General features: G+C 39.7%; 59 protein-coding genes, 2 pseudogenes and 1 riboswitch (1 of these 62 running past the window's edge). Of the genes and pseudogenes, 48 read left to right on the top strand and 13 right to left on the bottom strand.

Annotated features, from left to right (window positions below; all coding sequences use genetic code 11):
* The 14 genes from lacZ to VP97_RS17830 form a co-directional block, all read left to right on the top strand.
* Positions 1-1,952, top strand: partial view of a beta-galactosidase, LacZ type gene (gene lacZ / locus VP97_RS17895; protein ID WP_050183440.1) — the 3' portion only. It extends 1,177 nt beyond the left edge of the window; the window shows 1,952 of its 3,129 coding nt (coding positions 1,178-3,129); the start codon falls outside the window, past its left edge; the stop codon is at positions 1,950-1,952.
* Between the two features lie 359 nt (positions 1,953-2,311).
* Positions 2,312-3,349, top strand: coding sequence for an autoinducer 2 ABC transporter substrate-binding protein (locus VP97_RS17890; protein WP_425388489.1), 1,038 nt, complete (start codon positions 2,312-2,314; stop codon positions 3,347-3,349).
* A complete protein-coding gene (locus VP97_RS17885; RefSeq protein ID WP_050183438.1) occupies positions 3,309-5,114 on the top strand; it encodes a sensor histidine kinase in 1,806 nt (601 codons plus the stop codon). Before VP97_RS17890 ends, VP97_RS17885 begins: the two co-directional genes overlap by 41 nt.
* Positions 5,111-5,860: a response regulator transcription factor gene (locus VP97_RS17880; protein WP_050183437.1), complete on the top strand. Its 750-nt coding sequence runs from the start codon at positions 5,111-5,113 to the stop codon at positions 5,858-5,860. Before VP97_RS17885 ends, VP97_RS17880 begins: the two co-directional genes overlap by 4 nt.
* A 133-nt stretch (positions 5,861-5,993) precedes the next feature.
* Positions 5,994-7,508: a sugar ABC transporter ATP-binding protein gene (locus VP97_RS17875; RefSeq protein WP_050183436.1), complete on the top strand. Its 1,515-nt coding sequence runs from the start codon at positions 5,994-5,996 to the stop codon at positions 7,506-7,508.
* A gap of 13 nt (positions 7,509-7,521) precedes the next feature.
* Positions 7,522-8,556 carry an ABC transporter permease gene (locus VP97_RS17870; RefSeq protein ID WP_050183435.1) on the top strand — a complete coding sequence of 345 codons (1,035 nt, stop codon included), beginning with the start codon at positions 7,522-7,524 and terminating at the stop codon, positions 8,554-8,556.
* 2 nt (positions 8,557-8,558) lie between these two features.
* Entirely contained in the window at positions 8,559-9,566 is a 1,008-nt protein-coding gene (locus tag VP97_RS17865; RefSeq protein ID WP_245629930.1) for an ABC transporter permease, read from the top strand.
* Positions 9,567-9,622: 56 nt separating this feature from the next.
* Complete coding sequence (rhaS, locus tag VP97_RS17860) at positions 9,623-10,684, top strand: rhamnose ABC transporter substrate-binding protein (protein ID WP_050183434.1); 1,062 nt, start codon at positions 9,623-9,625, stop codon at positions 10,682-10,684.
* 223 nt (positions 10,685-10,907) lie between these two features.
* Positions 10,908-11,564 carry an HAD family hydrolase gene (locus tag VP97_RS17855; protein WP_050183433.1) on the top strand — a complete coding sequence of 219 codons (657 nt, stop codon included), beginning with the start codon at positions 10,908-10,910 and terminating at the stop codon, positions 11,562-11,564.
* A 462-nt stretch (positions 11,565-12,026) separates the two neighbouring features.
* Positions 12,027-12,503, top strand: coding sequence for a hypothetical protein (locus tag VP97_RS17850; RefSeq protein ID WP_050183432.1), 477 nt, complete (start codon positions 12,027-12,029; stop codon positions 12,501-12,503).
* Between the two features lie 768 nt (positions 12,504-13,271).
* On the top strand, positions 13,272-13,583 hold the full coding sequence (locus VP97_RS17845; RefSeq protein ID WP_050183431.1) for a hypothetical protein: 312 nt from the start codon (positions 13,272-13,274) through the stop codon (positions 13,581-13,583).
* A 386-nt stretch (positions 13,584-13,969) separates the two neighbouring features.
* The gene (locus VP97_RS17840; protein ID WP_050183430.1) at positions 13,970-14,152 is read left to right on the top strand and encodes a hypothetical protein; all 183 of its coding nucleotides are present in this window, start codon (positions 13,970-13,972) and stop codon (positions 14,150-14,152) included.
* Positions 14,140-14,805 carry a Holliday junction resolvase RecU gene (locus VP97_RS17835; protein ID WP_245629929.1) on the top strand — a complete coding sequence of 222 codons (666 nt, stop codon included), beginning with the start codon at positions 14,140-14,142 and terminating at the stop codon, positions 14,803-14,805. Before VP97_RS17840 ends, VP97_RS17835 begins: the two co-directional genes overlap by 13 nt.
* Positions 14,806-14,874: 69 nt before the next feature.
* Positions 14,875-15,684, top strand: a complete 810-nt coding sequence (locus VP97_RS17830; RefSeq protein WP_050183429.1) for a hypothetical protein — start codon at positions 14,875-14,877, stop codon at positions 15,682-15,684.
* Positions 15,685-16,054: 370 nt separating this feature from the next.
* Here VP97_RS17830 and VP97_RS17825 read toward each other — a convergent pair whose 3' ends face one another.
* From VP97_RS17825 to VP97_RS17805, 5 genes are all read right to left on the bottom strand, one after another.
* Complete coding sequence (locus tag VP97_RS17825; protein WP_245629928.1) at positions 16,055-16,345, bottom strand: hypothetical protein; 291 nt, start codon at positions 16,343-16,345, stop codon at positions 16,055-16,057.
* A 537-nt stretch (positions 16,346-16,882) separates the two neighbouring features.
* Complete coding sequence (locus VP97_RS17820) at positions 16,883-17,077, bottom strand: hypothetical protein (RefSeq protein WP_050183427.1); 195 nt, start codon at positions 17,075-17,077, stop codon at positions 16,883-16,885.
* Between the two features lie 297 nt (positions 17,078-17,374).
* On the bottom strand, positions 17,375-17,554 hold the full coding sequence (locus VP97_RS17815) for a hypothetical protein (RefSeq protein ID WP_050183426.1): 180 nt from the start codon (positions 17,552-17,554) through the stop codon (positions 17,375-17,377).
* A gap of 113 nt (positions 17,555-17,667) precedes the next feature.
* A complete protein-coding gene (locus VP97_RS17810) occupies positions 17,668-17,910 on the bottom strand; it encodes a DUF3935 domain-containing protein (RefSeq protein ID WP_050183425.1) in 243 nt (80 codons plus the stop codon).
* A gap of 209 nt (positions 17,911-18,119) precedes the next feature.
* On the bottom strand, positions 18,120-18,383 hold the full coding sequence (locus tag VP97_RS17805) for a hypothetical protein (RefSeq protein ID WP_050183424.1): 264 nt from the start codon (positions 18,381-18,383) through the stop codon (positions 18,120-18,122).
* A 164-nt stretch (positions 18,384-18,547) separates the two neighbouring features.
* Here VP97_RS17805 and VP97_RS17800 point away from each other — a divergent pair, with 164 nt between their 5' ends.
* Positions 18,548-18,733, top strand: coding sequence for a hypothetical protein (locus VP97_RS17800; protein WP_050183423.1), 186 nt, complete (start codon positions 18,548-18,550; stop codon positions 18,731-18,733).
* 767 nt (positions 18,734-19,500) lie between these two features.
* The gene (locus VP97_RS17795) at positions 19,501-20,061 is read left to right on the top strand and encodes a DUF2238 domain-containing protein (protein WP_050183422.1); all 561 of its coding nucleotides are present in this window, start codon (positions 19,501-19,503) and stop codon (positions 20,059-20,061) included.
* 439 nt (positions 20,062-20,500) lie between these two features.
* Here the strand turns inward: VP97_RS17795 and VP97_RS23435 are convergent, their stop codons facing one another.
* A complete protein-coding gene (locus VP97_RS23435) occupies positions 20,501-20,668 on the bottom strand; it encodes an aspartyl-phosphate phosphatase Spo0E family protein (RefSeq protein WP_082220426.1) in 168 nt (55 codons plus the stop codon).
* A 1,913-nt stretch (positions 20,669-22,581) separates the two neighbouring features.
* Between VP97_RS23435 and VP97_RS17790 the strand changes: the two genes are divergently transcribed.
* The 3 genes from VP97_RS17790 (at position 22,582) to VP97_RS17780 (ending at position 24,237) form a co-directional block, all read left to right on the top strand.
* The gene (locus VP97_RS17790) at positions 22,582-22,809 is read left to right on the top strand and encodes a hypothetical protein (RefSeq protein WP_050183421.1); all 228 of its coding nucleotides are present in this window, start codon (positions 22,582-22,584) and stop codon (positions 22,807-22,809) included.
* Positions 22,810-23,023: 214 nt separating this feature from the next.
* Positions 23,024-23,108: riboswitch (cyclic di-GMP riboswitch) on the top strand.
* Positions 23,109-23,273: 165 nt separating this feature from the next.
* Positions 23,274-23,552: a helix-turn-helix domain-containing protein gene (locus tag VP97_RS17785; RefSeq protein ID WP_050183420.1), complete on the top strand. Its 279-nt coding sequence runs from the start codon at positions 23,274-23,276 to the stop codon at positions 23,550-23,552.
* A 316-nt stretch (positions 23,553-23,868) separates the two neighbouring features.
* On the top strand, positions 23,869-24,237 hold the full coding sequence (locus VP97_RS17780; protein ID WP_156153548.1) for a hypothetical protein: 369 nt from the start codon (positions 23,869-23,871) through the stop codon (positions 24,235-24,237).
* A 185-nt stretch (positions 24,238-24,422) separates the two neighbouring features.
* Here the strand turns inward: VP97_RS17780 and VP97_RS23430 are convergent, their stop codons facing one another.
* Together VP97_RS23430 and VP97_RS24955 are read right to left on the bottom strand one after the other, a co-directional pair.
* A complete protein-coding gene (locus VP97_RS23430) occupies positions 24,423-24,539 on the bottom strand; it encodes a YjcZ family sporulation protein (RefSeq protein WP_082220425.1) in 117 nt (38 codons plus the stop codon).
* Between the two features lie 246 nt (positions 24,540-24,785).
* The gene (locus VP97_RS24955) at positions 24,786-24,926 is read right to left on the bottom strand and encodes a DUF3953 domain-containing protein (RefSeq protein ID WP_082220424.1); all 141 of its coding nucleotides are present in this window, start codon (positions 24,924-24,926) and stop codon (positions 24,786-24,788) included.
* Positions 24,927-25,272: 346 nt separating this feature from the next.
* Between VP97_RS24955 and VP97_RS17775 the strand changes: the two genes are divergently transcribed.
* From VP97_RS17775 to VP97_RS17765, 3 genes are all read left to right on the top strand, one after another.
* On the top strand, positions 25,273-26,640 hold the full coding sequence (locus VP97_RS17775) for an NCS2 family permease (protein WP_156153547.1): 1,368 nt from the start codon (positions 25,273-25,275) through the stop codon (positions 26,638-26,640).
* 264 nt (positions 26,641-26,904) lie between these two features.
* Complete coding sequence (locus VP97_RS17770; RefSeq protein ID WP_050183418.1) at positions 26,905-27,933, top strand: GTPase; 1,029 nt, start codon at positions 26,905-26,907, stop codon at positions 27,931-27,933.
* Positions 27,934-27,939: 6 nt separating this feature from the next.
* Entirely contained in the window at positions 27,940-28,593 is a 654-nt protein-coding gene (locus VP97_RS17765) for a GTPase domain-containing protein (RefSeq protein WP_050183417.1), read from the top strand.
* Between the two features lie 203 nt (positions 28,594-28,796).
* Here the strand turns inward: VP97_RS17765 and VP97_RS17755 are convergent, their stop codons facing one another.
* Positions 28,797-30,449: an alkaline phosphatase gene (locus VP97_RS17755; protein WP_050183415.1), complete on the bottom strand. Its 1,653-nt coding sequence runs from the start codon at positions 30,447-30,449 to the stop codon at positions 28,797-28,799.
* 396 nt (positions 30,450-30,845) lie between these two features.
* Here VP97_RS17755 and VP97_RS24780 point away from each other — a divergent pair.
* The 11 genes and pseudogenes from VP97_RS24780 to VP97_RS17710 form a co-directional block, all read left to right on the top strand.
* A pseudogene (locus VP97_RS24780) lies at positions 30,846-30,920 on the top strand (GTP-binding protein); the annotation flags it as partial.
* A gap of 211 nt (positions 30,921-31,131) precedes the next feature.
* Positions 31,132-31,401: a 30S ribosomal protein S14 gene (gene rpsN / locus VP97_RS17750; RefSeq protein WP_050183414.1), complete on the top strand. Its 270-nt coding sequence runs from the start codon at positions 31,132-31,134 to the stop codon at positions 31,399-31,401.
* 218 nt (positions 31,402-31,619) lie between these two features.
* A complete protein-coding gene (locus tag VP97_RS23990) occupies positions 31,620-31,760 on the top strand; it encodes a hypothetical protein (protein ID WP_156153546.1) in 141 nt (46 codons plus the stop codon).
* A gap of 226 nt (positions 31,761-31,986) precedes the next feature.
* Positions 31,987-32,454: a spore coat protein gene (locus tag VP97_RS17745; protein ID WP_050183413.1), complete on the top strand. Its 468-nt coding sequence runs from the start codon at positions 31,987-31,989 to the stop codon at positions 32,452-32,454.
* 33 nt (positions 32,455-32,487) lie between these two features.
* A complete protein-coding gene (locus tag VP97_RS17740) occupies positions 32,488-32,919 on the top strand; it encodes a spore coat protein (RefSeq protein ID WP_050183412.1) in 432 nt (143 codons plus the stop codon).
* Positions 32,920-32,953: 34 nt separating this feature from the next.
* Entirely contained in the window at positions 32,954-33,181 is a 228-nt protein-coding gene (locus VP97_RS17735; protein ID WP_050183411.1) for a hypothetical protein, read from the top strand.
* A gap of 409 nt (positions 33,182-33,590) precedes the next feature.
* Positions 33,591-33,839: an HPr family phosphocarrier protein gene (locus tag VP97_RS17730; protein ID WP_050183410.1), complete on the top strand. Its 249-nt coding sequence runs from the start codon at positions 33,591-33,593 to the stop codon at positions 33,837-33,839.
* Positions 33,840-34,248: 409 nt separating this feature from the next.
* Entirely contained in the window at positions 34,249-35,556 is a 1,308-nt protein-coding gene (locus VP97_RS17725; protein ID WP_082220431.1) for a D-alanyl-D-alanine carboxypeptidase family protein, read from the top strand.
* 132 nt (positions 35,557-35,688) lie between these two features.
* Positions 35,689-35,925 (top strand): YgiT-type zinc finger protein, encoded by a 237-nt coding sequence (locus VP97_RS24950; protein ID WP_156153545.1) that lies wholly within the window; start codon positions 35,689-35,691, stop codon positions 35,923-35,925.
* A 435-nt stretch (positions 35,926-36,360) separates the two neighbouring features.
* Positions 36,361-37,833, top strand: coding sequence for a protein adenylyltransferase SelO (locus tag VP97_RS17715; protein WP_050183408.1), 1,473 nt, complete (start codon positions 36,361-36,363; stop codon positions 37,831-37,833).
* 96 nt (positions 37,834-37,929) lie between these two features.
* Entirely contained in the window at positions 37,930-38,346 is a 417-nt protein-coding gene (locus VP97_RS17710; protein WP_172656806.1) for a YflT domain-containing protein, read from the top strand.
* A 72-nt stretch (positions 38,347-38,418) separates the two neighbouring features.
* On the opposite strand, the gene VP97_RS17705 is transcribed toward VP97_RS17710, so the two are convergent.
* Together VP97_RS17705 and VP97_RS17700 are read right to left on the bottom strand one after the other, a co-directional pair.
* Positions 38,419-38,997, bottom strand: coding sequence for a hypothetical protein (locus VP97_RS17705; RefSeq protein WP_050183406.1), 579 nt, complete (start codon positions 38,995-38,997; stop codon positions 38,419-38,421).
* A gap of 905 nt (positions 38,998-39,902) precedes the next feature.
* Positions 39,903-40,349, bottom strand: a complete 447-nt coding sequence (locus VP97_RS17700) for a GNAT family N-acetyltransferase (protein WP_050183405.1) — start codon at positions 40,347-40,349, stop codon at positions 39,903-39,905.
* A gap of 124 nt (positions 40,350-40,473) precedes the next feature.
* Here VP97_RS17700 and VP97_RS17695 point away from each other — a divergent pair, with 124 nt between their 5' ends.
* Positions 40,474-40,926, top strand: coding sequence for a MarR family winged helix-turn-helix transcriptional regulator (locus VP97_RS17695; RefSeq protein WP_050183404.1), 453 nt, complete (start codon positions 40,474-40,476; stop codon positions 40,924-40,926).
* Positions 40,927-41,032: 106 nt separating this feature from the next.
* Here VP97_RS17695 and VP97_RS17690 read toward each other — a convergent pair whose 3' ends face one another.
* Positions 41,033-41,728 (bottom strand): polysaccharide deacetylase family protein, encoded by a 696-nt coding sequence (locus VP97_RS17690; protein ID WP_050183483.1) that lies wholly within the window; start codon positions 41,726-41,728, stop codon positions 41,033-41,035.
* Between the two features lie 351 nt (positions 41,729-42,079).
* Between VP97_RS17690 and VP97_RS17680 the strand changes: the two genes are divergently transcribed.
* The 3 genes and pseudogenes from VP97_RS17680 (at position 42,080) to VP97_RS17670 (ending at position 44,714) form a co-directional block, all read left to right on the top strand.
* A complete protein-coding gene (locus VP97_RS17680) occupies positions 42,080-42,529 on the top strand; it encodes an AraC family transcriptional regulator (RefSeq protein WP_050183402.1) in 450 nt (149 codons plus the stop codon).
* Positions 42,530-42,982: 453 nt separating this feature from the next.
* Positions 42,983-43,603, top strand: a pseudogene (locus tag VP97_RS17675) (LysE family translocator).
* A gap of 274 nt (positions 43,604-43,877) precedes the next feature.
* Positions 43,878-44,714, top strand: a complete 837-nt coding sequence (locus tag VP97_RS17670; RefSeq protein ID WP_050183401.1) for an STAS domain-containing protein — start codon at positions 43,878-43,880, stop codon at positions 44,712-44,714.
* A 461-nt stretch (positions 44,715-45,175) separates the two neighbouring features.
* Here the strand turns inward: VP97_RS17670 and VP97_RS24555 are convergent, their stop codons facing one another.
* On the bottom strand, positions 45,176-45,352 hold the full coding sequence (locus VP97_RS24555; RefSeq protein ID WP_245629926.1) for a family 10 glycosylhydrolase: 177 nt from the start codon (positions 45,350-45,352) through the stop codon (positions 45,176-45,178).
* A gap of 308 nt (positions 45,353-45,660) precedes the next feature.
* Between VP97_RS24555 and VP97_RS17660 the strand changes: the two genes are divergently transcribed.
* The 11 genes from VP97_RS17660 to VP97_RS17610 all read left to right on the top strand — a co-directional run bounded on the left by VP97_RS17660 (position 45,661) and on the right by VP97_RS17610 (position 57,354).
* Positions 45,661-46,170: a GNAT family N-acetyltransferase gene (locus VP97_RS17660; protein WP_050183399.1), complete on the top strand. Its 510-nt coding sequence runs from the start codon at positions 45,661-45,663 to the stop codon at positions 46,168-46,170.
* A 321-nt stretch (positions 46,171-46,491) separates the two neighbouring features.
* Positions 46,492-47,382, top strand: coding sequence for a carbohydrate ABC transporter permease (locus tag VP97_RS17655; protein WP_050183482.1), 891 nt, complete (start codon positions 46,492-46,494; stop codon positions 47,380-47,382).
* A gap of 3 nt (positions 47,383-47,385) precedes the next feature.
* Positions 47,386-48,264, top strand: a complete 879-nt coding sequence (locus VP97_RS17650) for a carbohydrate ABC transporter permease (protein WP_082220422.1) — start codon at positions 47,386-47,388, stop codon at positions 48,262-48,264.
* 54 nt (positions 48,265-48,318) lie between these two features.
* On the top strand, positions 48,319-49,626 hold the full coding sequence (locus VP97_RS17645) for an ABC transporter substrate-binding protein (RefSeq protein ID WP_050183398.1): 1,308 nt from the start codon (positions 48,319-48,321) through the stop codon (positions 49,624-49,626).
* Between the two features lie 79 nt (positions 49,627-49,705).
* Positions 49,706-50,356, top strand: a complete 651-nt coding sequence (locus VP97_RS17640) for a YesL family protein (RefSeq protein ID WP_050183397.1) — start codon at positions 49,706-49,708, stop codon at positions 50,354-50,356.
* Positions 50,357-50,645: 289 nt separating this feature from the next.
* Positions 50,646-50,960 (top strand): helix-turn-helix domain-containing protein, encoded by a 315-nt coding sequence (locus VP97_RS17635; protein WP_050183396.1) that lies wholly within the window; start codon positions 50,646-50,648, stop codon positions 50,958-50,960.
* A 647-nt stretch (positions 50,961-51,607) separates the two neighbouring features.
* Positions 51,608-52,390, top strand: coding sequence for a CPBP family intramembrane glutamic endopeptidase (locus tag VP97_RS17630; RefSeq protein ID WP_050183395.1), 783 nt, complete (start codon positions 51,608-51,610; stop codon positions 52,388-52,390).
* A gap of 103 nt (positions 52,391-52,493) precedes the next feature.
* Positions 52,494-53,363, top strand: coding sequence for an AraC family transcriptional regulator (locus VP97_RS17625; protein ID WP_050183394.1), 870 nt, complete (start codon positions 52,494-52,496; stop codon positions 53,361-53,363).
* 347 nt (positions 53,364-53,710) lie between these two features.
* Positions 53,711-55,129 (top strand): sugar porter family MFS transporter, encoded by a 1,419-nt coding sequence (locus VP97_RS17620; protein ID WP_050183480.1) that lies wholly within the window; start codon positions 53,711-53,713, stop codon positions 55,127-55,129.
* 83 nt (positions 55,130-55,212) lie between these two features.
* Positions 55,213-56,136, top strand: coding sequence for a sugar phosphate isomerase/epimerase family protein (locus VP97_RS17615; protein ID WP_050183393.1), 924 nt, complete (start codon positions 55,213-55,215; stop codon positions 56,134-56,136).
* A gap of 30 nt (positions 56,137-56,166) precedes the next feature.
* Positions 56,167-57,354: a Gfo/Idh/MocA family protein gene (locus tag VP97_RS17610; RefSeq protein ID WP_050183392.1), complete on the top strand. Its 1,188-nt coding sequence runs from the start codon at positions 56,167-56,169 to the stop codon at positions 57,352-57,354.
* Positions 57,355-57,671 lie beyond the last annotated feature (317 nt).

Raw genomic sequence — 57,671 nt, 5'->3', positions numbered from 1 at the left:
AGCAGTTTAATATTAATGCAGTGCGGACTTCCCATTACCCAAATCATCCGCTCTGGTATGATTTATGTGACCAGTATGGATTGTACGTCATTGATGAAACAAACCTGGAAACACATGGAACCTGGAAGTACGGACAGAAAGAAGAAGGAACAACCATTCCGGGAAGCAAGCCGGAATGGAGGGAAAATGTACTTGACCGGTGCCGTTCCATGATGGAGCGCGATAAAAACCATCCATGTGTGCTGATCTGGTCGCTTGGAAACGAATCTTTTGGCGGAGATAACTTTCTTTATATGCATGATTTACTGAAACAAAAAGATCCATCTCGTCTCGTTCATTACGAAGGCACTTTTCATTACCGTAAGTCAGAAGCAGCTACTGATATAGAAAGTACAATGTACGTTATACCAAAAAAGGTTGAACAATACGCGCTCGAAGCAAAAAATAAAGAAGAAGCAAAACCGTATATTCTTTGTGAATACAGCCATGCGATGGGCAATTCATGCGGGAATTTGTACCAGTATACGGACCTATTTGATCAATACCCAATTTTACAGGGCGGCTTTATTTGGGACTGGCGTGATCAGGCATTAGAGGCAAAAACGGAGGAGGGTATTTGTTATTTAGCTTACGGAGGAGATTTCGGTGAAGCACCACATGACGGTAATTTTTCCGGCAATGGGCTGATTTTTGCAGATGGTACTGTTTCTCCCAAGTTGTATGAAGTGAAAAAATGCTACCAAAACGTAAAAGTGGAAGCGCTTAATTTGAAAAAAGGTCTTGTACACATTTCCAATCAATTTTTATTTACAGACTTAAACGAATATATCGTTCAATGGAGCATGATGATAAATGGAAGGACGGTTAAAACAGGTTTTCAGGAGGTGGAGTTGAAGCCCCAGTCATCACAGGTGGTCAGCATTATTGAATTAGCAGATCAAGCAGAAAATAAGACAGAGGAATTTATTATAACGATCAGTGTTTTACTGAAAAAAGGGACAATGTGGGCTGAAGAGGGTCATGAAGTCGCTTATGAGCAGTTTGTTATTCCTGCGGCCGCTCCGACAGTGAAAAAGCAGGCAGAAGGCAGGTCGTTTCAAGTGATTGAAAGCGAAAAAATTCTTTCTATTGAAGGAGATCATTTTGCCATTACGTTTAACAAGCTAACCGGTCATTTGCAGTCTTACCAGGCATACGGCCAGGAATTGTTAAAGTCCGCGCCGCAGCCAAATTTTTGGCGTGCAATGACCGATAATGATAGAGGCAATAAACTTTATGAGCGGAGCGGGACCTGGCGCAAGGCATCCGAGAAGCAAGAGCTCAAGTCACTTACATGTGATGTAGGAGAAACAGGGGTGGCTGTTCATGCTGCTTATCAACTGCCCGATGCTTCAAACTCCATGTGCCATATTCGTTACAGTGTGGAAAAAGACGGTGAAGTTTTAATTGAACAGGAGTTAATCCCGGGCTCTGATTTGGCTGAGATTCCGGAAATCAGCATGCTGTGGACAATGGAAAAATCATTTGAACAGCTGGAGTGGTACGGAAAAGGACCCCATGAAAGCTACTGGGACCGTAAGAAGGGAGCCAAGATTGGCATCTATAGCGATAAAGTGCAAAATCAAATGATTCCTTATTTGAAGCCACAGGAATGCGGCAATAAAACAGATGTCCGATGGGCAGCGATCACAAATGATCAGGGAGTGGGCCTGTTAGTAGAAGGAATGCCGGTTGTTGAAGTAAGTGCGCTGCCGTACACACCTTTTGAAATGGAAGAACATGACCACGCCCACAAGATGCCCGAGAGTGACAAAACGGTTTTACGTATTCAGTTTAAGCAAATGGGCGTAGGCGGAGATGACAGCTGGCAGGCAAGAACACATCCGGAATTTACATTATGGGCCGACCAAACTTATTCGTATTCATTTACGCTCAAAGCGATAAAAATATAAAAAACATTTTAGACGTATTTCTTTCGGGGAATACGTCTTTTCGTGAAAATGAACGCATCACCTTATTCAAATGTAAAATCCGATAAGATATCCAAGGCATTTTAAGGTGGCCTGCTGCAGAGTATGTAGATTTGTATTTTCTGCATCGTGATGATGAATTCCGCCTGGTAGCGGATATCCTTGAAACGATGAACGAGCTCATGCAAGAAAGGATGATCTGATACTTTGGCAGAGGGCAGGCCGGCTTGAAGCTGGTTGAAAAGCAAGTAAAAAGAATCCTGGATTAAAAATTTTTGCTCTCCGAATTTGTGGAAGGCTTTTTATGTTAAAATACAAGCAAAAACCAACCGAGGGTGTGGGTGCCATTGAAGAAAAGATTGTGTACCATGTGGGTTTTTCTTTTTGTAAGCGGTTGCTCAAATGGAGATTCATATGAGCTGCTTGTATCGAATGGGTCTTCATCAACTATGCATCCAGAAGCACAAAACGAACATCAATATACAATTGGTATTGTTTCGAAAGTGGACAATATCCCTTATTTTAATTCGGTAAAAGAAGGCGTAATGGAAGCGGCAGAGCAATTAAAGGTGGACGTTTTATATGAAGGCCCCACTGCTGCAGATGCAAAAGGCCAAAAAGTGATTGTTGAAAAGTTTATCAATCAAAAAGTAGATGTTATTGCTATTTCCGCCAATGACCCGATTCAGCTGGCGCCGGTCTTAAAACGTGCAAAAGCAGCAGGAATTATCGTCATCACGTGGGACTCAGATACAGAAGCAGAAGCACGAAATTTATTTATTGATATGGTAAATCCCGAGGTGCTTGGAAGGCATGTGATGGACACACTTGCATGGAATACCGGAGAACAAGGGTCATTTGCTATTATGACCGGTTCTTTTTCGGCATCCAACCATAATGAATGGCTTAAATGGATACAAGCGCAATGGAAAGAATATTATCCAAATATGAATTTAGTCGAAGTTGTTGCGACCAATGATGATCCTCATAATGCTTTTGTTCAAGCACAAATTCTTTTAAAGAAATATCCTGATCTGGCTGGAATTATCGGCAATTCATCGGTCGGTCCGCCTGCAGCAGCGAAAGCAGTGGAAGAAGCTGAGAAAAACCATGAAATTGCAGTAGTAGGTGTTTCGACACCCGATTTAATGCGAGATTATTTAAAAAAAGGATCTGCTCAGGTTGTCACATTATGGAGTCCAAAAAAGCTTGGTTATTTAACGGTTTCTATGGCAAAGAGCTTGATTGATGGGGAGCAGCCCGTCGATTTTCAATATATGCCGGGAGTCGGGACGATTCGGATGAGAGGAACGGATACCATTATTATGGGAGAGCCGATTGATTTTACAAGAGAAAATGTGGATCAATATGATTTTTAAACGTCGTTCTTTCCGTGATTATCGGCTGCAGACAAAATTATTTATTACGTATATTGCGATTACTGTAATTCCAATTGCATTGCTTGGTTATTTGGCTTACAGCCAATATATTTCATCGATTGAGCGGCAGGTCGGCACCTATATTCCACGGCTCCTGGACCAGGCAAATGATAATATTGAACGGCAAATTGATGAATTTTTTCAAATGTCTGACCAGATTTATAATGCCCCGATGATTATTGAAATCCTTCGGAAAGATGCTTATCAAACGGTTTCCGCAATGCGGCAGGATGAATTTATTGTGGACAGCTACTTATCCAGTACATTTATTCATGGAAGCCAGCAGGATATTCTTGGTGTTTTTATTTCCTCGAACAATCGGTTGTTCAGTAGTACCAGAACAGATTATTTATCCGGGTTTTCAACAAAGGAGGCAGTTGGGATCTATGGGCAGAATCTTGATTTGCGGAGCCAGGAAAGAGTGCTGTTACCAAATGAAACATCCCTTCAATTTCAAGATAAGCGGCCGTTTATTCTAATCGCAAAGCCGCTCATTGATGTGGAAAATCGGCTCAGTCTAGGCACTATGTTTATTGTACTCGATTTGTCATTTATTGACCGAATAGTCCGGCCAATTGATGAGCAGGAAGGGGCCGAAATGTGGCTTATGAATAAAAAAGGGTATATGCTCTATCACACTTCTGCAAACCAGGTCGGCAGAAAGGATGGAGAAATAACGGAATATCCAACGTTAAATGGAAGCTTTAAAACGGAAGAAATGCTATTTGGCATGGATGTGTCTGAGCAGCAGCAATGGATTTTAACACATCGAATCCCGCTCGGCCAGCTTACAGCTGAAACGAACTTTGTTCGCACCATTACAATCCTATTATTTATGGCGGTTATTATCATAGCGCTTATTATGGCTGCCTTGTTGGCATGGGGAGTGGCCAAGCCTCTTCAGCATTTAACTGAGCAGATGAAGCGGGTAGAAAAAGGAGATTTTAATGTAGTTTTTGACCGCCAGTCAAAAGATGAAGTGGGAATGCTGTCTGACCGCTTCCAAACCATGATCCGGGAAATTCAGGGGTTAATTCGTGAAAAATACCAAATCGAGCTGAAACAAAAAGAAGCTGAAATATATGCACTTCAGTCTCAAATAAATCCTCATTTTATGTACAATACGCTTGAAACCATTGCCATGACGGTGGAAGAAGATGATAGAGATACAGTTGTTGATATGGTCACTATTTTAGGAAGAATGCTTCGTTACTCTTTAAGCAATAAAGAAAAATTTGTGACTATTCACCAGGAACTCCAGCATATTCGCGATTACTTGACCATTCAATCATACCGTTTTGAAGATGAGCTGGCGTTTCGCATTGAAGTCCAGGTAGATGGAAACAAGGAGTACATTCCAAAGTTTATTTTACAACCTCTTGTAGAAAATGCACTTGAGCATGCATTTGTTCCAGGCAAGCAGCTGGTTGTAGTGGTTTTGATTAAGCGTGCTGGCGCTGAAATTCATATGAGTGTATCCGATAACGGGGCGGGAATGAGCAAAATTAAGTTGCTTGAAATAAGGCAGCTTTTGACCTTGCAGACGGATTTAAACCGTGATCATCATTTTGGTATTTTAAACGTAAATGGACGACTTGTGCTTCATTATGGGGAAGCGTATACGTTACAAGTCGACAGTGAAAAAAGCACCGGTACAACGATGCTGATCCGGGTGCCGGTAAACCAGGAGGAAACAGGAGTATGAGTGATCAACCAATTCGCGTAATCATAGTAGATGATGAACCAAAACTCCGGAGAGGCATCGAAAGGCTCATACGAGCGGATGGGGAAGAATGGGAAATTATCGGCAGTTTCGGTTCAGGAAAACAGTGTATTGATATCATTAACTCTATGAAGATGTCTTTTGATGTGGTTTTTACAGATGTCCGCATGCCAATAATGGATGGCCTAACCATGTTAAAAGAATTAAATAGTAAAACAAGCGCCGAATTTTTCACGGTGATTATCAGTGGTTACAATGATTTTTCCTATGTACAAACTGCTTTGCGCGAAGGAGCTGTTGATTATTTAGTAAAGCCCGTTGACCGCTCGGAGTTAAAGAAAAGGCTCACGCAGATAAAAGTAGATGTACAAAAAAAACGTGCGGAAAAAGCTCATTCCGAAGAAGATTTATTAGGACCAATTCAAACGGCGAGGCAATGGATTGATCGGCACCTGTCAGAGTCTATTACAATTGAAAAAATCGCCTCTCTCGTTTACATGAATCCAACTTATTTTAGCGAATTTTTCAAGCAGCATACAGGAGAAACGGTTCTCGATTATGTAACACGGCGACGAATGGAAAAAGCTCGAACACTTCTGTTTGCTTCTCCCATGAAGATTTATGAAATTGCAGGTGCAGTCGGGTACGCTGATACAAAGTATTTCAGCAAGCTATTTAAAAAACATTACGGAGAGCTTCCCTCCAAATACAAGCAGGATCATTTATAACCTCCAGTTTTGGAGGTTTTTTATGTTACTCTCCCGAAAAATGCCCCCCTTTTTCCGATATTTGTCTCCTTATGAAAGCGCTTCTAAAATCATAAAATATAGATAACAGCAATAACAAAAGGGGGAATGAGCATTGTCTGAGTACGTATTGGAATTAAAGGGAATCACAAAGCGATTTCCTGGTGTGACAGCACTCAATAACGTTCACTTTAAGCTGAAAAAAGGTGAGATTCATGCATTAATGGGCGAAAATGGCGCTGGAAAGTCTACATTTATTAAAGTGATAACCGGTGTTCACTCACCAAATGAAGGAGAAATTTTTCTAGACGGTAAGCCGGTTACTTTTACAAATCCGATAGAAGCACAGGATGTTGGCATTGCAGCTATTTATCAGCATGTTACAAATTATCCCGATTTAAGCGTAACAGAAAATATTTTTATAGGACACGAAAAAGTGCATCCAAAAACAAAGCGGCTTCTCTGGAGGGAAATGTACCAGGAAGCAAAATCGATTTTAGCACAGCTTGGTTCTTCGATTGATCCAAAGCGTGAAATGGGTACACTTAGTGTCGCACAGCAGCAAATCATCGAAATTGCCAAGGCGATTTCTACTAATGCCCGGATTATTATTATGGATGAACCGACGGCGGCCTTGACAGCACGTGAGAGTGAAGAATTGTATCGAATCGCAGAGGGTTTGCGGGATCAGGGAACATCGATCATTTTTATTTCTCACCGTTTTGAAGATATGTACCGGCTTGCCAGTCAAGTGACCGTATTTCGTGATGCGAATTACATCGGTTCATGGGGTGTGAACGAAATTACAAACGACCAACTGATTGTTGCCATGGTTGGACGCGAAATTACACAGGTATTTCCACATAAAAAGCATCCGATTGGAGAAGAAGTGCTCCGGGTTGAGCGTTTGGGTAAAACTGGATATTTCGCTGATATCTCGTTTTCATTGCGCCGTGGTGAAATTCTTGGCTTAACAGGACTTGTCGGGGCAGGGCGTACAGAAATGTGTGAAACGCTTTTTGGCATTACAAACTATGATACCGGCAGTGTCTATCTAAAAGAGGAAAAGCTTCAAATCCGCCACCCGAAAGATGCAATGAAAAAAGGCATTGGCTACTTGTCTGAAGACCGGCAAAAGCAGGGGCTGATTCTGCAATGGGGGATTGGACGGAACATCACACTGCCAGCGCTAGAACGCTTTTCAAAACGAGGCTGGCTCAATGAACGAAATGAAGGACAGCTGGCTAAGCAGTTAGCGGAAAAAGTTCATGTCAAAGCGAAAAGTGTTTTTGATTTGGCAAGCTCGCTGTCTGGCGGGAACCAGCAAAAAGTAGCAGTAGCCAAGCTTTTAACTGCTGATCTCGATGTTATTATTTTGGATGAGCCAACAAAAGGAGTAGATATTGGCGCTAAGTCAGCGATTTATGAAATTATCCAGGACCTGGCAGCGCAGGGCTACGGCATTATAATGGTATCTTCTGAAATGCCGGAAGTGATTGGCATGAGCGACCGAATTGCTGTAATGAAAGAAGGCCGCATAACCAAAATGCTCGAGAGGGATGAGTTTTCACAGGAAGCAATTTTGGCGGCGGCTATGAGTGAAACGCCAGATAAAACGAAAGCAGGATAAGGAGGGTAACATCATGGCTGTTCAAACAGCAAATGTACCGCCAGCGGAGCCGGTTGTAAAAAAAGAATCAAAGCTTGCGAGTGTAGCTAAATTTCGTGAAATAGGCCTGCTGATATTTATTATCTTACTGGCAATTGGCGTGCAAATTCGCAACTCTAGTTTTTTAACCGTTGAAAATGTGATGGACATGGCGACCAATACTGCTATTTTATCCATCTTAGCCGTTGGTATGATGCTGGTACTTGTGACAAGGGGAATTGATTTGTCTATTGGGGCCACACTCGCTCTTTCCGGCATGCTTGTTGCCCAAATTGTAAGCATAAATAGCGGCTTTTCACCCGTTCTTGCTGTTATAACAGGAATCGGTATTGGTATTTTCTGTGGACTAATCATAGGCGGGCTTGTCTCATGGCTTGGGGTTTTGCCGATTATTGCGACACTTGCCATGATGAACATTTATCGGGGTTTTACTTACATGGTTAGTGATGGGAAATGGATTAGCTCCTATCAAATGTCCGAAAGCTTCGTAGGCATTGCGACAAGCAGCATATTAGGCATTAATACACTCATTTTGATTGCAATCTTTATTTATATAGCTGCTTATTACTTTATCAGCCATACCCGGACAGGCCGCCACATTTATGCGGTCGGCAGCAATCCTGAATCCGCTAAAGTAACTGGTATTAATGAAAAAAAAATCTTAATGCTTGTGTATACGTTAATGGGCGGATTGTCTGGGTTATGTGGTGTACTTTGGGTTTCCAAATTCGCTTCTGCCCAGGGAGATACTGCGTCGGGGTTTGAACTTAGTGTTATCGCGGCATGTATCCTGGGGGGTGTTAGCATCGCAGGCGGCTCTGGGAAGCTGAGTGGTGTGATTTTAGGTGCAGTGTTAATCGGTATTTTAAACAATGCGCTACCTTTGATGAATGTCTCACCATTTTGGCAAAAGGGTGTTGAAGGCACCATTATCTTAGTCGCTGTGTTATTGAATGTGGCAGTAAAACGCGGTGTAGAACGAAACCATTTACTGAGAAGGAGAATTTAGCCATGGCGCAAAAAAACATACAGCCTTATATGCAGCGGACGCTGTCAGCCGATCGTCCTTTTTCAACCAGGCAGTTTTTCTTCCAGTGGGAGTGGCTGCTTGCGGCGATACTTATTGGTGTTATCGCTCTGAACACAAGCCTTTCCCCTTACTTCTTAAATATAAACAGTCTCCGGGATGCGACGATGGTGTTTTTAGACAAAGCATTTATCGTTTTTCCAATGGCCTTCATTATGATCATGAGGGATATCGATATTTCAGTCGGTTCCACTGTAGCACTATCGTCTGTTGTAATGGCAACTGTGTACAACAGCCTTGGGGCTTCAATGGAAATGGCGGTTGTGACCTGCTTGCTGGTCGGGGCGATCTGCGGCTTAGTCAACGGACTATTGATCGTAAAATTTAAAGAACTCTCAGCGGTTATCATTACGCTTGCTACGATGATTCTGTACCGCGGCATTGCCTACATTATTCTAGAGGATCAGGCCTCCGGAAATTTTCCGGAATGGTTCGGTTTTTTTGGATGGGGTTATATATATGGAATTCCTTTTATTTTGATTCTGTTTGTAATAGTGGCATTTCTGTTTGGGCTGCTGCTTCATAAAACAACATTCGGTCGCCACATTTATGCGATCGGTCATAATGATGTCGCCAGTAAATTTTCCGGAGTAAATGTGGACCGGGTAAAAGTCATTGTTTTTACACTAGCCGGATTAATGTCGGCAGTTACCGCGGTTTTCCTCGCATCCAGGATGGGCAGCACACGGCCAAATATAGCCAGTATGTACGAGCTTGATGTGATCGCCATGGCAGCCCTTGGAGGAATCAGCACAGCAGGCGGAAAAGGCCGCCTGATTGGTACCGTGATTGCCATTTTAATCGTCGGTTATTTGCAGTATGGCCTAGGACTTATCAACATTCCATCGCAGACACTGCTCATCGTGGTAGGCGCACTGCTTTTGTTTGCGGTTATCGTACCCAAATTGAACCTGTCACGTTTTAAAAAGTAGGTATTACCAGGCACTGCCTGTTTATACAGTACAAAAAAAGCAAGGGGGAGCAGGTTATGAAAAAATATTGGACATTGGTCTTATCATTGGTACTCGTATTCTCGATTTTATCGGCATGCAGCCAGGGCAGCCCAGGCGGCAATGCATCAAACGGTGCTGACGGTGATTCAACGAGTAAAAATGACGGCCCTAAAAAATATGCATTTATTTTTAAAAACACGGGGAATCCATATGGGGAAAAAATGATGGAAGGATTTGAAGAAGCGATCAATGAAATTGGCGGAGAGGCAATTCTTCGTGCACCTGATCAGCCAACGGCAGAGGGGCAGATTCAAATTATTGAGCAGCTAATTACACAGCAGGTTGACTCTATTGTGATTTCAGGAAATGATCCGGATGCGCTTCAGCCGGCCCTGACAAAAGCAATGGACGCCGGAATCGAAGTGATTTCAGTAGATTCAGCGGTAAATACGGACAGCCGTGTTACACACGTCAACCAGGCGGACCCAGAAGCGATCGGCCGTATTCAAATAGAAGCGGTTTCTGAAATGATCGGCGGCAAAGGCCAAATTGCAGTGTTGAGTGCAACATCACAGGCGACCAACCAGAACCTTTGGATTGAATACATGCAAAAAGAACTTGAAAAACCAGAATACAAAGACATTGAGCTTGTCAAAGTAGCATACGGTGATGATCTGCGTGACAAAAGCGTATCGGAAACAGAAGCACTTTTAAAAACATATCCGGATTTAAAAGCGATTATCGCACCGACAACAGTTGGCATCGCAGCTGCAGGGAAAGTGTTAACGGACAAAGGACTTGGCGGGAAAATTGCACTTACCGGCCTTGGACTGCCAAGTGAAATGGCTAGTTATATCGAAAGTGGAGTTTCACCTTGGATGTATTTGTGGAACCCAATTGATGTCGGCTATTCCTCGGGCTTTACAGCGGCAGCACTTGTAGAAGGCGACATGGAAGGGAAAGCAGGCGATACATTTGAAGCTGGACGTCTCGGTGAAAAAGCAGTGGTAGAGGATGGAGATGGAACACAGGTTATGCTGGGTGAACCATTCAAGTTTGATAAAGAAAACATTGGTGAATGGAAAGATGTTTATTAAAAAATGGGACCAGACTCCTTTTGAGTCTGGTTTTTTAGTTGAGGAAAATGAGGGAGGAATAGTTAAGGTAAGCATTTAATCAGCTGTTTAGATTATAATTGCTAAAGGTAAAGCAGAAAGTATATACAAATACGCAGAAGACAGAAGAACTGCAGTATGTGAACGGTTATATGGCTTTTACTTTAATTACCGACTAAAGAGATTCAAAGAAAGGATGAAGAAAATGATTAAAGGCGTTATTTTTGATTTTGACGGGCTGATTTTGGATACAGAGCTTCATGAATATGAGGTGCTTCAGGAAATTTTTCAAGAGCATCAATGTGACCTGCCGCTTGGTAAATGGGCTGAATTAGTAGGAACAAAATCTGATTTTGATCCTTTCGTTTTCATGGAAGAGCAGGTTAACAAACAGCTTGATCATGAAGCACTAAGAAAACTTAGAATAGAACGGTTTGATCAGAGAATTGCTTCTGAGAAAGCACGGCCAGGAGTGGAAGCTTATTTGGCTTCTGCTAAAGCGCTTGGCTTAAAGATCGGCCTTGCTTCGAGCTCTGATTTTAAATGGATCTCTACCCACTTAGGAAACTTGGGCCTTCTTGAACATTTTGAATGTATTCGAACAGCGGACGATGTGGAAAAAGTAAAACCAGATCCGGCTCTGTATGTACAAACAGCAGAATGTCTTGGGCTAAAGCCGGAAGAGTGTCTTGTATTTGAAGATTCTGCTAATGGTGCACTGGCTGCTAAAAGAGCAGGTATGCGCTGTGTCATTGTACCAAACCAGGTAACAAGCGGCTTGTCTTTTTGTGAAGTGGACCATCGCCTCACTTCGATGGAAGAAATGCCTCTTGATGAACTCATTCGTTTCCTGCGTCTATAAAACAAAAGATCTCCGTTTTTGTAAAAGCTTTATGGCAGCAGGAGCTGCCATAAAGCTTTTTTGTTTACGAGTATGTATTGCATTAGAGGCCAGAAAACTTCTTCAAATTACCTTGCAATTCGTTGGAGAGGTTCACTTAAGACTCACTTTACTCGAAATATACGTTCTTTTTAAGTGTAATATAAAACCCCATCCAAGGGGGTTGAGATTTTAATGTTACGGATCATATTTTTCGCACAGCATGTTTTTTATCCAGGGCTCTCTTAAGGGCTCTCTGTTAACGAGACTGTCGAAAAAGTGAATATATTTCACGTTTTTTGTATAAATTTCCGTTTTTGTAGAAAAGATAGGAGTTACGGGGAACGACGCCTTTGTTTTACGAGAAAGCAACAAAGCAAAAATCCTCGATAACTATTTACATTGGGACACCTGGCACACTACGTAAAAAAGGAGGTGCCTATCATGAAATACGTACTTATGTTACTGCTTGCGCCGGTTTTTATGGTATTACTAGGTGTTGGTGCAGGGTTAAGCTTATCCGCTATATGGGAAAAAGGGGCTGATTCCAGTTTGTTTGGGAATATAGAATCCCTTGTTGCTTCCCAAAATACAGGTGGGGAGGAGCCCGGTTTTGGGGGTGAACAGGCCATCAGCAAAGAAACTCTTCACTCGTTTTCCGTGACGGATTGGGACAACTTTACCCATCACGAAAAATTACGTTTTGTTCAAACTGCGCTGCCTGCTTATGAATTAACTGGGCAGACTGTTTTAGACAAACCGGAAGGATTCATCGGTATGATGGACGCACGTTATGAAAGTTACCTGACCAACAAAGTCGACCCTGACAAACACACTGATCTTTCTGAACTCTCGCTTTATCATGAAATGGAATTAGCGGGGCAGCAAGACGGCCGGCTTGAGCAGGAAAACGATCATTGAGCCAAGGATATGCCTGCGGCCATCAAAAAAGACCTTGCACAGATACTTTTATCGAAAGTACCATAAGGTCTTTTTTGCTTTTACAATCCCATTAAACTTTAAAATAAACCTTCCTCATAAAAGTGAAGGGCAGTTCAGTTAACTTGTCCGAATGCCTTGAAAAGGGCAAACTTTATACACCCATTTCCCCCATTGCTTTTCTCCAGGTAAGTTTTCATTAAGTATAATGATACAATGGCGCTGATCTCTGTATATACTGCTTCAGCTGGAAATGTATGATAAAGCACTCGAGTACTTAACCACTCTTTCCAAGGAAGTTTATTTGATTGAATCCATACCATTAAGCATGAGTAATCCAAGGTTATCCGCACTTTTGCAAGCCAAAAAGCTGTCGGCTCAAAATCATAAAAAAGAACATATTTTTAAAAGTGGTTTCTTAACTAAAAAGTACAACAGGGAAAGGTGAGGAGCCAGGGCATATTTATCGTTAAGAAAATAGTAAATAGGTACGGTTGGGAATATCAGTTGAACCAGAAAGTTGTGTGTTTGGAAATTCCAATAAATAAAAGAAAAACAATACCTTTTAATCAAAAGAAGCCGTATCAGTTGTCATACTGGTACGGCTTTTTGCTGTATAAACATAACCTTTAGAGGATCCAGAAGAAATACTTGTTCAGTTCGCAGGCGTTGTGACAGCACAAAGCTTGAAAGGGCATCGAATGTTCAGCCGATATGTGGATAATCTAAAGGATAAACAGGTGTGAATAAGTGCAGTGGCAATGGTGCAGAGGATCTGGAGGAACAAAACGGAAGGCGAATAATCTTAGAAAGGAAAAAAGAGGTATGAAACCAGTTGAAGGCTATGAAAATTTAAGTGAAGTCGAACGCAAAATATTCATTTTGGCTCATAACAAACATTTGAGTTCGCTAAAAGGTAACGAGCGTGACCAGTATGGGCTTGGAAGTATTGTTGAGGTCAAAGCTAATTTGCAGCAAACTGCTGTTGCTGTTCGATTTCTTAACGGAGAACAGTGGCAATTTACAGCAGGGGAATATGACATTGATAAATGGTATGGCTGATTTTAAACGTAGTTAACATTGTGTAAAATTCAAAAAAAGTAAAAACCGATATATTTCTACATCGGTTCTTCACATTGCATAAGTGCTTCATTCAAAAGTTGGATGTCACTTTGAATTTGTTCTCTAAGATGAGCATGAGGGCACTTATAATAATCGTCTATTAAACGACCCAGTTCAGCAGAAAGAATTACTGTTATTTCTTCCAGAATAACCACTCCTTTTTTGAGTAGTTTATCTTGGTTCAAATGTGTTATACGTAAAGGCTTACGGTATTTTATACAAAAAAAGTTAGGTATTAAAATGAAATGCATGGTGGGGCGGAAAAGAAGGATTTGCTGGGTGATTGAATTTCTTGTATACGGGAAACCATGCTAAGGGGCTTCCACGTGCAGGAAAGGACCGGTGTGATCCATGATCCGGCAAAATCGAAAAACGTTAAGCAATACGTAAAGATGGTAGTGGGACAGCACCGGCCAGAAAAGCTGTCAGAAGGATCACTATCGTACCTACAAGCCGATGCTCGAAAAGCTCAGCAAAAAGAAGCAGGCTGCCGAAGATGCCGAATTTGAAAAAATCCAAATTAACATATTCGACGTACTGGGAAGCCAGGACGCGGGGGAAGGACGAATCAGTGGCAAAACGATCATATAAGCCGAGAACGACACGCCCAAAGGTCAGCCATGCCAACCGGGGCATGCAGCTGCAGAACATTATCAATAAAACAAACGAAATATACGATCTTGCTGGTTTAGCATCCGTCCAGGAAGTGCCTACACCAACAAAGGAAGGCAGAGACAAAACAATAAAATACATCAAAAAAAGCACCGTTGATTATTACGGCTGCGCGAATGGACGAGCCCTTGCCTTTGATGCAAAAAGCACGCTGGAAGAGAAGTATTTTCCGCTCAGTAATGTGCATGCGCACCAGGTCAGCTTCTTGAAAAATTTTGGCCAGGAACATAACGGGATCGCCTTTCTGATTGTGGAATTCGCTTCCCTGTACAAAACGTATTTTGTGCCGATCGACTTTTTCAACAAATACTGGTTTGCATCGAAAAACGGTGGACCAAAGCACATTCCTCTGGAAGACATCGATAAACATTGCCCACGGATCATGCCGACACGCGGCGTTGCATTAGACTACCTGGCCCACTGCCAGACAGGAGGAAAAAACGATGAATACAGCGTTAAAAGTGGAGGTCTCACCATCCCTGTTCAATAAAGAGCATGTGACCTTTTCAGGCGGTTGGTGCTGGGAAGATCGCCCGTACTGGGGGCAAGTTGCAGAAAAGTGTCCGGAATCATCCCGCCAAGCGTCCAAATTAATGCTCCGCACGATCAAAGAACAACAGAATTTTGGTTCTACTTTGCGGCGGTCAGTCGGTTTGTCAGCTATGCCGCCACGATGAACGGTGAGATGGAGCAGCTGCAGGATTTCCACCAAGTTTGTAACAAGCTTACAAAAGAGCTCATGCAGAACTCAATCACAAATGGAACACCAGTCAATATGCTGCTTACAGAGTATGACTTGAATGTGGCAGCCCGCCAGCCAGACCTATCCGATTTTTATGTGGTCGAATACAAAAGTGCTGCAGATGCTGGGAAAACCCTTTTCGAACGTCAGCAGTCGCATAAATGGATTATGAGTTATATGAAAGAACAATTAGCTGAAAATGTGATGTGTGAGCGTTGTGGAGAGCGTGAGTATGACGTAAATGCTCATTTTAATGACGAGAAGGGACTGGGCAAGGACGAGCAAAAGCTTTGCTGGGGCTGTTACGGGGAAGTGACAGCGATTGAAGCTGCGTGGCCATTTACGGTTTGGTACCATCATACACAGCAGGAGCAGTGGTCAGTGAAAAGCAAGCTAACGGAAAGCCTGAGAGAAGGCTATAAAGCATACTGCAAGCATGAAGGCGTTGTTCCTTTCTGGGACGCTGCAGAAACAACACAAGAAGCACTAGAAATCGGCGATTATGTAGAGGTATCGATTCCGTTTTATTGGTATAGAGATGATCGTTTTGAAGTCGGAGAACGTTTTGTTATCAAAGAGGAGCACATTGGCCACGGTTTTGAAAAATGGGTTAAGAAGGCCCGCTAAACCGGGGGAGGGGTGCTTCCTCCTCAGCAATTGACCAAAGCAATAGTAAGCATTATTGCTTTTCCGATTCTCTTGATTGATTGCTCTCATCTTCTGGTTCAGGTCTGTTGAGCTTGCTGTTAGAGCTGAAGCCTTGATAAAAAAGCCAAGTTATTGCGATACCAGCTCCAGCAAAAAAAACAAGGAATATAATTGTATTCCAAATAGGAACCACTCCTAGGACGTTTGTTTATTATGATAACCATTTTCGAAAATAATATTACTAAAATAGCTCAACAGTTACGTCCGTATAGGAAAGCAGTACTTATGCCTGCTTAGGCAGTAGACCGATACTGTTGATCACCCGGTCTTTACTAAAAACAACATTATATTACTTAACTTTCATAAACCCTTTTCCAACCACTGTTTTTTTGTCGACACCTACGAATACAATCAGATTCTCTTGTGTTTCAGTCGCTGTTTGATTAAATGTGATTTTATATACTTTATCTTTGTTGTAGTTTTTATCAATCAAGGACGTAATCTCATCATTGACAACTACCTTCTCTACTCGTGAATCTTTTGGGCTTACAGGAATTAAAGACTCTTCCGCTTTCGTTAAGCTATTGTAAGCTACCATTAAAATTGACTTCTCAGAACTATCCTGCTTTGCTTCAAACACTGAACAACCAGCTAGAGAGACTAAAAAAACACTAATAGTGAGTTAACAAATATTTGTTTCAAACTTTCTCCTCGTTCCATTTTTCGCTACTGTAACTTTTTTCTAATTTTATCTCACTAATATATAAGTAACAATAAGAAAAGTTACTCAACAGTACATCCAAGCTATTAAGCAAAAAAAAAACAACTATTCTGGTCAGGAATAGTTGCTCTTAAATAACCACTGCCTTTTAAGTCATGGAATAGGAGAAGTTCTATCTATTTCATTGTATTCAGCAACGACTCAAACTGTGCAAATATAATCCTTTAAGCTAACAGTGACGTCAAACTAACTAATTCAAAAAAGAGCAACTATCCGGGGCAGGGATAATTGCTCGAAAACGAACTGCCTTCTGATTACAAGGTAAGAGAAAGGTCTTTCAATTTTAGCTTATTCAGCCATGAACAAATGGTGAAAATGTAATCCTTTATCAGCAGTTAATCCATAAAGACTACTGCTTAGAAAATAGTGGAGCCCCGCTATAAAAAGCGAGGCTCATCATAACTCTTTTGTTCGATTGTGATTTATCCACCAATCAATTTGATCTAAATCAAAAATGATGATGTTATTTACTAGTTTTTTGTGTGGAAGCTTCTTATTTTCAATTAGATCATGAATTTCCTTCTCGGTAAGTGGATAGTTTACTGCTTTCAGATAGGAAGTCAACTTTGATATTCCCTGAATTCTTCTCATTTCATCACCTCCCACCAAAATTTCTCTTTGCCTTGAAAGGGATTGAGAAAAATTCGTGTAAAGGATCAAATAATTAGAATCTAAGGCTATATATACCCTTTCTAGTAGAAATAAACACTTATTCAATAGAGACAAAATTTCATAGAAAAGGTGGCAGCTGTGCAAGTAGGAGAGCGTTTCGTAATCAAAAAGCAGCATATTAACCAGGGCTTTGAAAGATGGGTAAAGAAGGTCAGTTAAAGCGAAGGAGGCGTGATCCTTCCTTAACAGTTGACCGATACTGTTGAGGCGAGAAAATTATTGTTTTTCAGTCTTCTCTATGTCCTTTCGCAACAAATCAAGTTTTTCATTAAGTGCGTTTAACTGGTCAATTACGTATAAGAGTAATCCGCCAATCAACCCAATTAACACACCAAGTGGACCACCGAATATGAAGCCAGGGATGGCCCCTACTATTAAATAAAAAAGTATTCTCATTTGTATCCCTCCTCATACAATTTTACCAATAATTAGAGGGGAAGACAGCGAACTAAGCAGGATAAAACTGCTTAATCAAGGAGGAGCTTGTGCCCTTCTTAACAGTAAAAGAGTTATCCTTTACTTATTTTTTTTGGGGAGTCAGTGTGTATCCATTTAAACAACTGATACATGACAATATAAATAATTAAAAATGGAAGCGGGCTAGTAAAAACGGCAATTCCGTCATTATGATCAATAACAAAGCGAAGCGAGTTCAAATCGATTAATTCTGCAAGTCCACCGACGATTATAAAAAGAAGATAAAAAAGAAAAAAACCACCAATGAATATAGAAATGCGAAACTTTTTATTCACAATGATTAACCGCCTTTATAAATAATTACAATTATAACATAAATAACCTTTTAGAAGTGTGTTCGCCTTTGTGAAAGGTAGTTTAAAGAATTGAAGGGAGGAAAATAAAAATGACATACCATGGAGCAGTAATGGTGCAGCAGTTGACCGAAACTATTTAATAAAAAGGATGTTGAAAAGCGAAAAGCCCTTAGTAAAAGGGCTCTTGCTTAGTCCTCTCTGTATTTATAGGCGCCGTAAGACGCTCCCAGCTTGCTCTCAATGTAGTCTTGTGGGTTTGCTGTGAAAATCTCTTTATCCCTGACAGCTTGGATTATAACATCATTATACATGTTTGCAACTCGGCATAGCCCATCAATTATATCGTAAAGCTCTTGATTGTCGTTTGTTTGAACAACGGACCATTCTTGAAGTTCATGTAGTTTTTCTCTTACATCGTAAAGAGCTTCTAATTCGAATTTTTCATTAAGCATTTGATGCACCTCCAAGTTGTTGTAATAACCTAATCCTATTGTTTAGTCGATTAAATTATTACAGGAGCAAAGTAAATCGAAGCAGCTTCTCCATTTTGAAAAGTTAAGTGAAATAAAACGACCAATTGAAAAGAATTAAGTTAGAGGGTTGGAGTGAAAAATTAATGGCATACCGTGGAGTGATAATTGAACAGCAATGGATATTGAAAGAAGTACAAGCCTATTGTGTAGAAAAGTTTAAATCGAACTGCTTTCCTTATTTAAGAAAACAGAAGAAGCAAGGACGGCTGAAACGCACCGTTAATTCAAATGAAGGATTAAGCAAGGCACAATACACATTCGGTTTATAGAAAAAGGTATCAAAGATGAATACGTCCTTGCCCGGTACCAGAATCTGACGCCGGAACATTTGGAAATAGCGAAGAAGCGATGGGGATTTGCATAAAAAAGCAGTCAGAGGGGTCTTAACTAACTTTTTTATAAGAAAATTAATGTTCATACCTTATAAGCAAGTTAGCTATTAAACATAAATAGATAATTACAAAGCTCAATATTGACTTGTGAAACAAGATGGCATGACATGCTGAATGGGAGTACATACCTTTGGGGATAAATAGAACAAACACAGTTATACAAGGAAAAACTAAACGTGAAGCATCGGAGGAACAATTTTGAAAGTGATACACTGGTCCTTCGTATTTGCAGTTGTTGCTTTTCTCGCAGTAGCCGAATACGCAAAGACGGATATTAACCCCATAGGTATGTCAGCGTCAATCGTAACCGCCATAGTAATTGGATTATTTATAAGGCCATTAATTAAGTAACAACAGTATGAGAAGGAAACTTGGCTGCCGATCGGGTGACAGTAAGAAGTAAAAAACGATGAGGTTTTGTATAAAAATGCAGCTAAGCTTACGCTAGGCTGCCATAGAAAGTGTTTCATCTATGATTGTGGGTTTAAGCTGACTGTAATATGATGAGCTATTTCAAAGGAATTATTTAAAAAATTATTACTTTAGGATGCCTAAAAGTTGAATAAAGGGGCAGCTGCTCCAATTATCGAGTTGAGACGACCTTTATAGGACATACTAAGAAAAACTTTTTAGATGGTGATGGCTTGAAAAAGAAAGTTATTTTGTTCCTAAGTATCACATTTGCTGTCCTAGTAACAGTAGTGGTAATCCGAGACATGTTAAATGGAAATTTCTCTACCTGGCCGGCCGGACTTGGTATGGTTTCTTGCAGTGCGCTGCCTATTTTCCTTTTATTTTTAAAAAAGCATCCTTTTAACCTGCCTTTGATTATCAGCTACTACCTTTTCTTATTTATTACGCTTTTTTTGGGAGCCGTCTTAAAATTTTATGATCGCTTTTTATGGTGGGATACAATGCTTCATTTCTTTGGAGGTTCCTTTTCAGGCTTCATTGGCACAGCGATTTACAATTTTCTTCTGCCAAAGAGGTTACAAAGAGGAGTTTCACGATGGATGATCTTTTTGTTTGCTTTATCATTTTCAGTAACGATTAGTGTTCTGTGGGAAAGCGCTGAGTTTGCCGGGACTGTTATAGGTTTTTTGCAAGGAGAAAGCAATAAGGATACGATGAAAGATATGATGGCTGGTTTAACGGGAGCACTAATCGTAGCTAGATATGCAGGGCTTAGAAAAAAGTCCAGCTGAAACAAATAAGTTTTGTTTTGCAAGAATACGAATGTGACATTATGGATATTAAAAGCTACTCAGCAGAGCAAGCGAAAGGATAACTAAAGGTAATGGCGAACTTACTTTAATCTACAGATAATGATAAGCGTTATCCTAACTTGGCGATTGGATGGCTTCAGGAAGCGAAGAAGCGGTGGAGAATTCAATAAAAACCCAGAAGCAATACTCTTGGGTAATCAAGCTTAAACCATAGGGGGTGGATAGCTTGACACCGTTTATTATCCTTTAATAGTTTAAAAGTGCAAATTTAGATGTGTTGCAATAAAAAAGCAGCCAGACGAGGGAGCCTGACTGTAGAAATGATTACCTTTATAGGAGTTGGGTTGGAAACTGACAGTATCATGATTGACTTTTAAAGAAAATTTTATACAAAAAGCGAAAAATCTTTAAAAATTTATTATTTATCTTGAAGCTGGAATTGGATAATTAATTCATCTAATTCCTGGCTATAAACCAACACTTCTTTGCTTTCCAAACCATAGACTGAAGCAGCAATAATCATTAAGTGTCGAATCCTTTCAATTTTAAACGATAACTTTTCAAAAGTTGGTTGGTCGTTTTCCATAAAACTTCTCCTGTATAAAATGTAAAACTAGTTAAATTATAGAATGTTTTATACAAAAAGAATATATATGTTCGCTTAGTAATTTATACCAATAAAAAGACCGGGAAGCTCCCTAGCTCTTTAAAACATTATAAAATGTTTTATTTTGACCTAATGAGGAACAGAGACTTGTTCGTTCAATAACAAAAGGAGGGAGCAGGGACGTTCGTTTCTTCTTATAAAGAAAATCAGATAGCAACTTACAACAGGATAAAGTCCTATGTTAAACGGGAGAGCCGAAAGCGTTTTCTGATCAGGAAAAGGATAAACTTCTCCAAAATTGAAATGAAACCATAACTCGTTTATCAAGAATGCAACGGCTGAAGCCATTGGGGCGATCAAAGGAATGAGCTTTTTATTTTTTGAATTGAGATGCAAAATAGCAATAAATCACGGTATAACTAAAGCTGCAATTATAACAAACATACTTTTAACCGCCTTTTAAAAATGGTAATTAGGACTATTTCCCCTCTAAACAAGTATACAGTAAACGAAAACTAAACTCATTGAAAAGATACAATACAACATAATGAAATTATGTTTTTATACTGTCGCGTTGGGTTGGTGGTAGTATATCGAAATTTGTAGAATTTTGTTTTATATAGTAGTATTTAATGTATACACATTTTTGTTTTGCCATGGATCTTTCTCCGTGGCTTTTTTTATATATAAATTTAAGAAATACACTGAACTAATGCAACATATTGGATACTTATATTATATTTAATGTAACAAAATGAATGAAAAATGGGTTTTTTTATGGTTGCTAGACAAGGGCAAAATAGCGTGGATTCGATTTGAAGGTTCTCTACCATAAAAAGTTTGTGAAATAATGTACTTAAAGTAACGGAGGCTTTAGTGGGACAATGCCTTATAAAAATAATCATTATAAAAGAAGCACTGGATCCGCTGCTGCATCTGCGTCCGGGGCTTCTTTTTTATTCCTCATCTTGCTTCAGTGCCGCTTGACGTTCAGACATCAATTCCCGCAGCTCTTTCAAATCCAAGAAGTGTATACGGTAATAAAAAAGCCCTAGCATAAGCTGGGGCTATTTTATTTTTGACCACATCGTGACCGCTGAAAGTATATAACTTCATATCCACTCAGGTCTATATTTTTTGTTTTCAGTAATGATAGGAATGATTTTACAATTATCAGAGCCACTCATATCCATTGGTATAAGTAGATGGCATTATAAGTTGTAATTGATAATTGATCAAAACGTTTAATTAATTTTTTTGTTGAATATTGTCGAAAATTGTTTAGGGATAGTATATAATAACTAGAGAAGCAGTTGTATTTTAACCTAGTCAAATGAGCAAATAAAATAATTCTTTAAAGAAAAAAACGATATGAAAAGCTAAATAAACAGTTTGTTCAAAGGAGGTAAACCTATGAAATACTGTACACCATGCAATAACAATGGATGTAAGCATTGCCGGAAAACAAAATAATTAATATTCCTTCTAAAAATTAAGCTTAGGGGGATCTCAAGGGCACTGAATCAATACATCCGTGATATTGATTCAGTGCCCTTTTTGGGTTATTTCAGCAGTTCCTTGCAAATAAAGGGAAATAAATTATGATGAAACGGACAAAGCCAGCATTTAAGCACCTTGAAATTTCGCTTCATGCTTCGAAATGATTCGCACTCATTGAGGTACTATTGTTAATGGATTTTTTGAACTGGGCATTGTCACAGCTGTCAAAATGCCGCTTCTCATATTGGGGTGCTCACGAATATTTTTCAATCAATCTATTGCTGTATTTCCATGCTGGACACTCTTTTTGATTCACTTGAACAGAGAGGGCAGCCAAGAAAAAAGGGAATCATCCCTTTTTGACGAAATGTAAGGAAAAGGGGGAGCACGTAATGGATAAAATCATTTATAAAGTCAAATTACAGTTCGATAAAGACAATAGTGAGATTATCGAAGTCAAAGGCCCGCCCGGTAAGGAAGAAGTAGTTTTGAAAATGTTTACCGACCATGAAGAAAAATGGATTATGGACGAGAACCACCAGGCGATTAACTTGAATTTAGTTACGAAAATTTCAATTGTAAAGCCGGCCAGTACTAAAGCTGAACCGGCAGACATGTGATAGTTGAAAAAAGCATCCTGCGAGGTGCTTTTTCTTTGCTTAAAAAACCATTTCGAAGGTTGTGATAAAGACAACCAGAACATGGAGAGCAAGGTGTCGTTTTTATATTCAGGTGTAATGTCGCCTTCAGGTTTTTTATAGAAAATCATAAAAAGTGTAAATAAGCGTAAAAAAATTAGGTATATAGGACGATAATAAATGTATAACCAACTATTGTACGAAAAGGCAAAACTATTAAAAAGTAGTGACGCAAAGCTATAGGGGCTAACGTAACCAAACTATGCCAGCCAGTTGTCGAATCCGATTTGTTTATCATTTTAAAAGGGAGGACATCTTATGCCGCTATGTATCGTAGTAGTAATTTGGAAACCTTTCAAGAGGGGTAGAATCAAATTTTTTACATTGATGAACAGCGCTAGAATTTGTTTTATCAAATTTAGAAATCTTGGAGAAAGCATAAACTAATGGGAATAAGAGCGGAAAGAACGGAACAGCTATTGGTAAAAACCAGCAAACCCGCCCCAAGACAGAAATTCTCAGAAGAAGAAAAAGCCTTTATTCAACACCTGGTTTGCGAAAGAAAGAAAAGGAAACTTACTCAAGGGGGTCTTGCGAAAATCATAGGAGCAGATCAAGCTGCTATTGCCAGACTGGAAACCATGAGAGTAAATCCGACTTTAAAAACAATCATAAATATATTAGATGCAATGGATATGCAGCTAGTAATTGTAGAGAAAGAATAGAAAGGCTTGTTTCTTCTTGATATAGTAATCAAAACGAAATAATTTAAATAAGAGCATCCACCCAGGTGCTCTTTTTGGGGCAATACACTCTGACAGCGGGGATAGTCTTTTATTTAACCTGGAAGATGAAAAAGGAACGCGGGATACCTGCTTAATTGCGCAGCAGCGAGAAAACGCAACAAAGGATGCTTCTCAAACAATGAAGTCTTATGATCTAATGGGCCAAGTGCAATGGGCTATAGCTGCTTATGGAAAATGTCCGTTTTTTGCAGCTATTTAATACGCTGAAATACCAGGCTTTGAATCGGGCTATCACTTGAGACGGGGTGTGCCCCTGGCCAGGATCGATCACCTGCTTGAAGAAAAATCGCTTGTTGGAGCGCCGCGTATTTTCCGTATTGTTACAGCTGCATTTAAAATGCGGAAAGTGGCTGAATTAGCTGCAAAAGAGATTGGCTTTGATGCCTCAAGGGAGCAAACAATAATAAGGAATATACCGGCGTGTTCACGTTCCTTGCGTCAGCAGAAGAAGCAAGAACAATTATCGAAGTCGAATATGGATATAGCATCCGACAATCAAATTCTAAAGCAAGGCTGCATAAAAAAAGCCCCGGTTTTAAACTGCACCTCCAGTCGTTATTTGTGTCTAACAATGGGGGTGCAGTTTATTTTAGGCGGGGTGTAAACAAAATTGACTTGAGAAAATGGGAAGACTGGGAACGACAGTTGACCTGGAAAAGTCACACCAAAACCATATTTTAACGGCATAAATGCGAACCCGTGCCCCATACTTACTCAACACAGTCAACGTTACAGCAAATAAAGGCTAAAGAAGAAAGCTTAAAAGGTTTAATGATCAATATTGAACACTTAGCAGTATCCGCCTCCTACATAAGAGGCACCAATGATAATTAAAAGAATAAACAAAACAACAATTAATGCGAAGCCAGATCCGTATCCGTTTCCGCCAGTGTTTTCACAGCCCACGATGATCACCTCCACCTTTACATAGTATGAAGAGGTTCAAGCGAGGACTGTATAAATGACCATGTAAAAATAAAAATAATGAGGAAGCTAACAATAAAATTGTTTAAAAAAACAGCCAGGCGGGACCTGGCTGCAGAAATGGTGACGAGTTGTAGGAGTTGGGTTTAACAGTACTAGTATGACCGTTTAAATAAAACCTATACAAAATAGAAAATCGAGTAATGACCGGGTTAAGTCACATGATCCTTATCTCATCTTTCGGCTAAAAATACATGCAATAATACCAGGACTTAATACGAGGAACATAAAAAAAGCTGATGGTCTTCTTTTCTCCTCTATTTCAGATATGCCCATACTTACAAACATAATGGCTAAAAAATTGAGCATAGCTGGCTATCGTAAATAACTTTTCCGTTATTAAACCATAGACAGATAAAGCAGCAGCAATTAGGCCACAAATAATTCTGCATGACTGTAATAATGTAATGATCTCCTAATTCTAAGGTTATGAACACAAATGTATGTAAAAAAAGAATAAAACCTGAAAGCCGGCTGTTTTTTTAATTATATAAAGTGGTGATTTACCCTTGTTAAAGTAGACTTATAACCGTATAATGACCCATATTGAATTGAACAATGTTAAACCGGCATTTCCAAGCTGCAGAAGATATGCTTAGTCGGCATATTTTTTGGCAGCTTATTTTTTTTACTAACGACGAAGGAGCTGACAAATATGAGTAACATACATTCAAAAAAACAAAAAAATATGTTTGCTCATTCCCTATATTTATTTTTGGATAAGTTTTTTAAGCTGTCTGAGCGCAATACAAATGTAAAAACAGAAGTTTTAGCTGGCGTTACGACATTTATGACGGTCAGCTATATTATCTTAATCAATCCAATTATTTTAGGGGATGCAGGCATGCCGGTAGAAGCTGCACTGGGTGCTACCATATATGCCGTTATGTTTGCTACACTCCTTATGGGTCTATGGGCGAATTTTCCTATTGTGCTGGGGCCGGGGATGGGGCTGAATGCATTTTTTACTTATTCGGTTGTTTTAGGGCAAGGTCTCACCTGGCAAACAGCACTGGGTGCTGTTTTTATTTCGGGCATTGTTTTCTTTCTACTGACGGTTACAGGCATCCGTGAAAAAATAATCGATGCCATACCCGAAGTGTTAAAAGCTTCTATTACAACCGGAATTGGGTTGTTTATTGCATTTGTTGGATTTAAAAATGCTGGATTAGTGGTTGCGGACGAATCCACTTTTGTTTCTCTTGGGGATCTTTCCCAGCCGGGCCCGCTGCTAGCTTTGTTTGGGCTTGTTTTATGTGCTGTTTTAATGGCAAAGCGGATAAAAGGAGCATTGATTATCAGTATTTTAGCCACCACTGTTTTAGCCATGCTTGTTGGAGCTCAAGAAGTGCCTCAAAAACTGGGTCATGTCTTTTCCCTGACACCGCCTAGTATTTCGGATACATTTATGCAGCTGGATTTAAAAGGAGCAATTGCATATGGCCTTTTTTCGGTTGTTTTTTCATTTACGATTGTAGAGCTGTTTGACACATTGGCGACTTTGATTGGTTTATCGAAAAAAGCTGGATTAGCGGATGAAAACGGGAAAATAGCAGGAATCAACCGTGCTTTAACGGCAGATTCTATTGGTACGATGGCAAGTGCCGTGTTTGGAAGCACTGCGTTAAATACGTATGTTGAAAATGCCACTGGAATTGTAGAAGGCGGGAGAACAGGACTAAAGGCCGTAACAGCAGCTGTTTTATTCGGCCTTACACTATTTTTGGCTCCTCTCATTCACTTTATTCCGAATGCAGCCACAGCGTCTGTGTTGATTATAATCGGTTCGATGATGCTGAGTGAAATTAAAAAAATAAACTTTGATGACTTCACGGAATTTGTACCGGCTTTCTTGACAATGATTTTAATGCCTTTAACATACAGCATCGCAGAAGGACTGGCATTCGGCTTTGTTTCTTATACAGTATTAAAACTTGTGACAGGTCGGGCGAAAGAAGTTCATTGGATGATGTATATTGTCAGTGCTGCTTTTATCATTAATTTTGTGCTGATCAGCCATTAATAAAGTAAACAAGCAGAATTGAATAGAGTGGAAAAATAAAAGATAGGTTGCGTCTACAAGTAAATATGTATACTAAAGCTTTATGTCTAGAAGCATGGCTTTTTCTAAATAAGAAAAAGTGAGTGGTTTCTGACATAAAGCTTTTTTTGGCATTCAAAAAACCGATGTGTCTGAAGATGAAGAGAGCCTGTTCTTTACTTTTTTATCATCATTTAAGAATGGTATGGTAGAATATTGCTTAACGATACATATGAGGTGAAAGACATGTCAATTTACGATGATATTGAAAAAATAAAAAAGCAAATAGAGGAAGAAAACAGCGAACCATTAAAAATTGCCCTGTTTGGCCAGCCGGGTGCCGGGAAATCCTCGATTATCAATAAGCTAGTCGGTGAACGGGTAGCCGAAACGGGTGCGTCAACCGATATAACGGTTGAAGCTGATTTTATTCCGTATGAAGGCCTACTGCTGGTGGACCTGCCAGGGTATGGAACAAGCAAATTTCCCCCTAATGAATGGATGAGCCAGTTTAATCCGAAAGAATTTGATTTATTTTTATGTGTGTTCTCTGGAAAATTCCATGAGGCAGATACGCAATTTTTTAAAGAGCTGAAGGAAAGCGGCAAAGTGTGTTTATTTGTCCGCAATATGAGTGACCAGCTATGGGAAGATGGAAAAACACTTGAAGAATTGCAGCAGAATATTATTGGTGATGTAGAAAAGCAGGTTGGTTCAAAACAAAATGTATATTTTACGAGCTGCCGAACTTCTTCTGGCTTTGATCTTTTACAGAATGCGATCCAGGAATCACTTGAGCCGGCGAAGAAAGAAAAATATATCCGCTATGCGAAAGCGTATACAATGGAGCATCTTGAGCAAAAAAGAGAAGAATGCAAAAAGCTTGTTGCAAAATATGCGGCGATTGCAGCAGCAAATGGAATTAACCCGGTCCCGGGAGTCGATATTAGCGTTGACCTTTCTGTCATGTTAAAGCTGTTCTCTCAAATTAATAAAGCATATGGACTAAACGATGCCAAGCTTGCTTTATTAGAAAGCGCACTGCTCCCGGTGGCTAAAAAAGTGCTCGATTACGCGACAAAAGAAGGACTGTCTCTGCTATTAAAACGCTTTGCGACAAGGTCAGCACTTAAAAATTCATCTAAATATGTTCCGATCGTCGGCCAGGTTATCGCAGCGTCAGCCGGATACGCAATGACGTATAAAGCGGGCATTCATTACCTGGATGACTGCCATGAGTTGGCGACTGAGGTTTTAAAGAGGGAGCTGCATTAACCGCTTATGGTGAGCAATCCATTTAAGCGAACAAAAAAGGATACGAATTATGACTTTTCTTTTTATAAATCGGCGCCTCACCGAAGAAAAAGCAGGCTGGAAGAAAACTTTTCGCAGCTGGAGACACTGCTGAAGAAAGCAGAGGGCAGGAAAATTGCATTAATTGGCCAGCCGGGTGCGGGGAAGTCATCTCTTCTTTTAAAACTGACGAACGGAAAGTGCGAGCCGAAACCAACTATTGGCCAGGGAACCGATACAACAGATTGGAGCAGCAGTTCAAAGCCTATATTGTGTCATCAATACGATAGAATATACTTTATCGACACACCTGGTTATGATACGAAAGCACATCCTTTGAAAAGCTACCATGAATATTTTCCTTTCCATTGTTTCGATACCGTTTTGTTTGTGATAAAAGGAAAAGTTCATCAAAGTGATGAGGAAATGCTTCGGCTGGTTATGAATAAAACCAGGCGTACGTCCACTGTTGTGCTAGTAAGAGGCTACGCTGAAGATCTAACCGAGGAAGATAGAAAAAGCCTCGAACACGAGTACAGCATCAAATTTAAAACGGAAAAACACAACCTCCCTTTCTTTTTTGTAAGCAATCGTTTCGGAGAAGGGATTGCTGAGCTTCAGGCTTGTTTAAATATAAAATGATCCTATCTGTTCCATTTTTTGAAGTGTTTCTATTTTTTATTAAAAAAGATAAAAAAGAATTGAAGAAACACTGGCTGCATCACCAGAGAGAAATCAATAAAAAGCATTTGCAGACAATACTTTGTTTTTTACCTGTTTTCGCTTGTGGAAAACAAAAAAGCCGGGCATATACCCGGCTTTTTTAAATCACTGTATGAAACTGGTTATTTTACTAATTTGAGCGCTTGCTCAGAAATATAAAAGTCTTTTCCATTGTATACAGTAACAGCGTTCACTTCATTTTCTTTAGTCGACTTACCTGCTTTTTGGATTACAATATTTTTGTTAACCGGAAATTCGACCGTTTTATTCCCTTTTACCGCCACCAAAACAGGGTTGTTTGAATCTGTTAGATCAATGCGGGCTGTATAACCTTTCTTCGCTAAAGCTTCTTCGGCATTTGTGTACAGTTTATCAGATACCTTCCCAAGATCGAAGTTCATCACTTCTGCCATTTTTTTCGCAATATCTGTGTTTTCAACTAATCCAGTTGGTCTTGATGGGCCGTACGAGTACAAGAAAACATCTTCACCGGTATGGCCGCCAGTTGTAAAGCCGAGATTTGCGCGTTTAGCCAGCATTTTTGACATATCGGAACCAATGTTTTTGGAAGCAGTAAGGGTTTTTAGTTCTTCATCTGTCAGGTCTTCAAGGCCGTAAAGAGTGGCTACTTCCTTCAAATTCGATTTATCTTCTTTCAGCTGGCTGAGAGCACCTTCAACGGTCATCTTTGCTTTTTTCAACGGGTCAATGTATGTAGAGACCGGTGTTGAAGGATAAGAGGAATTTGTATTTGTATTCCCGATTGAGATACCGCTGTTACCGTGGTCAGTAAGAGCGATAACCATTGTGTTTCCATCTTTTTTTGCAAACTCAACCGCTTCTTTTACAGCATCGTCAAAAGCAAGCGTATCGCTGATCATTCCGATTGGGTCGTTGGCATGAGCTGCCCAGTCAATCTTGCTTCCTTCTACAAACAGAAAGAATCCATCCTTGTCTTTGTTTAACGTATTAATCGCTTTTCCTGTCATTTCCGCTAGCGTCGGCTGGCTTGGCTGAGTGGTTCCGCGGTCAAAGTCGTAAGCAAGAGCACTTGGCGCAAAGCTTCCCCAAATTTTGTTATAATCGGAAGCCAAAAGTTCATCACGATTTTCGACGAAGTCATATTTTTTCTGCTCTAAAACATCTAAAAGGTTTTCGCCGTCAGTTCGCGCGTTTTTCGTTGTTCCTGGAGCAAGAGACTCTTTTCCTCCACCCAGTACAACATCAATGCCCTGATACACCTGCTGTTCAGCAATGTCACCATAGTTGCTCCGATGTGCAGCATGAGCAGAAAAACCTGCTGGTGTGGCGTGCTGAATTTCAGAAGTGGAAATGATACCTGTTGCTTTTCCTTGCAGCTTAGCGCCTTCTAAAACATTGGCCACAGGCTTTTGAGCATCTTCCGGTTTAACAGACTCCAATCCAGGCGATTTTACGACGGAGGGCAGGATGCCAACATATTTATCATTTGATTTATGGCCTGTCGCAAGTGCAGTGGCTGCGGGCGCCGAGTCTGTAATAGCAGATTCAGCTGAGTATGTACGAACGCCTCCTGACATCATTTGATCCATAGCCAAGTTTTCACCTTTATACCACCTTGAAAGAGTAGTTGTGCTGGCACTTGTCCCATCCATGACCATCATAATGACATTAACTGGCTCTTTTTTCGGGTTTTTCGCCTGCGCGTCTTCTTTAGCAGCAGAAAATCCAAGCGAAGAAAGAGCGACAGCTCCTGCCAATGTAATTCCTGCAGCTTTTTTGTTTAACTTTTTCAACGTAATCCCTCCGAATAACTTAATAAAGCTAAGAATAAAGTAGATTTATTAAGAAAATAAAACAACAACGTAAAGATCATGTTTAAGTATTGTGAAGCTGTTTAAAGTTTTGCAGAATGCATGAAAAGTAAGAAATAAGGAACTTGAAACAAACTACTTGGTTTGTTTTGAGTAAAATATTAGAAATTAAAAAGTGATAAAGAGGAAGAAGGACATACATTTATTCTGTTAATATGCACTTTTATACGTCAAAAGATGTAACGTTACATAAAATAATTGAAGTGACTGCTAAATAAATAAGACCATTATTTTCAAATGCTTTCTGAGAGTTGATTGTAAGAAAGGAATGATGTATGATAAAAATCGTAATCATTACGATTTAAAAAGAGAATCAAAATGGAGAAAGTACCTGTTACTGTTTTAAGTGGCTATTTAGGGTCAGATAAAACAACGCTGTTGAACTATATCTTGCTATCGGAATGAATATGAAGTAAGGGCTTTTCTGGATTTTTGCTTGCTCTCCACAGAAGAGGAATCATTGGATTGGACTCAATTTTTTCACCCAATTTCAGCTTTTACTGTCTATTAAATATAGCAAAAGTCTTACGCAAGCTGGAGATATAGAGCAAGAATGTAGAATATAAAACGTAATCATTACGAAAAATGAATGGAGTGTTAAGAAATGGCGAAAAAATCAAAAGTGGTAAAAGAGAAAAAAAGACAGGTAATGGTCGCGAGATATGCGGAACTGCGCTGGGAGTTAAAAGAAAAAGGGGACTATGAGGCACTTCGTAAATTGCCGAGGGATTCGTCTCCCACAAGATTGAAAAGTAGATGTGAGATAACAGGGCGTCCAAGGGGGTATCTGCGGAAGTTTAAAATGTCACGTATCGCTTTTCGGGAATATGCTCATAAAGGCCAGGTTCCCGGTGTAAAAAAGGCAAGCTGGTAAGCCAATGAATGAAGCACTGCTGGCGTGCTGCTAAATAGACTCGTTCAATCCCTGCCGGAATAAAAAAGGAAGTTATACGAATATGTAGTAAAGATCGAGGATATGCTTGCCCGGCAGGCAAAAACATCGGAGCATTTTTATAGCTTTTGATAGAGCATACTCCACACAAACAAGCTGCTGCGCATTTAGGCTGTTCTTATCCAGAAGTCATTCAGAGGATGAGGGAAATTGAAGAAGAGCTGGATGATGAGCTGCATGCTATATTAAAAAGGGCGAATTGGCTGAACTACACTCCTTTAACAAGGAAACAAAAAGAAGTTAAAGCGAAAAGGACTGCTCTTTACCTATTTGTTATTTAAGGGATCAGCTCATTTTGAGTGTAATAAAATGATTGATGAAATGAAAACACATCTATTGAAAGAATTCCCTTGTTTTCGATCATTGTTTTTTAAAATTAAATAGTTTGGTTTAAAATCGCCTGTAAAAAGGTGATTTTTTATTTTTTAAACTAGTTACATATGCCGCTACAGAAGGAACACTTACCTCATACAGTATGGTATACCATGAAAAAGGAGGGGTAAAGTTATGTCAAGAAGTTACGAAGAAGAAAGCGAGAACAAAAAGCGCAAGCGCAAGCACCGTGAAGACAGGGAGCGCGAAGACAACAACCGGAATAATGATGAAGAGGTAGCACAGGATGGCGTTCAAAAATCGATTATCGAACAAGAATCGGATGAACTAGTATGGATTAAAGATTCTTGTAATGTTGATGTTCAGTCAACAGATACGCAGGCTGCCGTTTCTCTTCAAGTAGGCTTGCAGCTAGCAATTGCGCTGGTTATCAGCATTACGATTGGCGATTCAGATGAGGGTCAGTCGGTAGCACAGGAGCTTTTCCAGCAGTTTGATGCGGAGCAGACAAACAAACAGAAAATCTTTGTTGAAAACTCTAAAGATGTTAAGATCACAACAACTGATACAGATCTCTCAGTAAACATTCAAGCGCTTCTGCAAGTGCTGGTTGCTTTAGTGATTAAATTAGACGTGTTGTAATCCGTTTTATTAAAAATGAAAGAGGTGAATCATATGAGTGAGAAAAAGTGGAGAGCACTAGACCATTGTGATAACAATAACGGCCGAAACGATGATGATATTTCACAGGAAGCAGACCAATTTGTTTCAACCGAGCAGAAATCGTTTGAATGGATTATTGTAAAGGATTCAGAAGACGTAGATGTGAGAACAACAGATACGCAAGCAGCGGTTTCTCTGCAGCTTGGCATCCAGGCAGCCATTGCAGTGGTTCTCAGTATCACAATTGGCGATTCCGATCAAAGCAAGTCAGTGCTTCAAGACCTTAAACAATTTATGAAGACAAAGCAAAAAAATACGCAAAAAACAGTTGTGGAAGGATCTAAGCACGTAAAAGTAACAACAACAGATACTGATTTGGCTTTGAATATTCAAGCATTGCTTCAAATCCTGGTTGCCATTGTCGTTAAGCTTGATGTTCTTTAAAAGATAGATCAGTTTAAAAAGAGGAGAGAAATGTATGGATAATACAGGTAAAGACCTGGTTGAACAATTGCGTAAAATGAACGAGAAATCTCTCCAAAAGCTAGTAAAAGATTCTCGTCAGAAGCGTAGTAATGCTAAGCTAAAAGAAGATTTTAAGAAAAACCAGGCTAAGGCGCTGGAAGAGCTGAAAAAACAACATACTCCAGCACCTGATTCAACGAATACGTCTTTAAAAGATATGCTGGACAAATTATTCGAATAATTTGTAATGGATTCATTACGGCTGCATGGAGTTATAAAAAATTTAGCTAAGTTTCTTTAATTCTCTTTACTAGAAAAGGAATTTGAATGAATATAAACAATGAACGCCCGCTGCTGCTTTAAAGCACCCGTCTATTTTTATAGGCGGGATATTTAATTAGCCCTCGTAACTTAAATAGTAGTACCTGTTTCACGCAGTTATAAGTGGAATACATAGGCCGGAGAATAGCTCAAAATTCATTATATTGTCACCCATTTATGTGCAAATCGTCAGACGCTAAAAAACAAAGCATGTTATACTAACATGAACCAATTTAAAATTTATGGCTTCCTTTGATTTTTCGCTATTGGGTCAAGAGCTACAAAGATATTGCCGAAATAAACTATACTTTTTCAAAAGGATGATGAAGATGTTACTAGATAAATCAAGAGCACAAGTAGTGGTAGAAATTAATCAAACGGCCAGCCGATTCAAATCAAGTATTGTGATTATTACAGACAATCAAACGATCGATGCCAAAAGCATTTTAGGGCTGACATACAGCATTTTAAATTCAAAATCCTTCAAGCTGGAGATTCACGGACCGGATGAGGACGAAGCAAAAGTGGCAATGTCCAGTGTATTTTGGAAACACAGCCTGCCGGTTGAAGTTGTTTAATAAAGCATTTGCTGAAAGTGCAGACCTTCATTCAGGGCTGCATTTTTTATTTTTGATAAAAATAAAAAATAGACAATGGCTCAAACAAGCATTAATGAGCGGATTTTCATATGAGTAGGAGCATGTATATATTTTTTAATACACTATGTGTAAAATTCAACAAATAAGAATTTTTACACCAAAGAAACTATATGAAAAAATGACAAAAATGAAGTTACTTACTTCTTTTCTATTTTTCATTCCTATTTTAAAATACTAAAGGATGCTTGAAAGCGAGTTAACTAATAGATCGTCTATATAAAGAAAGAAGGTTGATGTTTTGAAGAAATATGGTTACACCACTACATACGTGACAAAAAGTGAAAAAGCAAGACTGAAAAAAATAGCAATCCGTACGATAATTGCAAGTATGCTGATCCTGCCAGTAACACCATTTTCTCACCTTAATGGTTTTCCAACAGCTGCGGCATCACAAGAAGCAAAAGAAACAGAAAATACCTCTATAGAAAATAAACGTATTCCATCAGTTGATTCTCTTAATCTACATCTTAAATCAGCAGTACTGATGGAGCCGACGACTGGAAAAGTCCTTTTATCCGTGAACGCCGATACAGCTTACGCACCGGCCAGTATGACCAAAATGATGACAGAATATATTGTGATGGACAGGGTGAAAAAAGGGGAGATCTCCTGGAATGATTCTGTCACAGTGAAGGAAAATGCAGACAAGACGATTGGCGCTACTGTATATCTCACAGCAGGAGAGCAGTACACCGTAAAAGAGCTATATACAGCCATGGCTCTTCATTCAGCCAACGATGCAGCCGTAGCGCTTGCAGAACACGTGGCTGGTTCAGAGGCAGCATTTGTTAAGCTGATGAATGAGGAAGCTCAGCGGATGGAAATGACTAAAACCGAATACATCAATGCCACAGGATTAGACCGGTTAGATATGCCGGCAGCATTCCGTCCAACCCATAATAAAGAAACAAAAATGTCGGCAATGGACGTGGCAAGGCTTGTTCAGCACATCATTCAGGATCAGCCAGAGTTTTCCGATTTCACTTCTCTTCAAACATACCAATTCCGTGATGAGGATCCAGAACCTCTTGTAAATTCCGATTGGATGCTTGAAGCCAATAAAAGTCACCCGGAGCTAAAAAAATATGCTTATGAAGGGCTGGATGGGTTAAAAACAGGCTATACGACCAACGCAGGGTACTGCTTTGCCGGTACAGCTGAACGCGATGGAATGCGTTTGATTAGTGTCGTCATGGGCGCAGAAACGATGGGTAGCCGCTTTACTGAAACGAAGAAAGTGCTGGATTATGGTTTTGATCACTTTGAAATCCGACAAGTAGTTACAGCGGGAAGTCCATCAAAAGAAGAAAAAGCGCCCGTCTTAAAGGGGAAAGCAACTGAGGTTGCGGTTGTGCCGGAGCAAACGGTTGCTTTTCTCGTACCAAAAGGAATAGCATCTCCAAAACTTGACGCCAAAACGGATTTTACAAATGATGAACTTACAGCTCCTGTAAAAGAAGGTATAAAAGCTGGTACCGTCACATACACATATCACATTGATGGAGTGGAAGGGGCGCAGGAACAAACGGTAAATCTAGTTACGACCGAAGAAGTTGAAAAAGCAGGATGGCTTCGTTTAATGTTCCGCTCTATTGGCAATGTTTCAGCTGCCATTTTTTCTGGTGAAAAAGAATAATAGATTGCATATTGTTTCACAGATGCACTTTTGAGTAAGAGAACAGGTTTTTTGAAAATTATGGTTTTCACATTAAAGTAGAGATGATATAGTATGTAAAACATAGAGATGATTATATGGGGGTAGCAAAAATTGTTAGCTAGTTGCAATTATTGTCATCAAGGAGTTTTGTTGCCGTCTCTGGATATGTCCTCCCTTTATTACCAGGGGAAAATACTGTTTATTCATAACGTGCCATATGGCCACTGTACACACTGTAGGAATAGGGAATATAACTCTCTCCAAGAAAGCAAAAAAGTGGCTCAGCAGGCTTATGAACAATATGGAATTACGTCAATTGATTTTATTCAAAGTGCTCAAACCAAATAGAGGATTAAAAAGAACCGACAAATTTATTTTGTTGGTTCTTTTTTTTTTTGAATGCAAGGAGTTATTTAAGTAAGACTATAATACGTTTATAAAATAAATTGGATAATTTTTATTTAGTTTAAAAGAGAGGATACGAACAATTTCCCTGGATCAGCGGGTGTTTTAAGAAAATAAAGCGTTTCAAAAATGGTTTATTTTAAAAACATTATGTGCAAAAATCAAAGGATATTTTAAAAAAACATATAGCAATAACCTCGTTTTTGCCAAAAACAAAACCCGAGCTAATAAAAGCTTTATCAAAAGCTGGGAAGGGTATAATAAAAAAAGTAGCGCAGACATTAATTAAGTCTGTTGCATGATAAACTAAAGTGCATTATTTAAATGTGTTGAAAAGCAAACCAACATATAAAAGACACAAAAAGAAAAGGGGATACGATGACAAAGGAAAACGAAACAACCCAAACTGGCTGGAGCCTTGACAACAGTTATACTCAGCTGCCAAAAACATTTTTCTCAGTTATTGACGTAAATCCTGTACGCTCGCCCAAACTCGTCGTTTTAAATGATACGCTTGCTTCCTCTCTTGGACTGGATGCACAACAACTAAGAAAAGCAGAAGAAATAGAAGTGTTAGCGGGTAACCGGGTACCTGAAGGCGCCGCAAAGATTGCTCAGGCGTATGCAGGCCATCAATTTGGGCACTTTACCATGCTTGGCGACGGCCGGGCACTGCTTGTTGGTGAACAGATCACGCCTTCTGGAGACCGTTTTGACATCCAGCTTAAAGGCTCGGGGCGAACCCCTTATTCGCGTGGAGGCGACGGCCGGGCGGCACTGGGTCCAATGCTGCGTGAATACATTATTAGCGAAGCCATGCATGCGCTTGGAATTCCGACTACTCGAAGTTTATCCGTTGTCACAACAGGGGAAACCGTTAACCGTGAAACCGGCTTGACTGGTGCAATTATGACACGTGTAGCGGCCAGCCATCTGCGTGTCGGCACATTTGAGTTTGCAGCGCAATGGGGTTCTGAAGAAGACCTGCGCAGCCTCGCTGATTACACGATCTCGCGTCATTATCCACATATAGAGGCAAGTGAAAACCGCTACCTCTCACTGCTTCGAGAATTGATCAGGCGTCAAGCATCTTTAATAGCCAAATGGCAGCTGGTCGGTTTTATTCATGGAGTTATGAACACTGATAATATGACGATCAGCGGTGAAACCATTGATTATGGTCCTTGTGCTTTTATGGATGTATATGATCCGGAGACGGTATTCAGCTCCATTGATGTTCAAGGGCGTTATGCGTATAAAAATCAGCCGCCTATTGGAGGATGGAACCTGGCGCGACTTGCTGAAACGCTGCTGCCACTTTTGCATAAAGATCAGGATGAAGCGGTAAACCTGGCTCAAAAAGAACTAACAGATTATATTGAAGTATACCGCTCGAACTGGCTTGCAGGAATGAGAGCCAAACTCGGTATTATGAATAAAGAAGCAGGAGACGAAGCGCTTATTGAAGATTTTCTCAGCCTGATGCATAAATATCGTGCAGACTACACGAACACGTTCCGTGCTTTAACAGCTGACCAGCTAGAAAACATGGACTTGTTTAAAGCACCGGAATTTGCCGAATGGCAGAAACGCTGGCACGATAGACTGGATAAACAGTCAGAATCAAAAGAAGCTTCACGTGACTTAATGCGAAGCAGCAATCCGGCTGTGATCCCGAGGAATCACAGAGTAGAAGCAGCATTAGAAGCTGCCGGACAGGGAGACTTTATTGTAATGGAAAAATTGCTTAAAGCTCTTTCTGACCCATATGCGTATTCTGCAGAACAAGCGGAATATGCGGATCTTCCTGAGCCAACACTACGTCCGTACCGAACATTCTGTGGGACCTGATAAAAGCTTTTTGTATGTTGAATCAAAGATCGGTTAAAAATAAGGAGACCTTTTTTAAAGGCATCCTTATTTTTAAGTTTAAGGAGAATCGTGATGATGGCAGATAAAAAATTTATCTATGTTTATTATGAAGAACAAGATTTGTTATGGAAGATCAATGAGTTAAAACAAGAAGGTTATAAAGAAGAAGATATGTATGTTATCGTAAAAGATGAAGAAGAGATGTTAATGAGAAAAGGTCAGATGGATATAAAAGTAGAGTCTGCGCGACTTGAATCGTGGAGAGACCGATTTGCTGCTTTTTTATTGGGGGATAAGCCTGTACGTGATGCTTTGCTTCGTATAGGAATGTCAGCTGGCATGTCGGAGGAAGAAGCAGACAAGCATTACACAGATGTGATCACAGGCGGTATGCTGCTATATGTAGATGCAAAGCCAAAGCCAGAAAACAATGAGCCTTTTCATACAACAAGCCCATATACAGATCCGGGCGTAGAGGATTACTTTATTTAAAATAATAAACGACAGAATAAGCCTGAATAAGTCTTATACTTATTCAGGCAAATACTATATGGAATTACTTTATTAATCCTGCTGTTCCTTTTTTTTAATTTCCTCAATTTCTTCCATATGCTGCTGGTATTGTTCTTCTATATCCTTTGTTGCAGGAATGATCGGTTCTTGATTGTAATCAGTTCTCCTTCCATATCGAAGCATGTCATAAATAATTAAACCGTTATTGGGCTTCCCGTTTACTGTCTTCATTGGCACAGCATCGAACAATACGTAGTAAAATGCATAAAAAATAAATCGATCCCAAAATGTAGCGTATTCCTGCCAATAACCATTTGCCAAAAGAGAATTAATGATTAAAGCAGTAATGACATTCGTTAAAATAGGCCCTGCATATACAAAAATATAAACCCACTTGTTTTCTTTGTTTAAAGAATCATAAGAAAACCAGCTATAGAGGTGATAATACTTTCTCACGTCCAGTATGCCTGCCTTAAATATTCGAGGGCCTGAACCGATTGTAATTCTTGGATTTTCGACCCCGAAGAGGAAACTCACAATCAAATAACCCATTTCTCGCAATAATACAACCACTGGCAAAATAATAAAAGCTGAAATCACTAACGATAGTAAATCGGATAATCCAAACATCAAACACTCACCTTAGTATAAGTCTTTAATTAACAGCTACCCGTCTTTAAGATGAACGAACCGTTTTTTCTTCCGAAGGGTGCAATTGGGAAAGTACTCAAGGAAATCGATTTGCGCCAGATATGATAGCTACGCCTTCAGTCCTTTTAACAGAGGAAGAGCTGGAAACTTACAGTATGAAGACTATCCGTGAAAAAACTCGTTCTCGTTTTATTGTTTGTTCGGATGGATGATTTTTAAGCAGTTTTATTCAAAGCTCCAATAAATAATCCTGTTTATTTGTTGATTTAAATATTTGCTTGTTTAGAGAAATGCGGCTTTAGCTTAAAGCCTGTTAAAGCCATGCAATAATGAAGAATCAAGCATTCTAGACAAACAGCCAGTATCATTCCCGCGCCAACAGGTCCGTGGAATAAAAGGGATAAAGAAAAAGAACATAAATACCTATTTTTATGAGCCATATATTCATTTTTGTTAATTCTTGAATAATCAACATAAAACGATCAACAGGGATGGGGCGAAATTGGTATGTAAATAGATAGCTGTGCCCAGCCCTATTATGATGAAGCGTGCACCATCACATAATAATTTATTCATAAGACCATAACTCTGGTGTAGCGAAAGAGCCTAATAAAAATGCCATAGATCTATACTAATTTCGGTGACAAAAGCCATTACAGCCCGGAAAACTCTAATCTTTATTGTTTTCATATTGAATTGCAGCAAATAAAAATGCAAGCAATAATAACTTCCCAGCTTCCCACTGTAAGCCCTGAATGGCCGGCTCATCCGACTAACAAAGCGTCAAAAGGAGATCGAGGACTGACTGTATTGTTAAGGTAACACCAAACATAAGCATAACGATCCAGTTGAATAAAGGGTGTACTTTGTCATACTGAGACGTCTCATAAAAGTTCAGCAGTTAACTCTTTTTTCATCAAAAGGTGGGGAATACCATCCTCCATAAAAACATCTGATGAAGCATAATAGCCAAGTTTCTTATAAAAGCCCTCTGCCTGTACCTGTCCATGTAGCTTGACCTGAGAAGTTCCCTGCTTCCTCGCTATCGTTTCTAACGCCCCAATGATCACTTTTCCGAGGCCGAATTGACGGTAAGGTTTTAGTATACAAATTCTTTCCAGCTTGCCAACATCATCAACCCATCTTATCCGTCCTGTTCCGACCGGCTCATCCTCATAATAAACCAGAATGTGCTGAGCAGGTCCCTGAAGAGTATCAAACTCATCAAATTCATCTTCTAAAGATACCTTTTGTTCTTCAACAAACACTTCTTTCCGAATGGAAAAGGCTTTTTTTAATTCACTGTCCAATGTTATGATTTTAGCATGCATGTTTCTTCAATCCTTTTCTAGATTTATTAAAATCGTCCAGTCATCGTACATGTATATGACTCATTATGATATCAACTATAATGCATTTTTGTTGCAAATACAACGAAAAACAAGGAGTTTACACATGAGGGAGATTCTCAGAGAAATTGGAATGATCGCCAGAGCGCTCGATTCAATCAGTAACATTGAATTTAAAGAGTTTAACCTTACGAAAGGTCAGTATTTATATCTGATAAGAATTTGTGAAAATCCGGGCATTATTCAGGAAAAAGTTGCGGAAATGCTTAAAGTAGACCGCACTACAGCAGCTCGTGCCATTAAAAAGTTGGAAATTCAAGGTTTTATTGTAAAAAAAGAGGATGACCATAATAAAAAAATCAAAAAGCTATATCCAACCGAAAAAGGCAGAAAGCTTTACCCTTTTTTGAAAAGAGAAGGAGACCATTCTAACCAGATAGCACTGACTGGACTTTCAGAAGAAGAAGCAGCAATGCTTTTTGATCTTCTTCAAAGAGTAAGGAAAAATGTGGAGATTGATTGGGAGCTTGTTAAAAAAGGAAACAAACGAGAGTATTGAGCGGATCACCTCGCAGACTGCTTTTAATCTCTGGACCGTAAGTAGTCCAATCAGTTGGGCAGTACAAGGGAAGCCAAGACGATAAGGCTTTCCCTTGATTACGATGTTATTTACCCCGCAATTTCTGAAGGTCGTTCACTGTGACAAATGTATAGCCTTCTTCTGTTAATGAATGTAATATTTCTTTTATCACTTTCAGCTCTTTACCGGTTTCGTCATACATTGGATGGAGCAAAATGATAGAGCCATTTTCTATATTCTTCTCTACAAAACGAACCTTGTTAGCAGCACGATCGGGTTCAATGCTCCAGGTTATTGTGTCTCTATTATGTCTGTTTAAATAGAAGGGTAGCATTAAAATTTTCTTCCCATTTGGAGGACGAAAGTCTATTTCATCTTCATAGCCAATTTTTCTAATTAACTGGTCAGTTCTTTCAATTTCTTCTTTGATAAAAGAATAAGATTTCAAAATCATTCGCTGATGCGAATAACTATGGTTTCCGATTTGATGGCCAGCAGCTGCAATTTTTTTAGCTTCCTCAGGATTTTTTTTAATTTCATTTCCAATTAGAAAAAAAGTGGCTTTTGCATTGTACTGTTTTAATAAGGGAAGAATGTCATCTGCCTTTTTTGTTGGTCCGTCATCAAAGGTTAACGCAACTACCTTTTGCTGGGTTTCTATGTGATTAGTCAATCCCCCAAACAGTTGAAAATCTCTAGCATTCATTAGCTTATAAGTCCCCCATAATAAAAGGAACCCGATTAAAATGGTTATTCCAATCATTATTAGTGTTTTTTTCATGGAAATTACCTTTCTTTTAAATGTCATTAACTATTCTTTTATTATAAAATACTTTAATAAAATCTTCTTGCTCCTTTGCGGCGGAAGAAAAAATTAATTTTGATGTTAATACACTATTTGCAAAATTCAAAATAAAATCAAAACATCCATAACTATAAAGTCTAACCTGCCTTTTTTTAACTTGTTTTGCATATGTAAAAAAGATATCAGGATACACTCCATTGATTTATAATAATACTGTTTTTTCTTCTTCCAGGGCACTCTTATATTTTAAAAAAACAAATGATTATATTTTTATAAAATGATACATTCGGAATGTGGCCAATACTCTGTGGAAAGAAGAAAGAAAACATGACTAAGAAAATCGAAACGCTTCCAAAATCTCGTATCGCCTATGTGCGGCAAGTAGGTCCATACGGCTTTGCTAACATTCAAGCTATGCAAACATTAAAGAAATGGACAGCGGAAAACGATCTGCTCTCCGAAACATCTATAGTTCTTGAAGTTTCACAAGATAACCTCGAAACAACGCTGCCTGAAAACTGTCGCGACGATGCTTGTATCGTTCTTTCGGAAGATGATCAAATTGACGATTTTATGAGCGAAAGCGAACTTTGCGGTGGGAACTATGCCATTTACAAAGTAAAACACGCAATGGAAGACATTCAAAAAGCATGGGGCTGTATTGTTTCTGAATTGTCCAACAGCGGTTATCAGATTGATGATCGGCCTTCTTTCGAAAGATACGAGAGAAAACTGGTTTCTAATCATCAGTGCGAAATTTGTGTGCCCATCAAGTAATTATAACTTGATTCTATAGGCCGTGTTTTCAACTATTCACAGAATGTTTTCTATATACAAATCTTGCTGTCGTAAGAAGTATAGACTTTCTTCTTTAAGCCGGAGGTGAAAGATTGTGCAGACAACACGGGGGAGTCGCTTACATAAGGATAAAAGCCAGGAATAAGTTTCTGAGTATCAAATGCCCGAACATTTCTTTCAAAGGTCCATAAACTAATAAAAAAAGCGGCGTATTCAAAATCTTTCTTTTAAGCGGACTGCAAAATGCAGCCGTTTTTTTTATTGAGATCAGATACAGATAATATATACGTATAACGTAATGATCAATTTAAGTATTTAGCAATGAAATGTTTAATTTTAATAATATGGCCCAGATTATGTTGAAATTTTACCGAGATAAAAGGGGAAAACTTATACAAACAAAAAGATTAGATAAAGAAAGGAGTATAATCAATGAGCGCTCTTTCAGTCATTTCTTTTTTAACGACGGCCAGTTTTCTTACGCTTATGCCAGGACCGGATAACCTATTTGTTTTGGCGCAAAGCATAGCGAAAGGGTAGAAAGCAGGGATTACGGCTCTCGGCCTTTTTTGAGGGCTTCTTGTACATATCACAGCTGCTACAATCGGTATTTCCGCCGTCATCTATCAATCGTCTGTCGCATTTGCCATCATTAAATATGCAAGAGCCTTGTATCTATTGTACTTAGCGTATAAATCATTCCGCGATACAGGCTCTAATTTTTCTGTGGAAAAAAGAGATTCATTAAGCTACAAAGCACTTTATCAAAAAGGGATTGTCATGAATGTTTTAAACCCAAAGGTTTCTTTGTTTTTTCTTGCCCTGTTTCCACAATTTATCGATTATGCAACAGGACGTGTGCCGCTGCAGATGGTTATGTACGGATTTATTTTCCTGATTCAGGCTTTCGTTCTTTTTATGCTAATCAGTGTATTTGCTGGAGCAATTGGAGAATTCTTACGCAAAAGTTCATCTTTATCCCGGAAAATGAATCTTATACAGGGCGCTATTTTTACTTTGATCGGTATCAAAATAGCTTTTAGTCATAAATGAGGGGTGACGTATAAAGCCCGAGAGCGGCCGGCGCCTATGCCTGCCGCTCACAGGAGAGAAGATATGGGACAATATTTGACTGTGTTAACTGGAACGAGTCGATGATGAAACGACTATATACGAGTCGTTAAAGCTGCGCTAACTCTCGCTGAACAGGGGAGTAAAAAAGGAGAAGGAAAAGTGGTGAATAAATGGGGGATTAAAAATAGCCACTTTGTTCCTGATAAGCTACAATTGGTTTAGTATATTTATTTTGGCTGTTGGAGGATTAAAGATGTATAGAAGCAGAGAATTACAAGAGTTTATGCTGCAAAAAGCTCGTCAATTAACAGAAGACTGGTACGACTCTTTAGATAAAAGTGATCCTACAGGTGTTTATAGTAATACAGATCCTCAGGCTGTGCAGGTACTAAAAGAGCAAAACTATGAATTTCATATACAGTTTTGCCGTTTGTTTGTTCAAGAGGAGCCTGCTTTCTTGAAAGAGATGGAGAAATGGGTGTTAAAAGTAGCTTCAGATGAACAACACTTAGTAACGCCTGTTCATTTTATTGTAAGGGAATTTTTTAGAACTCGTGATCAGTATTTAACTTTTATTCAGGATTTTGCGCAGGATAACCATGAAAGGTGCTCACAAGATACCATCCAGATGTGGAACCAGCAAATTACTGTTGCAATTGATAAAATTGTTATTTGGTATATGGAAAAATATCATGAATTTGCATCGAAGAGGCTGCAGAGCCAGCAGGAAATGATTAATGAAATAAGTTCGCCGGTCATCAGCCTTAGTCAAAATGTAGCCCTGCTCCCCCTGGTAGGAGATATTGATACAACAAGAGCAAAATACATACTTGAACAAACACTTGAGCAGTGTCATGAAAAAAATGTGAATCAGCTTTTAATCGATTTGTCAGGAGTAGTTGTGGTGGATACCATGGTAGCCCAGCAGCTTTTCCAGCTGGTAGAGGCATTAGGGTTGATTGGCGTAAAAACATCTTTATCAGGGATTCGACCTGAAATAGCCCAGACAGCTGTTCAGCTTGGTATAAATTTTGATCAAATTTCTATTTCAGCTAATTTATCAAGTACAATTCATGCAGCCATATTATAATTTTTTACTTTTCTAGATAATCGATGTATATTATGAGGTGATTTTAAACCCAGTTAGATATAAACTGGGTTTTTTGATTTTAAAGAGCCGCGGATGGGCTTTTCATTATACTGATGATGTTTTAGTATTCGGGGGAAAAAGATGCCTGAGGCCAGATTCTGAATCTTTGGGAATGAAAGATAGCAAGTTCTTATCTACGATCATACCAACGACAAAAAAACACTAAATGAGATTATTTGTACCAATTCTTTAACAGAGGCAACCAAATAATTCTGAACTTCAGAAAGCCCCGGCTTTATTTAAGTAATATTGTCGTTCGTATTTTACGACCCAGCCTGGGTTTTGCGTGCTGCATTTTGAGTTGATAAGTTTTTCAAGGTCTCACCAGGCATTGTCACACGGTATGGATTAATCCAGACATGCAGCTCCATGCCACGGCTATGCGCCTCCGTAATCATAATTTAACCAGGGCTTGTCCCTCGCTTCTTCCCTGTAATATAAGCGGAACACGGTGCCAGCTTAGACGGGTACAGTACATCGCTTGTCGGCTTTACCTGATAAATCACGGCATTAAACTTGCTGGCCTTTAATTGATCGAGCGTCTGCCGTATCCAGGTTGTATATTGTGTTTTATTCATGCCTGCCTTTATATCAATGTTCTGAGCCGATGCAATCCATACTTGCCCGAATTTCTCTTTTAGGTGCTGTAGTATTTGAAGCATAGGAAAGCAAAGGAACCAAAGACATACATAAAACAAACATTAAAATCCAAATGAACCAGCTGCCTTTATCCATTCTCCATTTTCTTTTACTTGCGGTATAAATCATTAGTTATTTAACTACAATCTTCGCGGTGAAGGGAGCTGACAGGCTGATTCTATCTTTTTTTTAAATAAGTGAGACAATAAAGTAACATCAATCAACGTTAGAAGGACGGGAATAGATTATGAAGCAGACTTTTACGATCAAAAAGGTGGAAGGAGAGCAAGCTGGAAAGGTAATTGACTTTGTAATGAGTATGCGACAAGATCTTTTTCCTATGCTGTCTCCTAAACAGCTTCCGGCTGACCTTCTTCATTTTGACCGGCACTACCAGCACTCGGAAAAATCTTTTTTTCTCGCTGCTTTTGCAGAAGATGATACTGTATTGGGCACGATCGGTATTTGTCCGTACGATGGTCGATTCGATCAATTGAGCGGCTGTTATGACCTATCAGCAACTGCCGAAGTAGTAAAATGCTACATAAACCCTAATCGACGACGTTTAGGTCTGGGTACGGCTCTATTCCAGGAAGCAGCCCGTCTTAGCATTAAAGCCGGATACCGGACACTATATCTGCATACACATCCTTTTCTGTCTGAAGCTCTTCCATTCTGGAAAGCCAAAGGGTTTGAAGAGCGGTTAAGAGAAGCAGACCCAGTATGGGGCACTATACATATGGATAAGCCATTGTAAAACGAGTAAAAAAAGCGCAGCTTAGCGGCTGCGTTTTTTTGTTGCTCTTTACCTGCCCCTTTATATAGCCATCAAAAATATGCTGATTACACTTTGTTTTTTTTCCATACTCTCTCACAAAAACCAGAAAAAACGCAAAAAATAAGAGAAAAGAACGGACTTATTTTTTTAACGAAAGGGTATACGGTACGTATGACTGAAAAGAAAGTGGGTGAAAAACGTATGAGGTCAAAAAGCGGATAAATAAAAATGAAATATTTTCTTAAAGCAAGCAGGATCATATTGCCTGTTTTTGTTGAGGAAGAGGGGGAGTCAGCATTTATGTTTAAAAAAAACAGTTTAAATAAAGATCGGTACGGCTACTACTTTGTTGCTCCGTTTTTCCTGAGTTTTTTTATTTTTGGCCTGGGACCGATTTTATATTCATTTTACTTAAGCTTTACAAGCTGGAGCGGATTCGAGGAGCCAGTTTTTGTTGGACTAGCCAATTACGAGCGCCTGATTCACGATGAAGTTTTTTACCAATCTATCCTGAATACCTTAATCATTTGGATCTTCTCTATCATTCCTCAGCTTTCGATTGCCCTTATCTTAGCACTCGTTTTGCATGAGAAGTTCATTAAAGGCAGTCATTTCTTTCATGCCATTTTTTATTTTCCAAACATCATTACTCCAGTCACCCTTGGTGTTATGTTTGCCCTTCTTTTTGATTGGCAAACCGGAAGTATTAATAAAATTTTGGAATACATAGGCATTGTTGATGAGCCAGTCAATTGGATGAATGACCCATGGATGGCCCGTGCCATTGTAGCGCTGGCTATTATGTTTCAAAACTTTGGATTTAACATGCTCGTATTTTTGGCCGGTCTTCAGGCAATTTCAAAGGATTTGTATGAAGCAGCTGAAGTTGATGGAGCCTCAAGACTACAAATTGCTCTGAACATTACGATTCCTTTAATGAGACCGGTCATTATTTTTACTTTGATTACTTCTGTAATTGGCGGTCTTCAAATTTTTGATGCGCCATTAATGCTTGGAAAAGGGCCGGATAACTCTACGCTTACTATGATCATGAACTTATATGAGACGGCTTTTGTACGGTACGATTACGGATACGGGGCCACTATTGCTTACGGAGCTTTCGTCGTCATTGCACTTGCTACCATTATTACTTTTATGGTTCCAGGGGTACGGAACAAAAAGGAGGTGTGAAAAATGAAAAATGCTGCAGGCACCCTGCCGCCGTACGAAAGAGAATGGAAAAAAACTAAGCGGAAAAGTTTATTCGTCAAAACCATTATCTGGATCTTTTTACTTGTGGCGGCCATTATCTGTTTAATTCCTTTTTACAGCATGATCATTACGTCTACTCATGCAAACGCTGATATCACGAGAAAACTCCTTCTTCTGCCGGGAGATCATTTCCTCAGTAATTATGAAAGGCTGATAGATGTAGTGCCTCTATGGCGCGGTGTGTTTAACAGTTTGTTTATTACCATCGTATCCACTGTTCTTGGCTTGTATTTTTCAGCTTTATCCGGTTATGGATTTTCAAAATACCGATTCAAAGGAAATTCCTTTTTATTCGCGGCTGTTCTGGCTACGATGATGGTTCCGGGCCAGCTGGGCATTATCGGTTATTTCCGTCTGGTAAACGAAATGGGTTTAATTAATACATATTGGCCGCTTATTCTACCATCCATCAGCGATGCTTTTGCTTTATTTTTCTTTAAGCAGGTGGCAGACGGGGCCGTCCCAAAAGAATTACTGGATTCTGCCCGCATTGATGGCTGCGGAGAGCTAAAAACGTTCCACCGCATTGCTTTGCCCCTAATGGCGCCCGCTATCGCCACATTAGGCATCTTTTTATTTATTGGTAAGTGGAATGAATTTCTGCAGCCGATGATTCTGATTTTTGACACAGAACTGCAGACGCTGCCCGTCATGATTGCCAGCGTAAGAAGCCAGTTTAATGTCGATTATGGGGCCCAGTATGTTGGAATCGTTATATCCATTATTCCGGTTCTGATAGTTTTTGCTATTTTTTCAAAGCAGATTATCGGAAACGTGATGTCCGGCGCCATAAAAGAATAAAGAAGGAACAAAATATATAAAGCAGTTTTCTTTAAAATAAAGGGGGAAATGAAAATGAAAAATGTAAAAAGGCTGTATGTATGTTTATTGCTGCTCTTAGCATTCAGTATACTGGGGGCCTGCTCTTCAAACTCAGAAAAGGAAAGCAGCGCTGCTAAAAACGATCCAAATGCAAATGCTTCTGCACCGGAAGATTTTAAAGGCACATTAGAAATTTGGACGTTTTTTGCTGATGTAGAAAAAATGGCTGTAAAGTTTGAAGAAGAATATCCTAATGTTAAGGTAAATGTAAGCGTATTTCCGGGTGACCAATACCAAACGAAGCTGATGAATGCTATTAATACGAAAACAGATGTCCCTGACATTTTTGATTTAGAAAAAGGATATATGGGCAAATTTATGAATCAACCCTTTGTTGCCGACTTGTCTGCTATGGGTGCAGACGACCTTGTAAAAGACTACGTTCCATATGTAAAAGAGCTGGGTACAGGAGAAGACGGATCGATCCGTGCTATTTCGGATCACTCTTCCCCAGGCGCTTTTTGGTACCATAGAGACTTAGCAGAAAAATATCTCGGAACAAGCGATCCCGCAAAGGTATCAGAGATGGTTAGCAGCTGGGATAAAATCATTGCATTGGGCAAGCAGGTAAAAGAAAAAAGCAATGGACAGGTCAGCTTAATCTCTCACTACGGTGATGCGTACAATTCAGAAAAATCCCATCAGGAAATGTGGGTAAAGGAAAATACCTTGAACATTGATCCTGCCTGGGAAACGGTTTTTAACAATATGAAAGCCATAAGAGATGAAAATGTGGATGCGAAGCTTGGATATATGTCAGGCGGCTGGGGTGATGCACTGAATGAAGGTGGCGTCATTATGTTTGCCAATCCAGCATGGGCCGGCTTTATGATCGACAACGAAAACGGAGCAGCAGCAGGAAAATATGGGCTTGCCAAAACACCGAGCGGCTACTTCGAAGGCGGTACATATCGCGCGATATATGAAGGTTCAGAAAACAAAAAGCTAGCTTATGAGTTTCTTGCATTTATTGCGGGAGAAGAATGGCAGCAATATAACTTAGAACAAACAGGAAACATGCCGGCCCTGCAAACGGTTTATGAAAAAAATAAAGATACCTTTACACATGAGTTCTTCGGAGAGCAGAAAATCCTGGATACTTATTATGATCTCGTAATGGATATTCCTGCAGTGAAAGCAACAGAAAACAATGATGAAATTACCACTCTTTGGTATGATGCCGCCTCTGAAGCCATTAACAGCGGTGAATCCTATGAGAAAGCATTAAGTGATTTTAAAGGATTTGTTCAAAATCAATATCCCGACATTGAAGTAAAATAAAAGGTGAAACAGCTGCCGCTTGTGGCAGCTGTTTCACCTTTTAGTAGACAGTTGGATAAAGGGAAAGGAGCAATGGGCAATGAAGGAAGACTGGATAAATGAGCTTTTGGTGTTTTTTGAAAAAATAGCCCGTCTCGCTTATATTAATGTGCTGTGGATCGCATTCACTGTGTTAGGTCTTGTGATTTTTGGTTTTATGCCAGCAACCGCCGCCATGTTTAGCGTACTTAGAGCTCAAATAAGAGGGAAACAAGATACCACTGTCTTTCAGCATTTTTGGAAGGTTTATCGGAAAGAGTTTGTAAAGTCGAATGTATTGGGACTTCTGTTAAGTATACCAGGGTGGATTATTTATATAGATTTGTTTGTGTTCAACTTTGGTTCAACCGCAGGCATGCAAATGCTGCATGCCTGCTTGTATATAGTCGGATTGTTATTTTTAATGGGACTTGCTTTTATTTTTCCGCTGTATGTGCAATATGAATTAAAGACAACCAAATATGTTGGCCTCGCATTTTTACTTGTATTTGCGGCACCTTTTCGAGCGCTTTTACTTTTAATCCTTGGATACGGTATATTTTTCTTCATGTCTAAAATGCCCATACTAATTGTTTTTTTTCTAGGAAGTACAGTCAGCTCCTTGTGGTTGATGATTACACTGCCGGCATTTCAAAAAATAGAGCGTCAACATAGGAGGCCAAACCAAAAGTCTCAACCGATTATCGAGTAAGTAAAAAATCGTTCTGTTAAGATAAAGAGTCCACTACTCTCTGATGGTGGACTTTTCTTTTGTGGAAGAAATTCTTTTTATATGATTATAAAAAAGCCAATATAGAGGTATAACCTATAACGAAGGAAAATTTCGATCTCAACTGCCTTCCCGTTTTTTTAGGTGTGTCTATTTTTATAGATAAATCGATTTTGCGCGGAATCACTAAAACTATATATAAAAATACCGATAGAAAAAATAAGGTACAAAAATAGGGCGTAATATCTATAAAGTGAACGGGGGCGCAGTCATGATTTATACAGAACAGCACATCTCTAAAAGCTATGCAAATCAAGAGAATCAGCAGAAAAATGAAAAAGACATAGAGCAATTAATTGCTCGAAACATTATTCGCCGGAGAAAAAAGCTCGGTCTTACGCAAAAGCAGCTTGCTGATCGGCTGAATACGCAGCAAAGTGTCATGTCAAGAATTGAAACAGGAAACCATAATTTAACCATTGCGAATTTGAAAGGGATTGCCCAAGTTCTCGAAACAGATCTCAGCTCCCTGGTAGCAAAAGAAACAGGACTGACACACAAACGGTACAAACTTGTTAAAAGGTGAAAAGCCGAGTTGGTATTGGCGTATTGAACGAAAAATAGGTGAATGTTTTTCCTTGCTCTTTGTGAAAATCAAGGCAGCCTTTCTTATAAAATGATATAATAAGAGAACAATAGAACAGGTTTTCTCAATGGTGGTCAGCAAAATCCCCTTTATAGAAAGGGGGTGGCGCTGTGACAACATTCGAATCTCTCATGTTTGCAGTTAGTTTTGCAAGCCTTGTTGTAGCGATTTTGTCATTTAACCAAAAAAAATAATCCACCATTGAGTTGAGCGCTCTGGTGGATTATCCCCTTAGACTGCTGACTCCCCATAAGGGAAGCCTGCTATTGGTAGGCCGATTTGATGTTACCAGCATCGAATCGGCTTTTTTAATATAGCTGTTTGTTACCTTCAGTATACACGATTTTTTGAGAAAAGAGAAATGGAATACGCTTTTCTTTTCTTCTGAGTGGAGCATAACTGCTTCGGCAGCTGTGAAAGAGGAAGCTGATCATTTCTACTGCTTTTAATTAAAATAGGACAAGTCAGCTCTTTTATGACTTTTTATACCTCCTGAATATAAAATTTACTCGCAAGCCTGGTTCAATCCGCTATAAGATATATATAGATAATCTGCGAGGGAGGGGAACGATATACATAATGCCTTTTTGAGAAATATCATTTTATTATCCTTATTTATCTCTCTTCTTATTTTCATACAACTTCATCATTATTGGGGTATTGGACTGTGGGCCGCTGCGGCTGTTTTTTGTTTTGCGGCATTTGACCAATCAGCGAAAAGGTTTATGGTCACAACCCTTTTATTTGGAATCGGTTTTTATGTATATCTAATGTCAGCTTCTCAATGGGTGGAACAGTTTCAACCAAGGGAGCTGCAGATCTTGTTTAATAGAGGATCATTGGTTTTCATTTTAATTCCCTTGTTCTGTTTGTCTTTTTTTTCTCATTCTCCTTTTATAAAGCATATGAGAAAACCAAATTGGCAGGAGTCAATTCATTTTCCGTTTATATGGTCAGGGTTTCACCGGACAAGCATCAAAGTCTTTTTAATCATTGCCTTGGTGGTCAATATTGTTTCCCTGGCACCTTTTATGGCTCGAAGCGGCTGGGCTTATTTTGAAGACATCTGGCTTCTATTGATCATTTTTTCTGTTACAAACGCTTTGCTTGAAGAACTCATTTGGAGAGGGGCTCTGCTAAGCCGCTTTTCAGAGCAACTAGGCGAGAAATGGGCCGTTATCGTAACGAGCATAGGCTTTGGCTTGCAGCACTATTCTCTTGGAATTCCATGGGTGGTATGTATAGCTTTTGCGATTGGCGGCGTATTTTATGGAGGCATTACCGTTAAATCAGGAAGCATCATTCCTGCAATGATTTGGCATTTTGTTTTAAATATATTGATGGTTTCAAGTGGTTTCATTCTAAATTAGAGAGACCTTGAGATCTTATCTCGGTGATTTCTGAGCCAACAAGGTTAACATCCAGTACTTGATAATAATTAGTTTAGTACACGTATTTTAAAGGAGAATCATAATGAACGTGGCTGCTACTATTGATAAACTACAAAAAAGATGTATTTACCTACAAGGAAAGAATGTCTCATTTCTCATCCATTCTTGGGGGGCACATCCCAATCATCCAGATAATCCACTTCATAAACACTCCTTTTTTGAGATCTGTTATGTGTTTGACGGAACGGGTCTTTACTTTGAAGACGGTCAAAGCTATCCGCTGCAAAAAGGCGTATTCTTCTGTTCACGCCCTGAAAAACTTCATAGAATTCATAAAGGGAAAAATCTCTCCCTTTTCTGGGTTGGTTTTGAGGTAGATTTATCCTCTTCAACAGAGAAAGGCGTCCATCTCTTTAAATGCCTTTCTCAAATGAAAACCATGCCTATTCAGCGTGCAGAAGATTCACTGTCTTCCCACTTATTAACAACATTAATGAAGCACGGGAGCCTATCCTGCCCAACCGAAATCTTGAATTCACTTAGTCATTCCTTTTTGCTTTCTCTCCAGGTTTTATTTTGTGGAGCTGATGAGAAAGAGGACGAGAGCAATATTAATAATGAAAACAAAGGCCGAATGCTAGTCAACCAGGCTCAATTATTTATTAGAGACAATTTAAACAGGCCTCTTTCAATAACAGATGTAGCGCAGTACCTCCATATATCAACCCGGCACCTGTCGCGCTTATTTACTCACCATTTAGGAGTATCTTACACGGCTTTTATACGCCAAGAACGGATTGACGCGGCAGCAGAGATGCTCCGGATGACGAACTTGGACATTAAAACCATCTCGGAGCAATACTGTTTTTCATCAGTCCATTATTTTACTCGTGTGTTTCAAGAAGAAATGGGCTTAACCCCGGGAAAATACAGAAAACAAGCAAGCCTCTAAAAACACTTTAGAGGTTTTTTGTTTTCTGTATGTCCTTAGATTACAAAAAAACAGTCCTTTCAAGATAAATACTTTGTAAGCGCTTTTCCGTATACTCAAGTTAAGGTAAGCCCTTAACCATTCCAGAAAAAAGGGGGAACATGAAAAGTACTGTCTTTGAGTCTATAGCCTATAAAGGTAAGGGGTACTGAGGGGGATGATGTCTTTCAAATGCAAATAAGAGGACAGGAAACTGCCTAATGCACAAACAGATGAATACCTAAAAACAAGTCAACGTAAATTCTCAAGTGAAAGAGTATCTACTACAACGCAGCCTATGGAGGTGGTTATACATGAGTAATCAAGTGATGAAGAAATCTATCAATCACAAAATGTATTTACAAATTATCATGGTTTCCGCAACATTTGGAGGGCTTCTTTTCGGATATGACACGGGTGTGATCAATGGTGCTTTACCTTTTATGGAAAGACCTGATCAGCTTCATCTCACACCCGTTACAGAAGGCCTTGTGACGAGTTCACTCCTATTAGGCGCAGCATTTGGTGCCTTAATATGCGGAAAATTAGCAGACCGCTATGGACGCCGCAAAATGATTTTAAATCTATCCTTTTTATTCTTACTGGCATCACTGGGTACTGCATTTGCTCCCAATGTTCCCATCATGGTTGTCTTTCGATTTTTACTTGGTCTTGCTGTTGGAGGAGCTTCGTCTATGGTCCCGGCCTTTTTAGCAGAAATGGCACCTCATGAAAAAAGGGGCCGAATGGTTACTATGAATGAATTTATGATTGTGGGCGGGCAGCTGCTGGCTTATGTTTTTAATGCCATTCTTGGTGTTACAATGGCGGATACCGGTCATGTTTGGAGGTACATGCTTGCTCTCTGTGCGGTCCCAGCTGTAATCTTATTTGTCAGTATGCTGGCGGTTCCAGAGAGTCCACGGTGGCTGGCTTCAAAAGGAAAAAATACAGAGGCGCTCCGTGTCCTTAAACAAATACGGAATGATGAACGAGCAAAAGCGGAATTTTATGAAATTGAAACAGCCGTAAAAAAAGATTCAGAGCTTGAAAAAGCCTCTTTGAAAGACTTTTCTGCTCCATGGCTGCGTCGTATCTTGCTTATTGGGATTGGAATTGCCATGGTAAATCAAATTACAGGTGTTAACTCTATCATGTATTATGGGACACAAATTCTTGAAGAATCTGGGTTCGGTACGAAAGCAGCCTTAATCGCGAACATTGCGAATGGACTTATTTCAGTCATTGCAGTCGTAGTAGGTATTTGGCTGGTTGGGAAGGTTAACCGGCGTCCCCTGTTGATCATTGGTTTATCTGGAACTACAACTGCTCTGTTCTTGATTGCTATCTTTTCTATGGTACTAGAGGGATCGGCTGCACTTCCATATGTTGTACTTTCTTTAACCGTTCTGTTCCTTGCGTTTATGCAGGGCTGTGTGGGACCGGTGACATGGTTAGTCATTGCCGAGATATTTCCGCAAAGGTTAAGAGGCCTTGGTTCTGGTATCAGTGTCTTTTTCCTCTGGATTGTCAACTTTATTATTGGTTTTGCGTTTCCAATATTGCTGAGCACTGTAGGTTTATCTGCTACATTCTTTGTTTTTGTCGCTTTAGGCTTATTAGGAATTGGGTTCGTATATAAATTCATGCCCGAAACAAATGGGCGGACACTTGAAGAGCTGGAAGAACATTTCCGTTCACAATCTGATAAAGGTAATAGAAAGGCATCAATTGTTAAAGCTCGATAATTATAACAGTTTATTTCAAAGAATAATTGAAAGCGCTTCTAAATGATGTAGTCTTAGTATAACGAACAAGAGAGGTACTTAATATGGGAATTAAAATTGCAGGGGCACCCTGCTGCTGGGGAGTGGATGATCCGAAAAATCCATATCTTCCGCCATGGGAACGAGTATTATACGAAGCATCACAAGCAGGCTACAAAGGCATTGAACTTGGCCCATACGGATATATTCCAATGGATATTGAGCGGGTACAGACAGAGCTGTCTAAAAACGATTTAAACATCATTGCAGGGACCATTTTTGACGATTTGGTCTCACCCTCTAATTTAAAGAATTTATTGAGCCAGGTAGACGATATCTGTTCTCTAATTACTAAACTTCCACCGTCACCCCAGGAAGAGGGGCAGAAGTTTCCGACTCCTTACCTGGTGATTATTGACTGGGGACATGATGAAAGGGATTATAAGGCCGGCAAGCCGGATGAAGCAGAGCGATTGTCTCCGAATGCCTGGAATACAATGATGACACATATCCAGGCACTTGCCGACCGTGCCTGGATAAAATACGGCGTCCGCTCTGTGATTCATCCTCATGCAGGCGGATACATTGAATTTGAAGATGAAATTAAACGGCTTTTAGAAGATATCCCTTACGAAACAGCCGGTCTTTGTCTCGATACGGGTCATCTTTATTACTCCAAGATGGACCCATACCAGTGGATTCAAGACTATGCAGACCGCTTAGACTACATCCATTTTAAAGATATTAACCTCGATATTTACAATGAAGTGATGGGTGAGCATATCCGCTTCTTTGAAGCATGTGCCAAAGACGTGATGTGCCCGATTGGACAAGGCATCATTGATTACAATTCCATCCACAAGCTGTTAAAAGACATTGGCTACCAGGGTTATATCACAATTGAGCAGGAACGTGATCCCCGCAATGCCGATACGAGTCTGCGGGATGTGAAACAAAGTGTCGACTATTTAAAAAGCGTAGGTTATTAACGAAAATATAGATGAAGGGAAGAGTGACAAATGATTAACGGCGAAAAAGTAATTCAGCAACCAATCCGCTGGGCGATGGTAGGAGGCGGGCGGGGAAGTCAGATCGGTTATATCCACCGCTCAGCTGCACTGCGTGATCACAATTTCGAACTTGTTGCAGGCGCTTTTGATATTGATGCAGATCGCGGCAAAGACGTTGGGATCAAATTGCACGTTTCTCCAGAGCGCTGCTATTCTGATTATAAAATAATGTTTGAAAAAGAAGCAAAACGTGAGGATGGCATTCAAGCGGTTTCTATCGCTACGCCGAATGGCACGCATTATACGATTTCTAAAGCAGCCCTGGAAGCAGGCCTGCATGTGATCTGCGAAAAGCCGCTTTGCTTTACGACGGAAGAAGCATTAGAGCTTGAAGCATTAGCCAAAGCAAAGAACCGTGTTGTCGGAATTACATACGGTTATTCTGGTCACCAAATGATTGAGCAGGCGCGCCAGTTAATCGCAAACGGTGAGTTAGGCCAAATCAGAATTGTGAATATGCAATTTGCCCACGGCTTTCATTCTGGAGAAGTGGAGGAACAAAATGCCAGCACAAAATGGCGTGTCGATCCTAAAATGGCAGGGCCAAGCTATGTACTTGGTGATTTAGGAACACACCCGCTTTTCTTGTCAGAAGTCATGCTGCCAAATATGAAAATCAAAAAGCTAATGTGCACACGCCAAAGCTTTGTCAAAAGCCGTGCGCCGCTTGAGGATAACGCTTACACGATCATGGAATACCAAAATGGCGCAGTAGGCATAGTCTGGTCTTCTGCTGTGAATGCAGGCTCGATGCATGGACAAAAAATACGAGTGATTGGTTCTAAAGCAAGTATTGAATGGTGGGATGAACAGCCGAACCAGCTGCGTTTTGAAGTCCAGGGGCGGCCGGTACAGATTTTAGAGCGCGGAATGGACTACCTGTATCCACAAGCATTAGCAGACGACCGGATTGGCGGCGGCCATCCTGAAGGGTTATTTGAAGCATGGTCGAACCTTTATACGCGTTTTGCTAAAGCAATGACAGCACTGGACAATGAAGATGAGTTGAATGACGTTTGGTATCCAGGAATTGAAGCGGGTGTGGAAGGCGTTCGCTGGGTAGAGAACTGTGTACGCTCTGCGGATAATGGTTCTGTCTGGGTTGACTACCGGCATGAATTAAGCCCATCCAAATAAGAAGAGTAAATCAAAAGCTGCCTGACAGTAAAACGGGACTTCAGGCAGCTTTTTTGCTGCTGTTTTTGGAAATGGGACAGGATAATTATTCATAAAAAGGGATAATTATTCATATTTGCGTAAAATATTTATTTAACACAAAGTTTGATCAAATTTGACCTTTGAGTTGAAAGGACAGAACACGGCTTTCAAGACAAAAGAAGCGAATAGCATAGTGTACGGGCTGCACATTTACTTGAAAGTCTTTTATTAATCATTGTAGAGAACCGGCTGAACACGATTGTGATACAAAATAATCATTTTTCTGCAGAAAAATG

The sequence above is a fragment of the Domibacillus robiginosus genome (assembly GCF_000966195.1).
Lineage (GTDB): Bacteria > Bacillota > Bacilli > Bacillales > Domibacillaceae > Domibacillus > Domibacillus robiginosus.
Note: the sequence above shows the minus strand (reverse complement) of the source record. Positions and strands in the feature narration are given on the sequence as shown.

Bases quoted from the DNA above. Each gene is read 5' to 3' on its own strand.
- VP97_RS17870 (WP_050183435.1), top strand. From the start codon at position 7,522: ATGGCTGTTCAAACAGCAAATGTACCGCCAGCGGAGCCGGTTGTAAAA.
- VP97_RS17620 (WP_050183480.1), top strand. From the start codon at position 53,711: ATGAAGAAATCTATCAATCACAAAATGTATTTACAAATTATCATGGTT.
- VP97_RS17705 (WP_050183406.1), bottom strand. From the start codon at position 38,997: ATGTTTGGATTATCCGATTTACTATCGTTAGTGATTTCAGCTTTTATT.
- VP97_RS17725 (WP_082220431.1), top strand. From the start codon at position 34,249: ATGCTGATCCTGCCAGTAACACCATTTTCTCACCTTAATGGTTTTCCA.
- VP97_RS17635 (WP_050183396.1), top strand. From the start codon at position 50,646: ATGATTTATACAGAACAGCACATCTCTAAAAGCTATGCAAATCAAGAG.
- VP97_RS17770 (WP_050183418.1), top strand. From the start codon at position 26,905: ATGTCAATTTACGATGATATTGAAAAAATAAAAAAGCAAATAGAGGAA.
- VP97_RS17765 (WP_050183417.1), top strand. From the start codon at position 27,940: ATGGTGAGCAATCCATTTAAGCGAACAAAAAAGGATACGAATTATGAC.
- rpsN (WP_050183414.1), top strand. From the start codon at position 31,132: ATGGCGAAAAAATCAAAAGTGGTAAAAGAGAAAAAAAGACAGGTAATG.
- VP97_RS17715 (WP_050183408.1), top strand. From the start codon at position 36,361: ATGACAAAGGAAAACGAAACAACCCAAACTGGCTGGAGCCTTGACAAC.
- VP97_RS17820 (WP_050183427.1), bottom strand. From the start codon at position 17,077: ATGAGAAGAATTCAGGGAATATCAAAGTTGACTTCCTATCTGAAAGCA.
- VP97_RS17850 (WP_050183432.1), top strand. From the start codon at position 12,027: ATGAAATACGTACTTATGTTACTGCTTGCGCCGGTTTTTATGGTATTA.
- VP97_RS24955 (WP_082220424.1), bottom strand. From the start codon at position 24,926: ATGCTCAATTTTTTAGCCATTATGTTTGTAAGTATGGGCATATCTGAA.
- VP97_RS17735 (WP_050183411.1), top strand. From the start codon at position 32,954: ATGGATAATACAGGTAAAGACCTGGTTGAACAATTGCGTAAAATGAAC.
- VP97_RS17650 (WP_082220422.1), top strand. From the start codon at position 47,386: ATGAAAAATGCTGCAGGCACCCTGCCGCCGTACGAAAGAGAATGGAAA.
- VP97_RS17670 (WP_050183401.1), top strand. From the start codon at position 43,878: ATGTATAGAAGCAGAGAATTACAAGAGTTTATGCTGCAAAAAGCTCGT.
- VP97_RS17790 (WP_050183421.1), top strand. From the start codon at position 22,582: ATGGATAAAATCATTTATAAAGTCAAATTACAGTTCGATAAAGACAAT.
- VP97_RS17655 (WP_050183482.1), top strand. From the start codon at position 46,492: ATGTTTAAAAAAAACAGTTTAAATAAAGATCGGTACGGCTACTACTTT.
- VP97_RS17690 (WP_050183483.1), bottom strand. From the start codon at position 41,728: ATGAAAAAAACACTAATAATGATTGGAATAACCATTTTAATCGGGTTC.
- VP97_RS17835 (WP_245629929.1), top strand. From the start codon at position 14,140: ATGCCGAATTTGAAAAAATCCAAATTAACATATTCGACGTACTGGGAA.
- VP97_RS17805 (WP_050183424.1), bottom strand. From the start codon at position 18,383: ATGCTTAATGAAAAATTCGAATTAGAAGCTCTTTACGATGTAAGAGAA.
- VP97_RS17855 (WP_050183433.1), top strand. From the start codon at position 10,908: ATGATTAAAGGCGTTATTTTTGATTTTGACGGGCTGATTTTGGATACA.
- VP97_RS17695 (WP_050183404.1), top strand. From the start codon at position 40,474: ATGAGGGAGATTCTCAGAGAAATTGGAATGATCGCCAGAGCGCTCGAT.
- VP97_RS17745 (WP_050183413.1), top strand. From the start codon at position 31,987: ATGTCAAGAAGTTACGAAGAAGAAAGCGAGAACAAAAAGCGCAAGCGC.
- VP97_RS17880 (WP_050183437.1), top strand. From the start codon at position 5,111: ATGAGTGATCAACCAATTCGCGTAATCATAGTAGATGATGAACCAAAA.
- VP97_RS17660 (WP_050183399.1), top strand. From the start codon at position 45,661: ATGAAGCAGACTTTTACGATCAAAAAGGTGGAAGGAGAGCAAGCTGGA.
- VP97_RS24555 (WP_245629926.1), bottom strand. From the start codon at position 45,352: ATGAATAAAACACAATATACAACCTGGATACGGCAGACGCTCGATCAA.
- VP97_RS17710 (WP_172656806.1), top strand. From the start codon at position 37,930: ATGGCAGATAAAAAATTTATCTATGTTTATTATGAAGAACAAGATTTG.
- VP97_RS23990 (WP_156153546.1), top strand. From the start codon at position 31,620: ATGAGGGAAATTGAAGAAGAGCTGGATGATGAGCTGCATGCTATATTA.
- VP97_RS17625 (WP_050183394.1), top strand. From the start codon at position 52,494: ATGAACGTGGCTGCTACTATTGATAAACTACAAAAAAGATGTATTTAC.
- VP97_RS17775 (WP_156153547.1), top strand. From the start codon at position 25,273: ATGAGTAACATACATTCAAAAAAACAAAAAAATATGTTTGCTCATTCC.
- VP97_RS17645 (WP_050183398.1), top strand. From the start codon at position 48,319: ATGAAAAATGTAAAAAGGCTGTATGTATGTTTATTGCTGCTCTTAGCA.
- rhaS (WP_050183434.1), top strand. From the start codon at position 9,623: ATGAAAAAATATTGGACATTGGTCTTATCATTGGTACTCGTATTCTCG.
- VP97_RS17615 (WP_050183393.1), top strand. From the start codon at position 55,213: ATGGGAATTAAAATTGCAGGGGCACCCTGCTGCTGGGGAGTGGATGAT.
- VP97_RS17740 (WP_050183412.1), top strand. From the start codon at position 32,488: ATGAGTGAGAAAAAGTGGAGAGCACTAGACCATTGTGATAACAATAAC.
- VP97_RS17865 (WP_245629930.1), top strand. From the start codon at position 8,559: ATGGCGCAAAAAAACATACAGCCTTATATGCAGCGGACGCTGTCAGCC.
- VP97_RS17640 (WP_050183397.1), top strand. From the start codon at position 49,706: ATGAAGGAAGACTGGATAAATGAGCTTTTGGTGTTTTTTGAAAAAATA.
- VP97_RS17730 (WP_050183410.1), top strand. From the start codon at position 33,591: ATGTTACTAGATAAATCAAGAGCACAAGTAGTGGTAGAAATTAATCAA.
- VP97_RS17680 (WP_050183402.1), top strand. From the start codon at position 42,080: ATGACTAAGAAAATCGAAACGCTTCCAAAATCTCGTATCGCCTATGTG.
- VP97_RS23435 (WP_082220426.1), bottom strand. From the start codon at position 20,668: ATGGAAAACGACCAACCAACTTTTGAAAAGTTATCGTTTAAAATTGAA.
- VP97_RS17815 (WP_050183426.1), bottom strand. From the start codon at position 17,554: ATGAGAATACTTTTTTATTTAATAGTAGGGGCCATCCCTGGCTTCATA.
- VP97_RS17800 (WP_050183423.1), top strand. From the start codon at position 18,548: ATGGCATACCGTGGAGTGATAATTGAACAGCAATGGATATTGAAAGAA.
- VP97_RS17610 (WP_050183392.1), top strand. From the start codon at position 56,167: ATGATTAACGGCGAAAAAGTAATTCAGCAACCAATCCGCTGGGCGATG.
- VP97_RS17785 (WP_050183420.1), top strand. From the start codon at position 23,274: ATGGGAATAAGAGCGGAAAGAACGGAACAGCTATTGGTAAAAACCAGC.
- VP97_RS17700 (WP_050183405.1), bottom strand. From the start codon at position 40,349: ATGCATGCTAAAATCATAACATTGGACAGTGAATTAAAAAAAGCCTTT.